52 protein-coding genes and 1 pseudogene (1 of these 53 running past the window's edge) are annotated in these 57,425 nt (G+C 63.6%); 33 read left to right on the top strand and 20 right to left on the bottom strand.

The window, feature by feature from the left end:
* The 3 genes in view from O7A05_RS11300 to O7A05_RS11290 are tightly spaced (at most 24 nt apart) and all read left to right on the top strand, a layout consistent with a single transcriptional unit that may run on beyond the window.
* Positions 1-157: the end of a flagellar motor switch protein FliG gene (locus O7A05_RS11300; RefSeq protein WP_337093151.1), read on the top strand. It extends 866 nt beyond the left edge of the window; the window shows 157 of its 1,023 coding nt (coding positions 867-1,023); the start codon falls outside the window, past its left edge; the stop codon is at positions 155-157.
* Between the two features lie 24 nt (positions 158-181).
* On the top strand, positions 182-1,264 hold the full coding sequence (gene flhB / locus O7A05_RS11295) for a flagellar biosynthesis protein FlhB (RefSeq protein WP_337093150.1): 1,083 nt from the start codon (positions 182-184) through the stop codon (positions 1,262-1,264).
* 17 nt (positions 1,265-1,281) lie between these two features.
* Positions 1,282-1,719 carry a hypothetical protein gene (locus O7A05_RS11290; protein WP_337093148.1) on the top strand — a complete coding sequence of 146 codons (438 nt, stop codon included), beginning with the start codon at positions 1,282-1,284 and terminating at the stop codon, positions 1,717-1,719.
* A gap of 163 nt (positions 1,720-1,882) precedes the next feature.
* Here O7A05_RS11290 and O7A05_RS11285 read toward each other — a convergent pair whose 3' ends face one another.
* The 4 genes from O7A05_RS11285 to O7A05_RS11270 all read right to left on the bottom strand — a co-directional run bounded on the left by O7A05_RS11285 (position 1,883) and on the right by O7A05_RS11270 (position 5,521).
* Positions 1,883-2,653 (bottom strand): helix-turn-helix transcriptional regulator, encoded by a 771-nt coding sequence (locus O7A05_RS11285; RefSeq protein WP_337093147.1) that lies wholly within the window; start codon positions 2,651-2,653, stop codon positions 1,883-1,885.
* Positions 2,650-3,360, bottom strand: coding sequence for a helix-turn-helix transcriptional regulator (locus O7A05_RS11280; protein ID WP_337093146.1), 711 nt, complete (start codon positions 3,358-3,360; stop codon positions 2,650-2,652). The genes O7A05_RS11285 and O7A05_RS11280 overlap by 4 nt, the downstream gene beginning before the upstream one ends.
* 433 nt (positions 3,361-3,793) lie before the next feature.
* Positions 3,794-4,825, bottom strand: coding sequence for a histone deacetylase family protein (locus O7A05_RS11275; protein WP_337093145.1), 1,032 nt, complete (start codon positions 4,823-4,825; stop codon positions 3,794-3,796).
* A 42-nt stretch (positions 4,826-4,867) separates the two neighbouring features.
* The gene (locus tag O7A05_RS11270; protein WP_337093144.1) at positions 4,868-5,521 is read right to left on the bottom strand and encodes a TetR/AcrR family transcriptional regulator; all 654 of its coding nucleotides are present in this window, start codon (positions 5,519-5,521) and stop codon (positions 4,868-4,870) included.
* Positions 5,522-5,772: 251 nt separating this feature from the next.
* On the opposite strand from O7A05_RS11270, the gene O7A05_RS11265 reads away from it, so the two are divergent.
* From O7A05_RS11265 to O7A05_RS11230, 8 genes are all read left to right on the top strand, one after another.
* Positions 5,773-7,440, top strand: coding sequence for an amidohydrolase (locus tag O7A05_RS11265; protein ID WP_337093143.1), 1,668 nt, complete (start codon positions 5,773-5,775; stop codon positions 7,438-7,440).
* Positions 7,441-7,579: 139 nt separating this feature from the next.
* Positions 7,580-8,683 (top strand): ABC transporter ATP-binding protein, encoded by a 1,104-nt coding sequence (locus O7A05_RS11260; RefSeq protein WP_224707849.1) that lies wholly within the window; start codon positions 7,580-7,582, stop codon positions 8,681-8,683.
* Complete coding sequence (locus O7A05_RS11255) at positions 8,683-9,630, top strand: ABC transporter permease (RefSeq protein WP_224707850.1); 948 nt, start codon at positions 8,683-8,685, stop codon at positions 9,628-9,630. The genes O7A05_RS11260 and O7A05_RS11255 overlap by 1 nt, the downstream gene beginning before the upstream one ends.
* Complete coding sequence (locus tag O7A05_RS11250) at positions 9,623-10,435, top strand: ABC transporter permease (RefSeq protein ID WP_337093142.1); 813 nt, start codon at positions 9,623-9,625, stop codon at positions 10,433-10,435. Before O7A05_RS11255 ends, O7A05_RS11250 begins: the two co-directional genes overlap by 8 nt.
* Before the next feature lie 45 nt (positions 10,436-10,480).
* Positions 10,481-11,509 carry an extracellular solute-binding protein gene (locus tag O7A05_RS11245; protein ID WP_337093141.1) on the top strand — a complete coding sequence of 343 codons (1,029 nt, stop codon included), beginning with the start codon at positions 10,481-10,483 and terminating at the stop codon, positions 11,507-11,509.
* 119 nt (positions 11,510-11,628) lie between these two features.
* Positions 11,629-12,825, top strand: coding sequence for a serine hydrolase domain-containing protein (locus O7A05_RS11240; RefSeq protein ID WP_337093140.1), 1,197 nt, complete (start codon positions 11,629-11,631; stop codon positions 12,823-12,825).
* A 28-nt stretch (positions 12,826-12,853) separates the two neighbouring features.
* The gene (locus O7A05_RS11235) at positions 12,854-14,032 is read left to right on the top strand and encodes a serine hydrolase domain-containing protein (protein ID WP_337093139.1); all 1,179 of its coding nucleotides are present in this window, start codon (positions 12,854-12,856) and stop codon (positions 14,030-14,032) included.
* A gap of 122 nt (positions 14,033-14,154) precedes the next feature.
* Positions 14,155-16,497 (top strand): Tex family protein, encoded by a 2,343-nt coding sequence (locus O7A05_RS11230; RefSeq protein WP_337093138.1) that lies wholly within the window; start codon positions 14,155-14,157, stop codon positions 16,495-16,497.
* Here O7A05_RS11230 and O7A05_RS11225 read toward each other — a convergent pair whose 3' ends face one another.
* On the bottom strand, positions 16,498-17,409 hold the full coding sequence (locus O7A05_RS11225; RefSeq protein ID WP_337093137.1) for a LysR family transcriptional regulator: 912 nt from the start codon (positions 17,407-17,409) through the stop codon (positions 16,498-16,500).
* Positions 17,410-17,515: 106 nt separating this feature from the next.
* Between O7A05_RS11225 and O7A05_RS11220 the strand changes: the two genes are divergently transcribed.
* Positions 17,516-18,712 (top strand): acyl-CoA dehydrogenase, encoded by a 1,197-nt coding sequence (locus O7A05_RS11220; protein ID WP_337093136.1) that lies wholly within the window; start codon positions 17,516-17,518, stop codon positions 18,710-18,712.
* A 607-nt stretch (positions 18,713-19,319) separates the two neighbouring features.
* Here O7A05_RS11220 and O7A05_RS11215 read toward each other — a convergent pair.
* Complete coding sequence (locus O7A05_RS11215; protein ID WP_337093135.1) at positions 19,320-20,594, bottom strand: flavin-containing monooxygenase; 1,275 nt, start codon at positions 20,592-20,594, stop codon at positions 19,320-19,322.
* 206 nt (positions 20,595-20,800) lie between these two features.
* Between O7A05_RS11215 and O7A05_RS11210 the strand changes: the two genes are divergently transcribed.
* From O7A05_RS11210 to amaB, 11 genes are all read left to right on the top strand, one after another.
* The gene (locus tag O7A05_RS11210; protein WP_337093134.1) at positions 20,801-21,568 is read left to right on the top strand and encodes a winged helix-turn-helix transcriptional regulator; all 768 of its coding nucleotides are present in this window, start codon (positions 20,801-20,803) and stop codon (positions 21,566-21,568) included.
* A gap of 463 nt (positions 21,569-22,031) precedes the next feature.
* Entirely contained in the window at positions 22,032-25,385 is a 3,354-nt protein-coding gene (locus O7A05_RS11205; protein ID WP_337093133.1) for a transglutaminase family protein, read from the top strand.
* Positions 25,386-25,391: 6 nt separating this feature from the next.
* Positions 25,392-27,803 (top strand): circularly permuted type 2 ATP-grasp protein, encoded by a 2,412-nt coding sequence (locus O7A05_RS11200; RefSeq protein ID WP_337093132.1) that lies wholly within the window; start codon positions 25,392-25,394, stop codon positions 27,801-27,803.
* Entirely contained in the window at positions 27,804-28,688 is an 885-nt protein-coding gene (locus tag O7A05_RS11195) for a transglutaminase family protein (protein ID WP_337093131.1), read from the top strand.
* 105 nt (positions 28,689-28,793) lie between these two features.
* Positions 28,794-29,729 (top strand): glycosyltransferase family 2 protein, encoded by a 936-nt coding sequence (locus O7A05_RS11190; RefSeq protein ID WP_337093130.1) that lies wholly within the window; start codon positions 28,794-28,796, stop codon positions 29,727-29,729.
* Entirely contained in the window at positions 29,729-30,601 is an 873-nt protein-coding gene (locus O7A05_RS11185; protein ID WP_337093129.1) for a glycosyltransferase family 2 protein, read from the top strand. Before O7A05_RS11190 ends, O7A05_RS11185 begins: the two co-directional genes overlap by 1 nt.
* Positions 30,598-31,341: a glycosyltransferase family protein gene (locus tag O7A05_RS11180; RefSeq protein ID WP_337093128.1), complete on the top strand. Its 744-nt coding sequence runs from the start codon at positions 30,598-30,600 to the stop codon at positions 31,339-31,341. Before O7A05_RS11185 ends, O7A05_RS11180 begins: the two co-directional genes overlap by 4 nt.
* A 63-nt stretch (positions 31,342-31,404) precedes the next feature.
* On the top strand, positions 31,405-32,496 hold the full coding sequence (locus O7A05_RS11175) for a DNA topoisomerase IB (protein WP_337093126.1): 1,092 nt from the start codon (positions 31,405-31,407) through the stop codon (positions 32,494-32,496).
* A 110-nt stretch (positions 32,497-32,606) separates the two neighbouring features.
* Positions 32,607-32,981 (top strand): YciI family protein, encoded by a 375-nt coding sequence (locus tag O7A05_RS11170; RefSeq protein WP_095766415.1) that lies wholly within the window; start codon positions 32,607-32,609, stop codon positions 32,979-32,981.
* Positions 32,978-34,252, top strand: a complete 1,275-nt coding sequence (locus tag O7A05_RS11165) for an RNA polymerase sigma factor (protein WP_337093125.1) — start codon at positions 32,978-32,980, stop codon at positions 34,250-34,252. Before O7A05_RS11170 ends, O7A05_RS11165 begins: the two co-directional genes overlap by 4 nt.
* A gap of 184 nt (positions 34,253-34,436) precedes the next feature.
* On the top strand, positions 34,437-35,951 hold the full coding sequence (amaB, locus tag O7A05_RS11160) for an L-piperidine-6-carboxylate dehydrogenase (RefSeq protein WP_337093124.1): 1,515 nt from the start codon (positions 34,437-34,439) through the stop codon (positions 35,949-35,951).
* An 83-nt stretch (positions 35,952-36,034) separates the two neighbouring features.
* On the opposite strand, the gene O7A05_RS11155 is transcribed toward amaB, so the two are convergent.
* From O7A05_RS11155 to O7A05_RS11130, 6 genes are all read right to left on the bottom strand, one after another.
* On the bottom strand, positions 36,035-37,108 hold the full coding sequence (locus O7A05_RS11155) for an ABC transporter ATP-binding protein (protein WP_337093122.1): 1,074 nt from the start codon (positions 37,106-37,108) through the stop codon (positions 36,035-36,037).
* The gene (locus O7A05_RS11150; RefSeq protein WP_337093120.1) at positions 37,095-38,033 is read right to left on the bottom strand and encodes a PfkB family carbohydrate kinase; all 939 of its coding nucleotides are present in this window, start codon (positions 38,031-38,033) and stop codon (positions 37,095-37,097) included. Before O7A05_RS11150 ends, O7A05_RS11155 begins: the two co-directional genes overlap by 14 nt.
* The gene (locus tag O7A05_RS11145; RefSeq protein ID WP_337093119.1) at positions 38,033-39,049 is read right to left on the bottom strand and encodes an SIS domain-containing protein; all 1,017 of its coding nucleotides are present in this window, start codon (positions 39,047-39,049) and stop codon (positions 38,033-38,035) included. The genes O7A05_RS11150 and O7A05_RS11145 overlap by 1 nt, the downstream gene beginning before the upstream one ends.
* Before the next feature lie 2 nt (positions 39,050-39,051).
* Entirely contained in the window at positions 39,052-39,897 is an 846-nt protein-coding gene (locus tag O7A05_RS11140; RefSeq protein WP_337093116.1) for a carbohydrate ABC transporter permease, read from the bottom strand.
* Positions 39,897-40,781 carry a carbohydrate ABC transporter permease gene (locus tag O7A05_RS11135; protein ID WP_224514383.1) on the bottom strand — a complete coding sequence of 295 codons (885 nt, stop codon included), beginning with the start codon at positions 40,779-40,781 and terminating at the stop codon, positions 39,897-39,899. Before O7A05_RS11135 ends, O7A05_RS11140 begins: the two co-directional genes overlap by 1 nt.
* Positions 40,782-40,866: 85 nt before the next feature.
* Complete coding sequence (locus tag O7A05_RS11130) at positions 40,867-42,105, bottom strand: extracellular solute-binding protein (protein ID WP_337093114.1); 1,239 nt, start codon at positions 42,103-42,105, stop codon at positions 40,867-40,869.
* A 221-nt stretch (positions 42,106-42,326) separates the two neighbouring features.
* Here O7A05_RS11130 and O7A05_RS11125 point away from each other — a divergent pair, with 221 nt between their 5' ends.
* Entirely contained in the window at positions 42,327-43,529 is a 1,203-nt protein-coding gene (locus O7A05_RS11125; protein ID WP_337093113.1) for an ROK family transcriptional regulator, read from the top strand.
* Positions 43,530-43,543: 14 nt separating this feature from the next.
* Here O7A05_RS11125 and O7A05_RS11120 read toward each other — a convergent pair whose 3' ends face one another.
* Positions 43,544-44,407, bottom strand: coding sequence for a hypothetical protein (locus tag O7A05_RS11120; RefSeq protein WP_337093112.1), 864 nt, complete (start codon positions 44,405-44,407; stop codon positions 43,544-43,546).
* Between the two features lie 403 nt (positions 44,408-44,810).
* On the opposite strand from O7A05_RS11120, the gene O7A05_RS11115 reads away from it, so the two are divergent.
* The 3 genes from O7A05_RS11115 (at position 44,811) to O7A05_RS11105 (ending at position 47,824) form a co-directional block, all read left to right on the top strand.
* Positions 44,811-45,581: an SDR family NAD(P)-dependent oxidoreductase gene (locus tag O7A05_RS11115; protein WP_337093111.1), complete on the top strand. Its 771-nt coding sequence runs from the start codon at positions 44,811-44,813 to the stop codon at positions 45,579-45,581.
* An 80-nt stretch (positions 45,582-45,661) separates the two neighbouring features.
* Positions 45,662-46,417, top strand: a complete 756-nt coding sequence (locus O7A05_RS11110) for an SDR family NAD(P)-dependent oxidoreductase (protein ID WP_337093110.1) — start codon at positions 45,662-45,664, stop codon at positions 46,415-46,417.
* Positions 46,418-46,543: 126 nt separating this feature from the next.
* Positions 46,544-47,824, top strand: coding sequence for an RsmB/NOP family class I SAM-dependent RNA methyltransferase (locus O7A05_RS11105; RefSeq protein WP_337093109.1), 1,281 nt, complete (start codon positions 46,544-46,546; stop codon positions 47,822-47,824).
* Positions 47,825-47,866: 42 nt separating this feature from the next.
* On the opposite strand, the gene O7A05_RS11100 is transcribed toward O7A05_RS11105, so the two are convergent.
* Positions 47,867-49,900, bottom strand: coding sequence for a YgiQ family radical SAM protein (locus tag O7A05_RS11100; RefSeq protein ID WP_337093107.1), 2,034 nt, complete (start codon positions 49,898-49,900; stop codon positions 47,867-47,869).
* A 519-nt stretch (positions 49,901-50,419) separates the two neighbouring features.
* On the opposite strand from O7A05_RS11100, the gene O7A05_RS11095 reads away from it, so the two are divergent.
* The 3 genes from O7A05_RS11095 (at position 50,420) to O7A05_RS11085 (ending at position 52,616) form a co-directional block, all read left to right on the top strand.
* Positions 50,420-51,373 carry a DUF1403 family protein gene (locus tag O7A05_RS11095; RefSeq protein ID WP_337093106.1) on the top strand — a complete coding sequence of 318 codons (954 nt, stop codon included), beginning with the start codon at positions 50,420-50,422 and terminating at the stop codon, positions 51,371-51,373.
* Positions 51,374-51,375: 2 nt separating this feature from the next.
* Complete coding sequence (gene scpB / locus O7A05_RS11090; RefSeq protein ID WP_337093104.1) at positions 51,376-52,101, top strand: SMC-Scp complex subunit ScpB; 726 nt, start codon at positions 51,376-51,378, stop codon at positions 52,099-52,101.
* Positions 52,102-52,418: 317 nt separating this feature from the next.
* Positions 52,419-52,616 (top strand): hypothetical protein, encoded by a 198-nt coding sequence (locus O7A05_RS11085; RefSeq protein ID WP_337093103.1) that lies wholly within the window; start codon positions 52,419-52,421, stop codon positions 52,614-52,616.
* A gap of 154 nt (positions 52,617-52,770) precedes the next feature.
* On the opposite strand, the gene O7A05_RS34420 is transcribed toward O7A05_RS11085, so the two are convergent.
* The 5 genes and pseudogenes from O7A05_RS34420 to O7A05_RS11065 all read right to left on the bottom strand — a co-directional run bounded on the left by O7A05_RS34420 (position 52,771) and on the right by O7A05_RS11065 (position 54,821).
* The gene (locus tag O7A05_RS34420; protein ID WP_415926996.1) at positions 52,771-53,073 is read right to left on the bottom strand and encodes a ubiquitination-like system serine protease family protein; all 303 of its coding nucleotides are present in this window, start codon (positions 53,071-53,073) and stop codon (positions 52,771-52,773) included.
* Positions 53,074-53,159: 86 nt separating this feature from the next.
* Entirely contained in the window at positions 53,160-53,660 is a 501-nt protein-coding gene (locus O7A05_RS11080) for a hypothetical protein (RefSeq protein ID WP_337093102.1), read from the bottom strand.
* Between the two features lie 256 nt (positions 53,661-53,916).
* Positions 53,917-54,336, bottom strand: a pseudogene (locus O7A05_RS34415) (DUF6791 domain-containing protein); the annotation flags it as partial.
* A complete protein-coding gene (locus O7A05_RS11070) occupies positions 54,311-54,583 on the bottom strand; it encodes a multiubiquitin domain-containing protein (RefSeq protein ID WP_337093100.1) in 273 nt (90 codons plus the stop codon). The gene O7A05_RS11070 and the pseudogene O7A05_RS34415, both read right to left, overlap by 26 nt.
* 16 nt (positions 54,584-54,599) lie before the next feature.
* Positions 54,600-54,821 (bottom strand): DUF2188 domain-containing protein, encoded by a 222-nt coding sequence (locus O7A05_RS11065; protein WP_337093098.1) that lies wholly within the window; start codon positions 54,819-54,821, stop codon positions 54,600-54,602.
* Between the two features lie 154 nt (positions 54,822-54,975).
* Here O7A05_RS11065 and O7A05_RS11060 point away from each other — a divergent pair, with 154 nt between their 5' ends.
* The 3 genes from O7A05_RS11060 to O7A05_RS11050 are packed head-to-tail and all read left to right on the top strand — an operon-like array spanning position 54,976 to position 57,220.
* On the top strand, positions 54,976-55,302 hold the full coding sequence (locus tag O7A05_RS11060) for a helix-turn-helix domain-containing protein (RefSeq protein WP_337093097.1): 327 nt from the start codon (positions 54,976-54,978) through the stop codon (positions 55,300-55,302).
* Positions 55,299-56,207, top strand: coding sequence for an ImmA/IrrE family metallo-endopeptidase (locus tag O7A05_RS11055; protein WP_337093095.1), 909 nt, complete (start codon positions 55,299-55,301; stop codon positions 56,205-56,207). Before O7A05_RS11060 ends, O7A05_RS11055 begins: the two co-directional genes overlap by 4 nt.
* A 20-nt stretch (positions 56,208-56,227) precedes the next feature.
* The gene (locus O7A05_RS11050; protein ID WP_337093093.1) at positions 56,228-57,220 is read left to right on the top strand and encodes a hypothetical protein; all 993 of its coding nucleotides are present in this window, start codon (positions 56,228-56,230) and stop codon (positions 57,218-57,220) included.
* A 129-nt stretch (positions 57,221-57,349) separates the two neighbouring features.
* Here O7A05_RS11050 and O7A05_RS11045 read toward each other — a convergent pair.
* Positions 57,350-57,425 (bottom strand): ATP-binding protein (locus O7A05_RS11045; protein ID WP_337093368.1); only part of this gene is annotated, 76 nt, incomplete at its 5' end.

Below are 57,425 nucleotides of genomic sequence, written 5' to 3'. Positions count from 1 at the left end.
CATGATCGAATCCGAACTCGGACAGGGATCGGAAGGCATTGCGCTTGCCGACATCATGGCGGCGCGCAAGAGAATATCGGTTGCCGCCATCCGGCTGTCGCGCGAAGGAGCTTTCGAGCTGCCCTCGACGCAGGCCGCCACCGCCGAAGCCGCCTGACGATAACCACCCGGTCAGAGCGCCATGGCTGAAGCGGTCGACAAGGATTCCAAAACCGAGGAAGCCACAGAAAAGAAGATCCGCGACACGATCGAACAGGGTAAGCTGCCCCATTCGCGTGAGACCGCGATCTTTGCCTCCTTCCTCGCCATACTGGTTTTCGCCGTTTTCTACGCCAAGGACGCGATCGTCGATCTCGGCATGTTCCTGTCGACGTTCCTGGAAAAGCCGGAAGCCTGGCCGATGGATACCGAGACCGACGTCATCTCGCTCTACAAGCAGGTGATGACCGAGATCGGCCGCGCCGTCGTCAGCCTGCTGGCGCTCTTGACGGTTGCCGGCATCGGCGCCTCGGTCTTCCAGAACATGCCGCAAATCGTCGGCGAGCGGATCAGGCCGCAGCTGTCGCGCATCTCGATCGCCAAGGGATGGACCCGGATGTTCGGCATGCAAGGGTGGGTCGAGTTCCTCAAGTCGCTGGCCAAACTCGGCTTTGCGATCGCGGTGCTGAGCTTCACGCTCTCGGAAGATCATCGCAAGCTGCTTGCCGGCATGATCACCAATCCGGTCTCGTTCGGGCTGGTCATCCGCGGCATCTTCGTCGACATCCTCGTGGCGATCGTCTTCGTCATGGGGGTGATCGCAGTGATCGACATTGTCTGGTCGCGCTTCCACTGGCGACGCGACCTGCGCATGACCAAGCAGGAGGTCAAGGACGAGTTGAAGCAGTCGGAAGGCGACCCGATCGTCAAGTCGCGGCTGCGCTCGCTGGCGCGCGACCGGGCGCGCAGACGCATGATGACGGCCGTGCCGCGCGCGACGCTGGTGATCGCCAACCCGACGCACTATTCAATCGCGCTGAAATATGTGCGCGAGGAGGATTCCGCGCCGATCGTGCTGGCCAAGGGGCAGGATCTGGTGGCGCTCAAAATCCGCGAGATCGCCAGGGAGAACAACATCCCGATCTTCGAGGACGTCGCGCTCGCGCGCTCCATGTACAAGCAAGTTTCGGTTGATAGCGTGATCCCGTCGCAATTCTACCAGGCGGTCGCCGAGTTGGTGCGGATCGTCTACTCGAAGAAGGCCGCGCGCAAAGCAACCCAATGAACGGACGCCGCTAATCCATGGACCGGCAACCACACGCCAACTCCCGCGAGCTGATCGTCGCCAGCGCCATCGAGCCCGTGGTGGGCGAATTGAGGCTCATCGACGTTGCCGACTATATCGCGTTCATCCGGCTCGAGCATCTCGCCTGCCTGTCGGACCTCGTGGATTCGGCGGTCGAGCTTTACTTCCGGCCGGGGACGCTGCGGCTCGGCCATGGCGCGGAGGCGCATGTCGACTGGAGCGGCAGCCCGCGCATCGTGCTCGATCTGGAGCTGCGGCCGCGCGGCGTGACGGTTTACTTCCAGCTCACGCTGACCGAGCACGAAGCATCCGTGGTGGTCAACTACGTGTCGTTCGAGAAGCCTGGCGAGACGCCGGAGCACAACACGGCCTTGCTCGAAGACGCGATCGAAGAGGCTCGTATCCGCAGGACCGAGCCGCTGGCATTCCCCTGATGATTGATGGCGGCGAGCCGACCTAAAGCGCGTCGCGATCCTTCAGATTCGCTCCATGCGCTTTAGGCTTTTGCTTTTGCGCATGTCTTTGCCCCGAAACCGGGTTTCCCACTTTCGGGTGACATGCTCTAGCCGCGGCACGTTCAGCGCCGCAGGCGTGACGTCACTCGATCAAGCCGAGCCGCAACGCCTTGGCGACCGCCTGGTTGCGGTTGACCGCGTTGAGCTTCTGCGTCGACTGGGTGAGATACTGGTTGGCGGTATGCACCGAGAGCTTGAGGAGCTTGGCGATCTCCTCGCTGGTGTTGCCGTTGGCGGTTAGTTTCAGGCATTCGAGCTCGCGCTTGGAGATCGAGCGCATCCGGCCGGTGTCGCTGGGGCGGATGCGCGCGACGGCCGCGAAGAGCTCGAAGGAGCGGGCGTGGATCTCGCAAAGCGTGTCGTCGGACAGCGCGATCTCCGAGCCCAGGAAGACGACCAACCCGCATTGCCCGCGATCGGCATGCACCGGCAAGGCGATGCCGTTGGTGCCGGGCGCCAGCGGCGCGGTCGGCTCGGCCCAGGCGAGCGACTGAAAGGCCTGCCGCGATCCGGCGGCGCCGTCGTCGGTCCACCAGCGCGGCGCCGTCGAGAGGCGGCTGTGGCGCACCATATCCTCGCCATTGGCGCCGGCAATGAACTTGGTGGCGACCGCGGTGCCGGGATATTCGGAATCGAAACACGCGACCAGTCGCGCGCGCTCGGGCGAGGGGCTGACGAAATAGAGGCCGAAGGCTGAGGCATTGATATCGACGGCGATCCAGCGGCAGCGACGCACGGCATCGGGAATGGTGACGGCGTGGTGGGTCTCCGAGCCAAGCGAGAAGGCGCCGAAGGGATTGTGCTGATCGTTGAAAAGGGCGGCTGCCGCCTCTTTGACCTGTGCGTGCTTCAAATGATGCCGCTCCTGATCGCCGTCGCGATCGCCATCGCGCGGTTGCTGGCCGCGAACTTCTGGATGGCGTGCGTGATGTAGCTGTTGACGGTGTTCGACGAGACGCCGAGGATGACGGCCACCTCATCGGTGGTCTTGCCTTCCGAGACCCAGAACAGGCATTCGCGCTCGCGGTCCGACAGCGGATCCTGCATGGATGCCGCCGCGATCAGCTGCGGAATGCTGGAAAGCGCATAGCAGCACTTGATCTGCGCCTTCATCAGGGCGGCCAGGTCGATCTTGCCCGCCTCGGCGGCCGAGAACAGCACGAACAGGCGCTGCCGGCCGACATTGAGCCGCAGCGAATAGATCTCGGCGTGGCCAAGCACGTCGAGCAGGCGGGCTTCCTCGCCGGTCAGCAATGCGCCGGCGTCAGGCGCGTGCGCGGCCACCAACGGCTTCGGACGTACGCCCGGCGCGACGGTCAAGGGACCCAGCGCCAAATTGGCAATCAACCTTTTGCCGATCAGCTCTATGGCGTCGAAGATCCAGTTGGAGGAGACGATGCGCGCATCGTTGCGGTCCTGGTCGTGCACGATAGCGACCAGCATGTAGCTGTCGGCGCCGATATCGGCGGCAAGCTGCATGAAGAAACTAGTGAGATCGCCGCGCGACGTCAGGCGCGAGCCTGAAGCGTCGGGTTGGAGAAGCGCGGCGGGACTGCTCATTTTGATTCTTGGATTCTTGCCGGAATCGATCCTTGTGCCCGGTGCTGGCAAAACCAACGGCCGGACCCGAAACGCGTCACGTTTACGAAGACACACTCACGGGCGCGAACGGCGCCCAACCGCGCCGAATCCTTCTAGGGAACGCGAAACCGTCCGCGTCTGGTGCCGGCCTGGCGCCGGACTCGAGACTTTGGGTGGTCGCCGCGCCCCCGTGGACCGGCTGATTCGGGTCTAATCTACCCGCAGATGAATCTGACATCAAACGCGATTTGACAAAATCGATTCCGATGGACTCGCATTGCGACTCAGCAGCCGGTCTTCGCGTTATTTGGCGTGGTTCAAAGCTGAATTGAGCCGATGATTTCGAGGCGAGGTCGTAAAAAAATACGCCCCCGGTTGCATCCGGGAGCGTATGGCTTGAACAGGAGATGGCTTAGCGATCCTCGAAGCCGGTCAGCACGCCGACGGCGTTGATGCCGATCTCTTCCACGGCGTAGCCGCCTTCCATGACGAACAATGTCGGCAGGCCGAACTTGGCGATGCGGCGACCGATCTTGGGATAGTCGACGCTCTTCAGCTTGAACTGGCTGATCGGGTCCTTCTCGAAAGTGTCGACGCCTAGCGAGACGATGACGACATCGGGGGCGTAGGCCGTGAGCTTGGCGCAGGCGTCCTCCAGCGAAGCGCTCCAGCCGTCCCAATCGGTGCCGAAAGGCATCGGGTAATTGATGTTGAAGCCTTCGCCTTCGCCTTCGCCGCGCTCGTCGGCATGGCCAAGGAAGAACGGATACTCGACCATCGGGTCACCATGCAGGTTGAGCACCTGGACGTCGCCGCGGCGATAGAAGATCTCCTGCGTGCCGTTGCCGTGATGGTAGTCGACATCGAGGATGGAGACACGGCCTGCGCCCTGGTCGCGGAACCATTGCGCGACGACTGCAGCGTTGTTGATGAAGCAATAGCCGCCCATGAAGGCAGCGCCGGCATGATGACCGGGCGGACGGCAGAGCGCGAAGGCGGTGTGCTCGCCGCCCTTGACCAGGGCGGCGGCGGTCAGCGCCACGTCATAGGAGGACTTGATCGCCGCCCAGGTGCCTTCGACGAAGGTGGCGCCGGCATCAAAGGAGTAATAGCCGAGCAAGGCATCGATACGCTTCGGCGGCACGTCGCCGCGCAGGCCGCGCGTCGGCCAGGTGAAACCCATGGCCGATCCCGTGAAGCCGGCGGCGACCCATTCCAGCCACACCGTCGGCAGGAAATCGATGTAGGGGGCTTCATGCACACGTTTCGCGGCGGCGAGGTCATGCTCGACCGGTCCGATGATCGGGCCGAGTTTCTCGCTCTCCACCCGCGCCTTGATGAATTCGGCCCGCGACGGCTTCTCGAAACCCGGCACGATGGCCGACGTGACCAGTTCCATCTGGCCTGAATGGCCGGCATGAAGTGGCGAATAGACAGTTTTCATGGAAACTCCCCTGGAAGTGCGAAATCGGTTGGAAGTGCTAAATCACTCGAGATTGAGATGAGGGCTGACCAGAGCGAGCCACATGGCTTCCACATCGTCCTCGATGAGGTCGTATGTCCTGCGGTCCCGCTTCAGCCCAACAAGCCGGCAGACATGGCCGACTTCCATCATCAGCACGCCGAGCCGGCTGGCGACCTTGTCCTCAAGAGCCGGATTCACATGCTGCAGCCACGCGGCGTAAAGGGCGATGATGTCTTTGTCATATTCGTCCTGGATCGGCCTCAGGTCGGCGTTGCCGGATATGGCCTCGATCACCGGCATCAGCGTGGCGTTGTCGAGATAGAGCCTGGATGTGTCGATGAAGAGCTTGCGCACTTCGCGCCGAAACTCCTCACGGTTGGTTGGCCGGGGGGCGTTGATGCGCTTCTGGATCACCTGAGGAAAAGACGACAGCCAGCGCCGGGCCAGGTCCAGAAGAATGGCTTCCTTGTTGGGAAAGTACTGATAAACCGAACCGACCGACAGGCCCGCGCGCTGCGCGATAGCGAGCGTCGTCGGCGTTCTGGTTCCTTGCTCCCGCGTCAGGATCAGGGCCGCATCGAGAATCCTGTCGACCACCTTGCTTGACCGTTGCTGCCGCGGCTGCTTGCGCGGTTCGAGCGCTATTCTGGTCTTGCGGTCGAGACTGCGCTTCACTGCTCGTCGCCCCCGTTCCCCGCTCGGCCCCACCATCGGCGCGCGGTGCAGTCCACTATACATTCCAAATTCCGGCTGTTGACAAACGCGAATAAACAGTCGCATTCTTTATCCACGCTGTCTTCAACGATAACAAGGGGAATTTCGAAGACGGCGCATCGGCATCGATTTTTGTCCCATGGCGCCGTCCCGGTGGAGCGGCAGCTCGTTGGACGTGCGCTGTCGATCACTCAGCAAAATGTGGAGTCGCGATGTCGGTTGGGGATGGTGGTGCGGATCTGGTGGTCGTCAACGGCCGTGTGCTGACCATGGACGACGACAATCCCGCCGCCGAGGCTGTTGCCGTCAAGGACGGCGCCATCATTGCCATCGGCAGCCGCGCTTCCATCGAAGAGCTCAAGGGACCGGCCACCAAAGTCATCGACGCTCAAGGCGGCTCGGTCCTGCCGGGCTTCATCGAAGCGCATATGCATCTGTTCGGCGGCGCGGCCGAGCTCGACAATCTGCATCTGGCCGGCGTGCATGGCTTCGACGCGCTGCGCGACGCGATCCAGGATTTCGCGGCGAAGCGGCCGGACGCCAGGCTTCTGATTGGCGCCGGCGTCGACTACGCCATTCTGCCGGAGCCAGTGACGCGCCACGATCTCGACCGCATCATTCCCGACCGGCCCTTCGCCATGTCGGCTTCGGACCACCACACGATGTGGGCGAACACCAAGGCGCTGGAAGAGGCCGGGCTGCTCCATGGCCGGCAGGTCGGACAGGGCAATGAGGTCGTCATGGGCGCGGACGGGCTTGCCGCCGGCGAGCTGCGCGAAGGCGAGGCCTTCGGACCGGTCCTCGACCATTACGGGGCGAGCCGGACACGGCTTGGCCTCGAGGGCGCCGAACCGGATCCTTATCCGTCGGCGAAGGAACTGACGGCCGATCGCGACCTGATGCACCGCGGCCTTGAATGGTGCGCCAAGCATGGCATCACCTCGATCCAGAACATGGACGGCAATCTCTACCAGCTCGAGCTGCTGGCCGGGCTGGAAAAAGAGGGACGGCTGCTGTGCCGCACCAAAATCCCCTTCCACTTCAAGAATTTCATGAAGCTGGACATGCTGGAAAAAGCCTCGCGGATGGCCGCGACTTACAATTCCGAGTGGCTGTCGTCCGGCATGGTCAAGCTCTTCTATGACGGCGTGCTGGATTCCTGGACGGCGGTGATGGTCGACGACTATGCCGACCGGCCCGGATGGCGCGGCGAGCCGCTGTTTTCGCCCGAGCATTTCGCCGAGGTGGCGGTCGAGGCCGACAGGCGCGGCCTGCAGATTGCCGTGCACTCGATCGGCGACGGCGCCGTACGGGCGGTGCTCGACGGCTACCAGGCGGCGCTGAAGAAGAACGGTCGACGCGACAGCCGGCATCGCATCGAGCATATCGAGGTGATCACGGCTCCCGACGTGCCGCGCTTCGCCGAACTCGGTGTGCTGGCCTCGATGCAGCCGGCGCATCCGCCAGGCGCGCTGAACTTCCCAATGGAGCCGACGATCTCGCGCATCGGTCGCGACAAGTGGCCGTTGAGCTATGCCTGGCGCACCCTGAAAAACGCCGGCGCGCGCGTCGTCTTCGCGTCCGACTGGCCGGTTTCGCCGGTCGATCCGATCCTGTCCATCCAGGCGGCAGTAATGCGCAAACCTTGGGCAGAAGGCATGCCGGACCAGAGCTTCTCGTTGCGGGAGGCAATAGAGGGCTACACGGTGGAGGGCGCTTATGCGGAGTTCAACGAACATCGCAAGGGTCGCCTGAAGAAGGGCTACCTCGCCGATATCGTCGTCCTCTCGGCCGATATCGAGGCGACCGCGCCGGAAGCGTTGCACACCGTGCGTCCGGTGACCACCATCTGCGGAGGGAGGGTCACATACCAAGCCTAACGATGGCATAGGATTTGCTTAATTGAATAGGGGCTCGGATCGAGTCACTGCTCCGCAGTTGCCAAGCCCGCCGGCTTGTGGTGACAATCAAACAGGAACACACCTGCCGACAAGAGCAGGCGCTCTCAATGGGGTAATCGTGCCGGAACAACCGGGTAAGAACGCGATCGAAGTTCGCGGTGTTCGCAAGGTTTTCGGAACCGGCGAAAACCAGGTAGCCGCCCTCGACACGGTATCGGTGTCGATCCGCGAGAACGAGTTTTTCACACTGCTCGGCCCCTCCGGATGCGGAAAGACGACACTGCTGAGATTGATTGCCGGCTTCGATTTCCCAACCGCCGGCGAAATTCTGCTGCACGGCCAGGACATCGCGCCGCTGCCGCCCTACAAACGCCCGGTCAACACCGTCTTCCAAAGTTATGCGCTCTTCCCGCATATGACGGTGGCGCAGAATATCGGCTTCGGACTGGAGATGCTCGGCAAGCCGAAAGCCGAGATCGAGGCGCGCGTCGCTCAGATGCTGAAGCTGGTCAAGATGGAGGCGCTGAAGGCCCGCCGCACCAGCCAGATTTCAGGCGGCCAGCAGCAGCGCGTGGCGCTGGCCCGGGCGCTGGCGCCGCAGCCGAAAGTGCTCTTGCTCGACGAGCCGCTCTCGGCGCTGGACTACAAGCTGCGCAAGGAAATGCAGATCGAGCTGAAGCGGCTGCAGAACGAGACCGGCATCACCTTCATCTTCGTCACCCATGACCAGGAGGAAGCGCTGACCATGTCCGACCGCATCGCGGTGATGTCGGCCGGCAAGATCCTGCAGGTCGGCACGCCGCGCGACATCTATGACCGGCCTGCCGAACGCTTCGTCGCCGACTTCATCGGCGAAACGAATTTCCTGCCTGGCACGGTGGTGTCGAAGCAGGGCGGCGTGGCGACGGTCAAATTCGCCAGCAGCGCCACGATCAGTGCCGGCTATCCAGAAGGCTTCAATCCGACCGGCGAGGTGACGCTGGTGGTGCGTCCCGAGCATGCCGATCTGGTTCCCGATCCGACCAAAGGCACGATTACCGGCACGCTCTCCAACATCGTCTATTTCGGCACCGACACCCATTTCCACGTAAAACTCGACGGCGACGGCGAGAATTTCATCGTGCGCCACCAGAACAGCCGTTCGACCGCGGTGACGTACGAGACCGGCGCCAAGGTCGGCATCCAGTTCGAGGAGGACGCCGCCCGCGTCCTGAAAGACTGATGACGACAGCTGCTCTCTCCTCAGCCCCGCTCTCCAAGGCCGCGTTGTTTGAAGCCCAGGCGGTGAAAACCAGCGCGCGGCGCAACCGGCTCTTGTCACTGCCGGCGCTGATCATCATCGGCATTTTCGGCGTGCTGCCGCTTCTCATCATCTGCGTTTACTCGTTCCTCGTCGCTGCGCCTTATGGCGGCGTGCAGTGGCAGTTCTCGACCGACGCCTATCTGAACTTCCTGTTCCAGCGCGACATTTTCGACGACACGCTGCAGTTCACGCCGGACTTCCTGATCATCTATCTGCGCTCCTTCCTGTTCGCGGTGGTGACGACGATCATCTGCCTGCTGCTCGGCTTTCCGACCGCCTATTTCATGGCGACGCGGCCGCCGGCGCAGCGCAACTGGTGGGTGCTTCTGATTACCATCCCGTTCTGGTCGAACCTCCTGGTCCGCACGCTGGCGATCATGTTCATCATCCGCGACGAGGGCCTTGTCAACAATGCGCTTCTGGCGCTCGGCGTGATCGATAGGCCGATCACGATGCTCTACACCAACTTCGCCATCCAGCTCGGCCTGCTCTACGCCTTCCTGCCGTTCATGGTGCTGCCGCTCTATTCGAGCCTGGAGAAACTCGACTTCCGCCTGGTCGAGGCAGCCTACGATCTTTACGCGACGCGCCGGCAGGTGCTGTGGCGGGTGATCATCCCCCTGTCCAAGCCCGGCATCATCGCCGGCTGTCTGCTCGTCTTTATCCCGGCGCTCGGCGCTTATGTGACGCCGCTGATCCTGGGCGGCGGCGTGCACCTGATGATCGGCGATCTCATCGCGCAGCAATTCGGTTCGGGCCGCAACTGGCCGCTCGGCTGCGCGCAGGCGCTGATTCTGATGGCGGCGGTGCTGGTGGCGCTGTACTTCTATGTCCGCAACACGTCGGGGAAGGTGCAGCATGGCTGAGCCCCGCGTCATGGACATCAAGGACCAGCCGGGCTTCCGCTCGATCGCCATCATCTGCCTGCTGGTTCTGTATGTGCCGGTGCTGATCCTGATGATCTTCTCGTTGAACAGCGGCTCGCTGGTCACGCATTGGGAAGGCGTCACGCTCAAATGGTATGGCAGCGCATTCCTCAACGAGGAGTTCCACAGCGCTGCGAAAAACACGCTGATCATCTCGGTGACAGCGACGATCGTCTCGACCATCTGCGCGACGCTTGCCGCGATCGGCATGACGCGTGTGAAGCCATGGCGCGGGCTCGCCGCGGCTTTCATGCTCATCAACCTGCCGCTGATGGTGCCGGAGATCATCACGGCGGTGGCGACGCTCTCGTTCTTCGCGCTGATCGCAGGCACGCTCGGGCTGAATTTCGGCATCGGCAATTTGATCCTCGCCCACACCGTGTTCTGTATCCCCTTCGCCTATATGCCGATCAGGGCGCGGCTCGAGGACATGGACCTGACGCTGGAATACGCGGCGGCAGATCTCTATGCGACGCCGTGGAACGCCTTCAAGCGCATCACGCTGCCGCTTTTGGTTCCCGGCATCATGTCGGGCGCGGCGCTGGCCTTCATCGTCTCCTTCGACGATTTCACCATCACGCAACTCGTCGCCGGCCCCGGCCAGACGACGCTGCCCCTCTACATCTGGAACCAGATCCGGCGGCCGATGACGCCGGAGATCAACGCCATCTCGACCATCCTGCTCCTGGTGTCGATCCTGTTCGTTTCGGTCTCGTTCCTGATCGCGCGGCGGCGAGCAAAATGATCCGCGAGCTCCAACACAACAATGGGAAGGCAAGGAGAACATAAAATGTCTGGAAAGATGATGGCGGCCGTGTCCGCGGCTGTTCTGCTATGGGCAGTGCCGGCGCTCGCCGACGGCGAACTGCACATCTACAATTGGGGCGACTACACCAACCCCAAGCTGATCGAAAAATTCGAGAAGCAGTACAACGTCAAGGTGACGCTGGACGACTACGATTCCAACGAAACCATGCTGTCCAAGGTGCGCGCCGGCAATTCCGGCTACGACATCGTCGTGCCGTCCGACTACACTGTGAAGATCATGATCGAAGAGGGCCTGCTCGAAAAAACCGAGCCCAACGCGATGCCGAACGGCAAGAACATCGATCCGCGCTTCCTCAACATTTATTGGGACGACGGCCGCCATTATACCGTGCCGTGGCAATTCGGCACGACCGCGTTCTCCGTCAATACGGACAAGTTCAAGGGCGACATCAACACGCTGGCCATCCTGTTCAATCCCCCCGATGAACTGAAGGGCCAGATCAACATGCTGGACGACGTCAACACCGTCATGCATGCGGCCGAGCGCTATGCCGGCGTGCCGCGGTGCGGCGCCGACAAGGCCAATTTGAAGAAAATCAACGACATTCTAACGGCCGCCAAGCCGTCGTGGAAAACCTTCAGTTACGACACCATCACCAAGATCACCTCCGGCGACGTCATCGTCTCGGAGCAGTGGAACGGCGCCAGCTACCGTTCGCGGCAGAAGATTCCGGCGATCAAATATGCCTATCCGAAGGAAGGCATCGAAGGTTGGATGGACAATGTCGCGGTGCTGAAGGGCGCCAAGAACCTCGAAAACGCGAAGCTGTTCCAGGACTTCGTCATGGCGCCTGAGAACGCGGCGCTGATCTCCGAGTTTGCCGGTTACGACAACGGCATCGCCGGCAGCCACAAATTCCTACCTGCGGAATTCGCCAACTCGCCGGAAATCAGCCCTCCGGCCGGCTCGCCGACGCCGGAATTCGTGCCGCCATGCCCGCCGGACGTGGTGGAGATCTACAACAAGATCTGGACGAACCTGCGCAAATAAAACAGCGCGACGCAAGAAAGGGGAGGCTCCGGCCTCCCCTTTCTTGTGACTGTTTCCATGCACGTCGTTCTACGAAAGCCGCTCACGCACTTGGGCGACGTGAACCGGGGAGGAAGATCTTGTCGTCCTATCGCAACTCCGATCCGCGGCCGCCGATCATGCAGGGCTCGCCGCCGAAGCTGGTGCCGCCGAAGCTCGATTGGGATCGGCCGCCCTGGAACCGCTGGGCCTTCCAGCACATCCGCGAATTCCTGCCGACCATCGAGGTGTGGCGCGGCAGCGGCCATCGCCATCGCCTTGAGAGGGCGGAGGTGGATCTCGACGATCTGCCGGTGGCCGACAGCAACGGCACGCCGACGACGCTTGCCGGCTTGCTCGATGAAACCTATGCCGACGGCTTCCTTGTGCTGAAGGACGGCAGGATCGTCTATGAGCGCTATTTCAACGGCATGGACGAGCGCACGCTGCATCTGTCGCAGTCGATGGCGAAGTCGGTCACCGGATCGGTGTGCGGCATCCTGGTTGGCCGCGGCCTGATCGATCCGGGCAGGCTGGTCACCGACTATCTGCCGGAGCTCGGCGAGACCGGCTGGGCCGGCGCCACTGTGCAGCACGTGCTCGACATGACGACGGGCGTGCGCTTTTCCGAGGAATACACCGACCGCTATTCCGATATCGGCCAGGTCGATGTCGCGACCGGCTGGAAGCCGATCCCGCCGGGCAGCGATCCGGACTTCGCGTGGCCGTCCCACCTGTTTGAGTTGATCCTGCGGCTGAAGGACAGAGCGCGCCCGCATGGCGAGGCGTTCGAATACCGCTCGATCGAGACCGACGTGCTCGCCTTCATCATGGAGCGGGTGAGCGGCAAGCGTCTGGCGCAGCTCGTCTCGGAAGAACTCTGGCAGAAGCTCGGCGCCGACGAGAGCGCCTGCTTCACCGTCGACAGCGCCGGCTATGCGCTTGCCGATGGCGGCTTCAACGCGACGCTGCGCGACTATGGCCGCTTCGGGCAACTGATCCTCGACAATGGCGGCGGCGTGATCCCGGCCGACTGGATCGAGGCGGCGCGCAGCGGCAAGCACGGGCCGAATTTCAGCCCGAGCCTTCCCGACGGCAGCTACCGCAACCAGTTCTGGATCGAGGATTCGCGCTCACGCTCGCTGATGTGCCGCGGCGTGTTCGGCCAATTGATCCATATGAGCTGGGAACACAGGATGGTCGTGGTGAAGCTTTCGACCTATCCGGATTTCGTCAACTCCGCCTATTCGGTGGCGACGCAGAAGGCGGTGCATGCCATCGCCGCCGCGCTGGCCTGAAATCGCAAATAAGATCCGGGAGGGTGTCGTGACCGGCAAGACCGCGTTCGAAACCAAATACGGCTTTGCCCGCAAGGATGTGCGGCTTGAAACCTGGCGGCTTTCGCCGTTCAACCGATGGTCCTTCCAGAATGTCGGCGAACTGGTGCCGAGCGCGCATGTCGCGGCGGCGCCCGGCGGCGAGAGCCAAGCGAAGTCGCTCGGCGCATTGCTTGAGGAAAAGATATCGCTCGCCGGCGGCAGTGAGACCGTCGAGAGCTTCTTGAAGCGTTCCGACACGGACGGGCTGACGATCCTGAAAGCCGGCAAGCTTGTCGGCGACTGGTCGGCGCCGCATATGCTGTTCGGAGCTCGCCACATCATCTTTTCGATCAGCAAGTCGGTGACGGCGATCCTCGCCGGCATATTGGAAGGCGAGGGGTTGTTCGATCCCAACGCGCCGGTAACGCAATACATCCCTGAAGCCAAAGGCTCGGCCTATGGCGATGCGAGCGTGCGAAACGTGCTCGATATGACGGTCAGCCTCGATTTCGAGGAAGCCTATCTCGATCCGGAAAGCGCCTTCGCCCGCTACCGCCGCTCGACGCTGTGGAATCCCGGCGGCGGATCGGAGAGCCTCGCGGCATTCCTGATGACCATCCCGCGCCTTGCCGAGCCGCATGGCCAGACCTATCGCTATCGCTCGCCCAATTCGGATGTGCTCGGCATCCTGCTTGAGCGCGCCTCAGGCAGGCGCGTCAGCGCGTTGCTCGGCGAGAAGCTTTGGCTGCCGCTCGGTGCCGCAAGCGAAATGTCGGTGACGATCGACATGGAAGGCACAGCGCGCACCGCCGGCGGCATGTCAATAACGCCGCGCGACCTTGCCCGCATCGGCGAGATGATGCGGCAAGGCGGCACCGCCAATGGCCGCCGCATCGTGCCGGAAGCCTGGGTGCGCGACACGGTCGCCACCGGCGGCAGCCATGAAGCCTGGCAGCGCGGCACGATGGTGTTTTTGTTCCCGAAGGGACGCTATCGCAACAAATGGTATCAGACCGGCCACGACAGCGGCGCCTTCTGCGGCATCGGCATTCACGGCCAGTGGCTCTACGTCAATCCGAAGACCGAGGTGGTCATCGCCAAGATGTCGTCGCAGCCGGAGCCCGTGGACGATAAGCTGGATGGAGAGCTCGTGGCGTTCTTCGAGGCGCTGAGCGGCATGGTTTGAGCTGACCAAAGGCTGGTTCCAACGGCTGTTTTCTGTGGACCTTCGGCACGTGATGAAACCGTTGCGGTTGGCGCAGCGGTTCTCCCGGCCTATGGTCGCCGCTCTTTTCGACAGGGACGAGCATGGCATCGGACATCAAGCGCATCGCAGCAATAATCGCGGCCGAGATCGGCGCGCGGCCGGAACAGGCCGCGGCGGCAATCGGGCTGCTCGACGAAGGCGCGACAGTTCCCTTCGTGGCACGTTACCGCAAGGAGGTCACCGGCGGGCTTGACGACACGCAATTGCGCGACCTTTCCGAGCGGCTCGGCTATCTGCGCGAGCTCGACGCACGGCGCGAGACGATCGTCAGCTCGATCCGCGAGCAGGGCAAACTGACCGAGGATCTGGAAGCCAAGATCGCCGCGGCCACCACAAAGGCGGAGCTCGAGGACGTCTATCTGCCTTACAAGCCGAAGCGGCGCACCAAGGCCGAGATCGCCAAGGAGCGCGGGCTTGGGCCGCTCGCCGAGGCGATCCTGGCGGACCGCTCGGCGGTGCCGGCCGAGCTCGCCCTCGCTTATGTCACCGACGAAGTGGCCGATGCCAAGGCCGCGCTCGAAGGCGCGCGCGACATCCTGTCGGAGCAGTTCGCCGAAAATGCGGATCTGGTCGGCAAGCTGCGCGCCTATATGAAGGAACGCGCCTTCCTGCGCGCTCGCGTCGTTGACGGCAAGCAGGAGGCCGGCGCGAAATTCTCCGACTATTTCGACCATGTCGAGCGCTGGGCGGGTGTGCCCAGCCACCGTGCCTTGGCCATGCTGCGCGGCCGCAATGAAGAGGTGCTGTCGCTCGACATCGAGGTCGATGCGGACGATCAATCGCCGGTGAAACCGGTCGATCAATCGCCGGTGAAGCCGGTCGAGCGCATGATCGCCAATGCCTATGCGATTGGCGGCAGCCTTCCCGGCGATAAGTGGCTGATGGAGGTAGCCGGCTGGACCTGGCGGATAAAACTGTCGCTGCATCTAACGCTTGATCTGATGCGCGACTTGCGCGAGCGCGCCGAGGAAGAGGCGATCCATGTCTTTGCCCGCAACCTGAAGGATCTTTTGCTCGCGGCGCCGGCCGGCTCGCGGCCGACCATGGGCCTCGACCCGGGCATACGCACCGGCGTCAAGGTTGCGGTGGTCGACGGCACCGGTAAGCTGGTGGCGACGACGACCGTCTACCCGTTCCCGCCGAAGAACGATGTGCGCGGCACGCAGGCCGAACTCGCCGCGCTCATCCGCCAGCACAAGGTGGAGCTGATCTCGATCGGCAACGGTACCGGCAGTCGCGAGACCGAGAAGCTGGTTGCCGACATGCTGTCGGACCTGCCGGCAGGTGCCGGGCCGAAGCCGCTCAAGGTGATCGTCAGCGAGGCCGGCGCATCCGTGTATTCCGCCTCTGCGACGGCAGCGGCGGAATTCCCGGGCCTGGATGTGTCGCTGCGCGGCGCGGTGTCGATCGCCAGACGCCTGCAGGATCCGTTGGCCGAGCTGGTCAAGATCGAGCCGAAGTCGATCGGCGTCGGCCAGTACCAGCACGATGTCGACCAGTACCGGCTCGGCCGCTCGCTGGAAGCTGTGGTCGAGGATGCGGTGAACGCCGTCGGCGTCGACCTCAACACGGCGTCGGCGCCGCTTTTGGCGCGCGTGTCGGGACTTGGGCCGTCGCTGGCCGAGGCGATCGTTGCGCATCGCGACGCGGCCGGGCCGTTTGCCAGCCGCAAGGACCTGCTCAAGGTGGCGCGGCTCGGGCCGCGCGCGTTCGAGCAAAGCGCCGGCTTTCTGCGCATCCCGAACGGGACAGAGCCGCTCGATGCGTCATCGGTGCATCCGGAAGCCTATGGCGTGGCAAAGAAAATCGTCGCCGCTTGCGGCCGCGACGTGCGCGCTCTGATGGGCGATAGCGCCGCGCTGAAGGCGCTTGACCCGCGCGTCTTCGTCGACGAGCGGTTCGGCCTGCCGACGGTGCGCGACATCATCGCCGAGCTGGAAAAACCCGGACGCGACCCGCGCCCCGGTTTCAAGACGGCGACCTTTGCCGAGGGCGTCGACGACATCAAGGATTTGAAGCCGGGCATGCTACTCGAAGGCACCGTCACCAATGTCGCGGCCTTCGGCGCCTTCGTCGATATCGGCGTCCACCAGGACGGGCTGGTGCATGTCTCGCAACTGGCCGACCGCTTCATCAAGGACGCGCATGAGGTGGTGAAGGCCGGCGATGTCGTGAAGGTGCGGGTCGTCGATGTCGACATCAAACGCAAGCGCATCGGGCTGTCGATGCGCAAGGATGGCAGCGAGGGCGCGCCTCGCGGTGGCCAGCGGGACCACGGCGGCGGCAAGCCTTCCCCGCGCTCGCCGGCGCCGCAGCGCCAGCCGGAGCGGCCTTCGCAGGGCGCGTTTGGCGCGGCGCTCGCCGAGGCGATGAAGCGCAAGTAGCTACCAGGCCAGGACAGCCGGCTCCTTGCCGATCTGACCCAGCAGCCAGTCGCGAAAACTGGCGACCGGCAGGTGGCCGCGCTTGTCGTGCGGCACGACGAGGTAATAGGCACTGCGGCTCTGCATCGGCTGGCCGGGTGCCGGCACTAGCTGGCCGCGTTGCAATTCGCCAGCGATCAGGATTTCCGGCAGCAGCGCCACGCCGAGCCCCGCCATACAGGCCTGGGCGACCGTGCCGAACTGCTCGAATTGCATGCCGGGACCGGTCGGCGCCTCCAGCCCCTGATGCTCGAACCATTCGCTCCAGGCGCCGGGCCGGGTCGCCATATGCAGCAGCGGAAGACGGCTGATATCGGCCGGCACGGCGATGGCGCGGCTGGCCAAGAATTCGGGCGAAGCCACCGGCATCACGGTCTCGCGCATCAAGAGCGTGCAATCGGCGTCCGGCCAGTCGGGCATGCCGTGATGGATGGCGGCATCCAGCCGCTCGCGGGCGAAGTCGAAGCGTCCGATGCGGGTGGCGAAGTTGATGGTGATGTCGGGGTGGCTGGCGACGAAATCCGGGATCAGCGGCATCAGCCAGCGCGTGCCGAAGGTCGGCAGGATGGCCAAGTTGAGAATGCCGCTATGCCGGTTGCTCATCAATCCAAGCGCGGCGTCGCGCAATTGGCCAAGCGCCGAGCGCACCGCTTCGGCATAGATCTCGCCGGCCGGCGACAGCCGGACATTGCGGCTGTCGCGTTCGAACAGCCGGCGACCGAACTGCTCCTCCAACAGGTTGATCTGCCGGCTGACCGCGCCTTGCGTCAGATCGAGTTCACGCGCGGCGGCGGTGAAGGAGCCGAGGCGCGCTACGGCTTCAAAGGCAGCAAGGGCGGCGGTGTTCGGCAAAAGACGGCGTTGCACGTTCATGATCCATTACTAACGCTCATTGATCGGTGATGCAATTTCGTTTGATTTTTCCTCGGCGGAAGCCGACAAGCCGGGCACCTCAAAAGATTTGCCGGGAGAGCGGGCCATGGCCGCCGAGAAGAACGCCTTCGTGTGGAACGATCCTTTCCTGATCGAGGACCAGCTTTCCGAGGATGAGCGCATGGTGCGCGACGGCGCTGCCGCCTTCGCCGCCGACAAGCTGGCGCCGCGTATCGAGGAAGCCTATGCCGAAGAGAAGACCGATCCGTCGATCTTCCGCGAGATGGGCGAGGCGGGCCTGCTCGGCATCACCATTCCGGAAGAATATGGCGGGCTTGGCGCCGGATATGTGACCTACGGGCTGGTCGCGCGGGAAGTTGAACGTATCGATAGCGGCTATCGCTCGATGATGAGCGTGCAGTCCTCGCTGGTCATGTATCCGATCCATGCCTATGGCTCGGAAGCGCAGCGCAAGAAATACCTGCCGAAGCTGGCATCGGGCGAATGGATCGGCTGTTTCGGACTCACCGAGCCGGATGCCGGCTCCGATCCGGGCGGCATGAAGACGCGCGCCGAGAAGACCGCGAACGGCTACAAGCTCTCCGGCTCCAAGATGTGGATCTCGAACGCGCCGATCGCGGATGTGTTCGTCGTCTGGGCGAAGCTGAAGGGCGATAGCGGCAAGGATGAGATCCGCGGCTTTGTGCTGGAAAAGGGCATGAAGGGACTGTCAGCGCCGAAGATCGGCGGCAAGTTGTCGTTGCGGGCGTCGATTACCGGCGAGGTGGTGCTGGAAGGCGTCGAGGTCGGCGAAGACGCGTTGCTGCCCAATGCCAAGGGCCTCGGCGGTCCGTTCGGCTGCCTCAACCGGGCTCGCTACGGCATCTCCTGGGGCGCGATGGGCGCGGCCGAGGATTGCTGGCACCGCGCGCGGCAGTACGGTCTGGACAGAAAACAGTTTGGCAAGCCGCTCGCCGGCACGCAACTATTCCAGAAGAAGCTCGCCGACATGCAGACCGAGATCGCGCTCGGACTGCAGGGCTCGTTGCGCGTCGGCCGGCTGATGGACGAAGGCAAGATGGCGCCGGAGATGATCTCGATCGTCAAGCGCAACAATTGCGGCAAAGCGCTCGACATCGCCCGTCAGGCCCGCGACATGCATGGCGGCAACGGCATCCAGATCGGCTATCACGTGATGCGCCACGCGCAGAATCTGGAGACGGTCAACACCTATGAAGGCACGCATGACGTGCATGCGCTGATCCTCGGAAGGGCGCAGACGGGCATCCAGGCATTCTTTTAAGGCAGTACTTTCGTCATACTCGGGCAGGTTTTGACCGAGACCGACACTTCCTTGCGATCGAATTTGAGGCTGAACAGTTCCCGTATCGCTTATGGTGCCAATTTGAAGAAGATCGAGGCCGCCGAACCGGCCTTCAACCGACATCGCGAGACGGCCGAGCAACAGCAACGTATGCTTCCTGCTGGAAGGTGAATCTGCCACCGTCGAGCATGGCCGGGGTTGAAAATGCCGCAGCCTTGGAAGCGACCGATGAGATAATCGCCTGGCGTTCCGGCTCGACTGTATCGCTCCCTCGCCGGGATATTGCGGGCGACAGCCAACATCGCGGCACTCAGGTCGAGCCCCGTGACATGCCCTGGCCCACCTTTTTAGCCGCCAGGCGGGCCACGACGCCGGTACCACAAGCGACATCCAGCACCTCCTCTCCGGCGTGAAGCTGGGCGCGATGGACGAGGTCGTCTGCCCACTTCGATGTAATCGCGGGCACCAAGTATCTTTCGTAAAGTTCCGCTGCGCTGCCATCGAGTTGCCAATGGTGGCGATCAACCATCGCGATAACAATTCCAACCTCATAGCGTCGATAAACGCCAATTTCTTCTAGATGTTCTTATTCATACGGACTGTTGGCGGGAATATGGACTGTTGGCGGGTCGGTCCGAGCTAATATTTGGCCGACAAATCGACGCGCCTCGTCTTCAATGGCCATAACGGTGCCCGACCGGCGTGTGGACGCAAAATCGAGCCCGGCAAAATAGATTCCGGGAATCGGGGCAACGCCGTCTTCGTGAACCGGCTGGCCTCGCTTGTCGAGAACACCGGGTACGTCGATCCAACTGAAATCGCCCTGGAAGCCGGTGCACCAGACAATCGCTGAAATGTTCCGCTCTACGAGATCGAGCGACAGAATGGGGCGCTGGGGTAGGAGCGGAGCGACTGCCTCCGCCTCCTCCTCAACGGGTGCGGGAGCATTGAGACCGCTGCGCTCGATAAACTCATCGATACGGTTTTTGAATTGCGCGGAAATCTCGTCGCCGAACCGAATATTCCCAACAAGGTCGTCGGCGAAGACAGGCTGGCCGTTCTCCACTCCGAGAAATCGTCCGAGCAGAACGACGCCTTGGGCGCTGAGAGATTGCAGACTTATCGTGTGCAGCGCGCCAATCAGGGGCCTGCCGGCAACACGACCGGAGGGATCGACGAAATCCTTGCGCGGCGCATCGACCAATCCGGTCTTCACCATCCATACGACAATGTCGCGCCCGCGATAGCATCGCGGCAGGCGGCCAATATGGCCCGTCGCAAGATAGGTCTCCCTGCCTGCCAGAATCAAATCTTCGGCGATTTGACTGCCAGACTGCGCACTGCCGATGACGAGGATAGCTCCGGCGGGAAGGTCGTCGGCATTACGGTAGTCAGAGGCATCGAGCTGTACTGGGCCATCCTTCAACGCGAAGGCGGAAACTGGTCGACGCGGACGGTTCAAGCTGCCACTGGCGACAACCACGTTTTTCGCCCGCCACGTCTGCTGCGGCGTCACAATGTGAAAGAGCCCGTCACTTGATTTCAGTTTTGTGACCGAGATGCCGTTACGAACCGGGAGTTGGTAGCGCCGCGCATAGTCTTCAAGGAGAGTCGCAAACTCTATATGCGTCATAAACCCTTCTGGGTTCGGCCCATCGTAACGATCGCCCGGCATCACGCTGTACATGTTGGGAAGATTGAAGTGGAACGAGTCCCAACGCTGGGTCCGCCAGGTTTCGCCGATTCGCCCGCGTTCAAGGACGCAATGCCGCATATCGGATTGGGCAAGCATATAGCTGACGCCGAGGCCGGCCCATCCGGCGCCCACAACCACGGCATCCAGAACGCCCATTTCGCTCATGGCCGCCCCCAGTGGCCATCGTTCATCTCGTCACCATCCTTCCGACAGCCTCTAGCACGCGCTGGGCGCGCGACACCGACCGCGGCCAGCCCGCGATGCGCGGCGGCCTGCCTCATGCTTGGACGAGCTTGCCCCTAGGCCTTGCACTCGAATACTCCACAAAGTGTAGTATTCTGCGTTGATACGCCGACAGAAGGAGCGGGTCATTGGGAAGTTACGGGCAGTTCTGTCCCATTTCCAAAGCCGCGGAGATATTCTGCGAGCGCTGGACCCCATTGATCCTGCGCGACCTCGGTAAGGGCGTTTCGCGCTTCTGTGAACTTCAACGCGGTGTTGCGCGAGCGTCTCCGACCCTCCTTTCCAAGCGCCTCAAACAACTGGAGGCGGAGGGACTTGTTGAGCGGCGCCGACCGGAATCAGGGCACGGTTGGACTTACCACCTCACGGCGCCGGGCCAAGATCTGATGCCGCTGGTGCACGCGCTCGGCGTCTGGGGTCAGCGGTGGTCTCGTCGAGAGCTAATGGATCATGAGCTCGATGCCGGCCTGCTTCTCTGGGCAATTGAAAGGGGGGCGCATCCGGATGCCTTCGGAGCACGGCGTTCGGTCGTGAAGCTTACGTTCCGCGAGCGACCGGCTCGCTGGCGGCACTACTGGTTTGTCGGCGAGAATGGCGCGACGCAGCTCTGCATCACTGATCCTGCGTTTGATGTCGATCTCTACCTAACCACGACCTTGCGCGACATGATCTACGTCTGGCGCGGTGATCTTGCACTTCACGCCGCGCTTAGCCAAAACAGGATCGAAGCGATCGGCAGCGCCCGAGCAAGATCGGCCCTGCCACGTTGGCTTGCCAAGTCCAAGTTTGCCGACGTGAAGTCCAAGCGAGTACAGAGGCGTGTCGCAAAGAGTCCCAGGGCGGCCTGTGGAGGACGAGCCGGATGTCTTGATCCAGATTCCGGTCGTGAACCGTGAAAACTCCCGATATCCATGAAGTAAGTGTCGGGATTGCCGGACTATCGTTTCCTTTGCGGGTTGAGAAGCTGACCCCCTGTCACCCTGAAGGCAATGCCGTCGCGTCCTGATGGACGCTTCACGTTCTCGAGCACTGCCTTCTTTTCCATCCATGCAGTGCCCCGCTTCGCAGCTTTTCCAATCCCCCCCGGCGTTAACGCCAGAGGTCGGTGACCGCGCGCCGGAGCACCTAAAGAACGCTTGGCATGCAGTTAATCTTGGGAAACTGCGCAAGTTCGGCAGGTTGGTCGACGTACTGATCATCCAGACGCAGGTACCGCGAACGTCACGGATAGCAGGGCGAGCCGACGCGTCGAGACTCTCGATAGCCGCTTAAATTAGGTGCAGCGCAACATCTCTGCTTGGAGAATGGCCAGCATCTATGTCAGGGTTCGGTGACCGAAACGCCGAACTCCGGGGTACCATGGCAATTCTGGCAGCCGTCCATCACCTGACCCATTACAAATATGACCGGCCGGTGGTGCTCGGTCCCCAGGTGATCAGGCTGCAACCGGCGCCGCACTCGCGCACCAAGGTGCTCAGCCATTCGCTGAAGGTCGAACCGGCAAACCACTTCGTCAATCTGCAACAGGATCCCTACGGCAACTTCCTCGCCCGCTTCGTCTTTCCGGAGCCGGTGACGGAACTCAAGATCGAGGTCGACCTCGTCGCCGACATGACGGTTTATAACCCGTTCGACTTCTTCGTCGAGGAAAGCGCCGAGACCTTCCCGTTCGACTATCCGGAGGAGATCAGGGAAGACCTCGCCATCTACCGCGCGCCGGAGCCGGCCGGGCCGCTGTTGACCGCATTTCTTCGGACGATCGACCGCAGCCCGACAAACACCGTCAATTTCCTCGTCGACCTCAATGCAAGGCTGCAGCGCGAGATCGCCTATATCGTGCGCATGGAGACGGGCGTTTATTCGCCCGAGGAGACATTGGCCGCCGGCAAGGGCTCGTGCCGGGATTCCAGCTGGCTCTTGGTGCAGATCCTGCGCAATCTCGGCATCGCCGCGCGCTTCGTCTCCGGCTACCTGATCCAGCTCAAGCCGGATCTCGTCTCGCTCGACGGACCGCCGGGAACCGCTGTCGACTTTACCGACCTGCATGCCTGGTGCGAGGTCTATATTCCCGGCGCCGGCTGGATCGGCTTCGATCCGACCTCCGGCCTGCTCACCGGCGAAAGCCACGTGCCGCTGGCGGCCACGCCGCATTTCCGCAACGCCGCTCCGATCTCCGGCATGGCGAGCTTTGCCAATGTCGATTTCAACTTCGACATGCGCGTCGACCGGATTGCCGAGCATCCGCGCATCACCAAGCCGTTCTCGGACGAAAGCTGGGAGGCGCTCGATCGACTGGGCGGAAAAGTCGACGCGGCGCTGAAAGACGGCGACGTGCGGCTCACCATGGGCGGCGAGCCGACTTTCGTGTCGATCGACGATTTCGAGTCCGCCGAATGGAACACGGCCGCCGTCGGTCCAACCAAGCGCGGCAAGGCGGATGAGTTGATCCGCCGCCTGCGCGAGCGCTTCGCGCCGGGCGGCTTCCTGCATTACGGCCAGGGCAAGTGGTATCCGGGCGAGAGCCTGCCGCGCTGGACCTTCTCGCTCTATTGGCGCACCGACGGCGAGCCGGTCTGGCGCGATCCGTCGCTGATCGCGCGGGAAAAGAGTGGCGCTGCCGTGGGACCGGAGCAGGCCGAGAGCCTGCTCAAGGCGATCGCCGGCGAGCTCGGCATCGACAAAGCGATGGTGGGCGAGGCCTATGAGGATCCGGGCGAGTGGCTGCTCAAGGAAGGCAAGCTGCCGGACAATGTCGATCCTTCCAATTCGAAGCTGGAAGACCCGGAAGAGCGGAGCCGCATGGCCCGCGTCTTCGAGCGCGGTCTGACCAAGCCGTCAGGCTATGTGCTGCCCGTGCAGCGCTGGAACAGCCAGGCCGCGGGACAGCGCTGGCGCTCAGAGAAATGGAAGACCAGGCGCGGGCGCCTGTTCCTGGTGCCCGGCGATTCTCCGGTCGGCTACCGTCTGCCGCTCGGTACGTTGCCCTATGTGCCGCCGGCGCAATTCCCCTACATCGTGCCGGTCGATCCGTCCGTGCCGCGCGGCGCGCTGCCGGCGCGCGACGTGATCCTGCCCGAAGCTCCGGCCGCCGGCGGCGCAGACGAAATGGCGCGTCAGCAGGCGGAGGCCTCCTTCACCGCCGCCACGGCCCAGCAGGACCGGGTCGAGCAGCGACTGACCGAGATCGGCGGCGCGGTGCGGACCGCGCTCACCGTCGAGCCGCGTGACGGCCGGCTCTGCGTGTTCATGCCGCCGGTCGAGGCGCTGGAAGATTATCTCGAACTGGTGGCGGCGGCGGAAAACGCAGCGAAGACCATCGGTCTGCCGGTGCATATCGAAGGTTATGCCCCGCCGCACGACCCGCGCCTCAACGTCATCCGCGTGGCGCCGGATCCAGGCGTCATCGAGGTCAACGTCCACCCGGCCGCCAACTGGCAGGAATGCGTCGCGACAACCACGGCCATTTACGAGGAAGCCAGGCAATCACGGCTCGGCACCGACAAGTTCATGATCGACGGCCGCCACACCGGCACCGGCGGCGGCAACCATGTCGTGGTCGGCGGCGCGACGCCGAACGACAGCCCGTTCCTGCGCCGGCCGGATCTTCTGAAGAGCCTGGTGCTGCAATGGCAGCGGCATCCGTCGCTGTCCTACCTGTTCTCAGGGTTGTTCATCGGTCCGACCAGCCAGGCGCCGCGCATCGACGAGGCGCGGCACGATTCGCTTTATGAACTTGAGATCGCGCTGGCACAGGTGCCGCATCCCGACAAGGGAGGGGCGCCCTTGCCGTGGCTGGTCGACCGGTTGTTCCGCAATCTCTTGACCGACGTCATCGGCAACACGCATCGTTCGGAAATCTGCATCGACAAATTGTTCTCGCCGGATGGGCCTACCGGGAGGCTCGGGCTGGTCGAGTTCCGCGGTTTCGAGATGCCGCCCAATGCGCGCATGTCGCTCGCGCAGCAATTGCTGGTGCGAGCGATCGTCGCCCGCGCCTGGAAGAACCCGCTCGACGGCCGCTTCGTGCGCTGGGGAACCTCGCTGCACGATCGCTTCATGCTGCCGCATTATGTCTGGGCGGACTTCCTCGACGTGCTGGAGGACTTGAAGCTCAACGGCTTCGACTTCCGCCCCGAATGGTTCGCAGCCCAGCTCGAATTCCGCTTTCCGTTCTGCGGCGAGGTGCAACATGCCGGCGTCAAGCTGGAATTGAGGCAGGCGCTGGAGCCCTGGCATGTGATGGGCGAGCAGGGCGCCATTGGCGGCACGGTCCGCTTCGTCGATTCCTCGGTCGAGAGGCTGCAGGTGAAGACAGAAGGCCTCAATCCGCAACGCCACGCCATCGTCTGCAACGGGCGCCTTGTGCCGATGAAAATCACCGACAATCGCGAGGTCGCGGTGGCCGGCGTTCGCTTCAAGGCCTGGCAGCCGGCGTCCGGCCTGCATCCGGCCCTGCCGGTCAACACGCCGCTGGTCTTCGACATCTACGACCGCTGGTCGGGCCGCTCGGTCGGCGGCTGCGTCTACCATGTCGCGCATCCGGGCGGCCGCAACTACGACACCTTCCCGGTCAACGGCAACGAGGCCGAGGCGCGACGGCTCGCCCGGTTCGAACCGCGCGGCCACACGCCGGGCGGCTATGTGCTGCGTGACGAAGAAGCCTCTGAAGAGTTTCCCATGACCCTTGACCTCAGGCGGCCGGCGAGATTCTGATCGACGATGGCCAAGGGGAATCAGAGACGGGCGGGCGGGAGGCCGCAGGCGCAGAGCCTGCTGGAACGCTACCGGCCGATCGAAGGCGTCGTCGACGAGATGGTCGACGCGTCCGGCAGCCCGCGCCCGGCCTGGCGCTTCTTCATCGACGCGCTCGACGATCTGGGGGCGGAGCGGCTTGGGCAGCGCTTTGCCCGCGCCGATCAGTATCTGCGCGACGCCGGCGTCTACTATCGTGTCTATGAGCAGGCCGGGGCCAATGAACGCGAATGGCCGCTCGCGCATGTCCCGCTGCTGATCGACGAAAAGGAATGGGCCGAGATCAGCGCCGGCCTCGTCCAGCGCGCCGACCTGTTCGAAGCGATCCTGTCCGACATTTACGGGCCGAACCGGTTGGTCGAGAAGGGCATTCTGCCAGCCGGTCTGATTGCAGCCAGTCCGGAATATCTGCGCCCGATAGCAGGCGTCCGGCCGGCCAACGGGCATTTCCTCCACATGGTCGCCTTCGAGCTCGGCCGTGGACCGGACGGTAGCTGGTGGGTGCTTGGCGATCGCACCCAGGCGCCATCGGGCGCGGGCTTTGCGTTGGAGAACCGCGTCGCCACAACGCGTGCGCTGTCGGACATCTATGGCGAGATGCATGTGCATCGGCTTGCCGGCTTTTTCCGCCGTTTCCGCGACACGCTGAACGCCATGGCCAATGAGTCGGGCGGTCGCGTCGCCATCCTGACGCCAGGGCCGCTCAACGAGACCTATTACGAGCACGCCTATATCGCCCGCTATCTCGGCATCATGCTGCTCGAGGGCGAGGACCTGACCGTCTCCGGCGGCAGGCTGATGGTGCGAACAGTTTCCGGCCTGATGCCGATCGGCGTGTTGTGGCGGCGGCTCGATGCTGCCTTCGCCGATCCGCTGGAGCTCAGGCCGGAGTCGCAAATCGGCACGCCGGGCCTCGTCGAGGCGATCCGGCGCGGCTCCGTTTCGGCGGTCAATGCGCTGGGCTCGGGGCTGATGGAGACGCGGGCGCTGCTGTCGTTCCTGCCCAGGATCGCGCGGGAGCTGCAGGGCGAGGATCTCAAGCTGCCGAGCATCGCCACCTGGTGGTGCGGGCAGGAGGCCGAGCGAGCGCATGTGCTTGCCAATATCGACCGCATGGTGGTCGGTCCGGCGCTGTCGACTCGGCTTGCCTTCGAGGACGATGGCGCGACCCGGCTGGGATTGTCCCTTTCGTCCGGCGAGCGGGCCGATCTTGTCGCGCGCATCGAGGCGGACGGCGCCGGTTTCGTCGGCCAGGAAGCGGTGACGCTGTCGACCACCCCTGTCTTTGTCGATGGCCGACTGGAGCCACGGCCCGCCAGCCTGCGCGTCTATCTGGCGCGAACGCCGGAAGGCTGGACCGTGATGCCCGGCGGCTTCGCCCGCGTCGGCTTTTCGCTCGACCCGACGGCGATTGCCATGCAGCGCGGCGGCCAGGCGGCGGATGTCTGGGTTGTCAGCGACACGCCGGTCGAGCGCGAGACGCTGCTGCCGCAGGAGCATGAGGGCTTCACCCGCACCATGCCGGGCAGCTTGCCCAGCCGCGCCGCGGAGAACCTGACCTGGCTCGGGCGCTATATCGAGCGCTCGGAAGACACGGTGCGCGTGCTGCGCGCCTATCACGTGCGGCTTGCCGAGACATCCGATCCGGATATGCCGCTGCTTACCGATATCAGGGACTATCTGGAGCCGTTCGGCATCGAGGTCGAAACGGCGATACCACCGGGGCTGATCGGCACTTTGGACAGCGCGGTCTACAGCGCCGGCCAGATCCGCGACCGTTTCTCGCCCGATGGCTGGCTAGCGCTGAAGGATTTGTCCAAGACCATCCATAAGTTCGCGCAGACCGTGGCGCCGGGCGACGACGCGACACGGGCAATGACGGTGATGCTGCGCAAGCTCGCCGGCTTTTCCGGCCTGCTGCACGAGAACATGTATCGCTTCACCGGGTGGCGTTTCCTGGAAATCGGCCGCAGGCTGGAACGCGGCATCCAGATCGCTCGCACGCTCGGCCGGCTGACCAGGAACGGGGCGCCGGAAGGCGCGCTCGACATGATGCTGGAGATCGGCGACAGCGTCATGACCCATCGCCGGCAATATCCGGTGCAGGCGGGGCGGCGCACGGTGATCGACCTGCTCGCGCTCGATCCGCTCAATCCGCGCTCCATCCTGTTCCAGCTCGAGCGGCTGAAGGCGGAGATCGGCATGCTGCCTTCGATCGGCGGCGAGGGACATATGTCGCCCGCCGCCAAGGAAATCCTGCAGCTGAACACGGCAATCGCCGTCATGGAGCCGTCCGACATGAGCGCCAAAGTGCTCGACGACCTCGCCGGCCAGATCGGCGATCTCTACAATAGTCTCGCCCGAGCTTATTTCGCTTAGATGCTCTACGACATCAAACTCAATCTGCATTACGACTATGCCGCTGCTGCGGGCGGCGGACGGCATCAAGTGCGCGTGATGCCACAGACGATTGCCGGGGTGCAGCGCGTGATCGCGGCCTCGCTGTCCTTCCAGCCGCCGCCGGCCGAACGTGCCGATTTTTCCGATTTCTTCGGCAACAACGTCACCTCGATCGCCTTTCGCGAGGCGCATGAGACGCTCGACATCCGCATGAGCGCGCGCGTTTCGGTCTCGCGGCCGGAGCCGGGCCTCGACGTCTCGCCGGACATCGGCGGGCTGAGGTCGGAACTGGATATGGTGCGGTCGTTATCGCCCTCCGCGCCGCATCATTTCCTCGCCGCCAGCGATCATGTCGGCATTGATCAGGCGATCACGACCTATGCGCGGGAAAGCCTGGCCTCCTCGGTGGTCGCCACGGCGACCGATCTCTGCAACCGCATCCATCGCGATTTCGCCTATGACGGCAAGGCCACGACGGTTCAGACGCGGGCCAGCGACGCCTTTGCGCTGAAGCGCGGGGTTTGCCAGGATTTCTCGCATATCATGATCGCGGGCTTACGGGGTCTTGGCATTCCGGCCGGCTATGTCAGCGGCTTCCTGCGCACGATTCCACCCAAGGGCAAGCCGCGGCTCGAAGGCGCCGATGCCATGCATGCCTGGGTTAAGGCCTGGTGCGGGCGCGATGCCGGCTGGCAGGAATTCGACCCGACCAACGGCATGCGGGCGAGCAATGACCATATCACGGTCGGCTACGGCCGCGACTATTCCGACGTGGCGCCGATCGTCGGCGTGCTGAAGACCACCGGCGGCCAGGTCGGCGAGCAGGCAGTCGACGTCATCCCGGTCGTCGCCGAAAAGGTGTAACGACAACCCGATTGCTTGTGGGCGCTTCTCAAATGCGCCTGCCGTCGATATCCTGCGCACGGGATTGACGGGGGCGCCTGCGTGGCTATGGCGCGCGGAGGCGGATTGGAAGCGGTAAGCATCATCATTCCGGCACATGATGCGGCTCGGACGATCGCCCGGACGCTCGCTTCGCTGGCATTGGAAAAAGAAATCATCGGCGAGGTGCTGCTGGTTGACGATTCGTCGTCCGACGCCACCGCCGCCGTCGCCTCGGAAACAGCATTGCGGTTTGCCTTGCCGCTGCGCGTCATCAAATCGAGCTGCCGCGACGCCGGCGGCTCCAGGAATCTGGCGCTGGAGCAGGCCTGCTTTCCCTGGATCTATCTGATCGATGCCGACGACCTGCATCTTGAAGGTGGCCTGCGCGCACTGCTGGCTAAGGCCGTAGCTGAACCAGGGGCGGACATGGTGGTCGGCGCCTACCGCCGGAGAGTCGATGGCGAGGAGCGGTCGACCAAGCTGCCGGGCGGCTACACGGCAAGCGGACCGGCCAATGCCTGCGCCTACCTCGAAGGCCGAATACGGTCGATCGCGGTCGGCAGCGCGCTGGTGTCGCGGCGGGCTGTCGGCGAAACAAGATTCGCGACCGGCCTTGCCTATGACGAGGACACGCTGTTTTGGGTGCGCCTGATGGCCAAGGCCTCGCTCGAGATCGTGACACAGCCCGTCTTCGTCTATTTCGTGTCGGCGGAGCGTTCCGACGATCGTTTCACGGTCAGGCCTGCCGGGCGCTTTCTCGAATGGCGCCTGGCGCTACGTCGGCTCCGGTCCTGCGGCATCCCGGAGCGATCGCTCAAGACCAGGGAAGGTCTCGTCGCTTTGAAGATCGCGCGCGTTCATTATGCGCGCGGCGATTTCGATATGGCGGCAAGATTCCTCGGCGTGGCCGAAGCAGCGCCAAGGGCGGGCGCGGATGTCTGGCGCTGCATGCGCTATCGGCTGAAGATCGCGCTGCGGCGCCGGTTCTCGGCGCCGGCCGCCCAACTGCAACGCGCCTGATGGCCGAGAGGCCGGATCTCGCGGTCGTGGTGATTGGTTTGCGGGCACCGGCCGCGCTGGCGGCCGCGGTCAGGTCCGTTCTCGACCAGAATATTCCGCTCGAGATCGTGGTGGTGAATTCAGGCGGCGGCAATGCCAAGGCGCTGCTTGCCGATTGCGGCATCGACGTAACAGCGATCGATGTCGAGGAACGATTGTTTGCCGGCGCTGCGCGAAATCGCGGCATCGCTGCAACGCAAGCTCCGTTCGTCGCCTTTCTAGCCGATGATTGCCTGGCCTGTCCGCAATGGGCCGAAATCCGGCTGCAGCGTCATCGGGAGGGCGCTGCGGCTGTGGCGAGCGCTGTCCTCAACAGTCACCCGCGCAATCTGGTCGCCTGCGCGGCGCATCTCGTCACCTATATGCGACGCCTGCCCGGTCTTTCGGCCAGGAACGCGCAGCGCTACGGCGTTTCGTTCGACCGGAAGCTTTTCGACCGATACGGGACGTTCGACGAGCGAATGACGTCTGGGGAAGACACCGAATTCATGGCCAGGTTGCCCGAGGCTTTGCGGCCGGTCTGGGAACCGAGGGTCCTGACCGTTCATCGCAACGAGACGAGCCTATTCGGCTTGCTTGCCGACCAGTATCGCCGTGGGCGCCGCTATGGCGCCTATCTCCGGTCTATCGAAACCGAAAAACCCGTGCGTCCGTTCCGGAAGGTGTTCCGCGACCGGCGCAATGTCAGCAAGCTGGTCAAGGAGGGGTTGTCCGGCAAGGACAGAATCTTCGCAAGGCTGTCGCTGCCGATCGTGTGGCTGGCATTGTTCGCCAAATCGCTGGGGGCATCGGTGGGCGCACGGTATGGCGACACGACCGGGGGCCGGCGATGATCACCATCGAAATTAAGCGGCCGCGCCGGCGGCGTGGCCGATGGCTTTGGTCGCGGCGCAAGATCGTCGCCGTTTTCAGCTATCGCTACGATCAGCATCTCGTGCCCGACCTCATCGCCAATCTCGAGCCTGTCGTCGATGGCTGGATCGCCTATGACGACCGCGCCTCGGAGGGTGTTTTCAGCAGCGAGCCGCAGAGGCGGCGCGCGCTTATCGCAGCGGCTCATGAGGCGGGCGCCGATTGGGTTCTGGCGATGGATCCCGACGAAAGGCTGGAAAATGCCGTCGCCGGCCGGATAGGTCAGTTGACCAGCGGGTCCACGCGCATCGCCTGGGGATTTCGCTGCCGGGAGATGTATACGCCGGCCAGCTATAGGGTCGACGGCCTGTGGGGCCAGAAGATGCAGCACAGGCTTTTTGGGGCCTATCCCCCTGATCGCTATCGATCCAAAGATCTGCATGGCGCCTGGTTTCCCGACGATATCGGCTTCAGGCTCAAGGACAGCGGTCTCAATCTCTATCATTTGAAGATGATCGAGCCAAAGCGGCGCGCGGCGCGTCGCGACCTCTACAACCGCCTCGATCCGGATCGCCGGCTGCAGCAGATCGGCTACGACTATCTGGCGGACGAGTCGGGAATGTTCCTCGAGGCCGTGCCGGCCGGGCGAGAGTACTTTCCCGCTCATGCCGACGACGGCGGGCTCTGGATGGCGGATCTATCCGCCAACCTGCGGGACTGAAACCTCTTTCGGAACCAGTCATCGGCGCGCGGCTTTATCTACGGGCCATTTCGCGGAGCCGGCATGTTGCAGCATTCACGATCGCCTTCGGACCGTTCGACGCGGGCCGAGGAAACACGAGGGAACGGCGCCAACAGCTCGGCCGAGAGCACGTCGCTCAACTATGTAAGCGATGCCGATCCCGGCATACGGAGATTGCGGAAAGGCACGGGATTTTCCTATCTGGCGGCCGATGGCGGAACCGTCGACGAAACGACGGTGGCCCGCATCAAGGCGATCGTCATACCGCCGGCCTGGACCGATGTATGGATATCACCCGATCCAGACGGCCATATCCAGGCGACAGGCCGGGATCAGCGCGGCCGCAAGCAGTACCGTTATCACCCACAATGGACCGAGGAACGCGACGGCGTCAAATATTCCAGCCTCGTTGCTTTCGCGGAAAGCCTGCCTGCCCTCAGGCGGCAGATCGATGCCGATCTGCGCCGGCACGGGCTGCCGATGGAGCGCGTCGTCGCCTCGGTGGTCTGGTTGCTCGACAACACCATGATCCGCATCGGCAACGCGGCCTATGCACGCGACAACAAGAGCTTCGGGCTGACCACGCTGCGCGACCGCCATGTCGAGATCACCGGATCCAGCCTGCGCTTCGCCTTCAAGGGCAAGTCGGGCAAGGAATGGAAGCTGAAGCTGGTCGATCGCCGCATAGCAAAGGTCGTGCGCGGTGCCCAGGATCTGCCCGGACAGAAGCTGTTCCAATATGTTGACGAGGACGGCGACCGGCGGCCGGTGCGCTCGGAGGACGTCAACCGCTATATTCGCGAGGCATCCGGCGCCGAATTCAGCTCAAAGCATTTCCGCACCTGGGGCGGCACGATCCATGCAGCGTCGCTGTTTGCCGGAACCGAGCTGCCGGAAAGCAAAACGCAGCAAAACCGGGTGATCAACAGCGTCGTCGACAAAGTCGCCGAGCGGTTGGGCAATACCCGGGCGGTCTGCCGCAAATGCTACATCCATCCGCTGGTGTTCGAGGCGTGGAGCAAAGGGCGCCTGCTTGACGAAATGGCGGAGGCCAACAAGCGCAGACGCCTCATATCCGGCCTGGACGAGGAAGAAACACTGGTGCTCAGATGGCTGCAGGCGCGCGGCGCCTGACAGGCAGGCGCAAAGATCGCCAAATCCGTGATCTCTCGATAAATTTTTTTATCGACCTCGTGTCGGGAAGGGTCCTAGTGTCGCGTCCTTTGATACGGAAAGGACGCACCATGCTCTACGCCATCCTCTGCTACGCCTCCGAAGACGTCGTCTGCTCCTGGAGCAAGGAACAGGACGACGAGGTCATGGCAAAGCTCCTCAACGTGCAGGACAAATATGCCAAGGCCGGCCGGCTGGGGCCGGTGGCGCGCCTTTTGCCGACGACGGCGGCCACGACACTGCGAAAGGTCAAAGGGGAGTCGATCGTGCTCGACGGTCCGTTCGCCGAGACCAAGGAACAATTCCTCGGCTTCTACACGCTCGAATGCAATGATCTCGACGAAGCCGTCGAATTCGCGCGCGAGCTCTCCGAGGTCAATCCGAGCGGCGGCTCCTACGAGATCCGGCCGGTTTCGGTCTTCAATCCGACAAAGGTCGCGGTATGACAGAGCTCGCCTGGATAAGCACCGCAATCAGCAACGCCCGTCCGCAGGCGATGGGCGCGCTGCTGCGCTACTTCCGTGACCTCGACGCCGCGGAAGAGGCTTTCCAGGACGCGTGCCTGAGGGCGCTCAAGAACTGGCCGAAGAACGGGCCGCCGCGCGATCCGGCCGCCTGGCTGATCTTCGTCGGCCGCAACAGCGGCATCGACGCGGTGCGCAAGCGCGCCAAGCAGGCGCCGATGCCGGAGGAAGACCAGGTGTCCGATCTGGAGGACGCCGAGAGCGACATGGCCGAGCGGCTGGACGGCGCGCATTACCGCGATGATATCCTGCGGCTTCTGTTCATCTGCTGCCATCCGGATCTGCCGCCAACGCAGCAGATCGCGGTGGCGCTGCGTATTGTCTCCGGTCTCACCGTCAAGCAGATCGCGCGCGCTTTCCTGGTCGGCGAGAGCGCCATGGAGCAGCGCATCACCCGCGCCAAGGCGCGCATTGCCGACGCCGGCGTGCCGTTCGAAACGCCGGGCGCGGTCGAGCGCTCGGAGCGGCTCGCCGCAGTCGCCGCGATGGTCTATCTGATCTTCAACGAGGGCTATTCGAGCAATGGCGGCGAGGCGCCGGCTCGCGCGCCGCTGTGCGAGGAGGCGATCCGGCTCGCCCGGCTGCTGCTCAGGCTGTTCCAGCAGGAACCAGAAATCATGGGGCTGACGGCGCTGCTGCTTCTCCAGCATGCGCGTGCGCCGGCACGGTTCGACGAGAATGGCGAGATCGTGCTGCTCGAGGACCAGGACCGCTCTCTCTGGAGCCGCAAGATGATCGACGAGGGCCTGGCGCTGGTCGACAAGGCGCTGCGCCACCGCAAGCCCGGTCCCTACCAGGTGCAGGCGGCGATCGCGGCGCTGCATGCGCGGGCGGCGACGGCGGAAGATACCGACTGGACCGAGATCGACCTGCTCTACGGTCTGCTGGAGCAGATGCAGCCTTCGCCCGTGGTGACGCTCAATCGCGCCGTCGCGGTCAGCAAGGTACGCGGCCCGGAAGCCGCGCTTGCCATGATCGAGCCGCTGGAAGAGCGGCTGTCGGGCTATTTCCACTTCTTCGGCTTGAGGGGCGGGCTGCTCATGCAGCTTGGCCGCAACGAGGAGGCACGTGTCGCCTTCGACCGCGCCATCGCTTTGGCCAACACCGCGGCCGAGGCGGCGCATATCCGTATGCATATTGACCGGCTGATCAAGGAAAGCACCGAGAAATCCTCGATCCAGAAGGCCCGTTGATCCGGCTTCGCCGCCTGGCCCAATTTTGCGATCCGCCCTTGGACCATGCCGGGGTGGCAGTTTTTCCCCGAAACGAGTAATGCCACGCCATGAAAGGCGCCTGGACGTGTCTGATTGGCATGGACAAGGCATGCCGCATGGCTTCACCGCCCTGTGAGAGGCGGGAATCTGAAAGGGATAAAAAATGACATTAGCCAAGGAAACGGCCTCGCTTCTCGAGAAACTGGGCGTGGCCAGAGATGCGCTTTCGGGCGGCGACCTCGTTGTGCACAGCCCGGTGACGGGCGAACAGATCGCGGCGCTGAAGTCTATCTCGGCGGCCGACGCCGGCAAGGCCATCGATGCCGCGCACAAGGCCTTCCAGAGCTGGCGGCTGGTGCCGGGACCGAAGCGCGGCGAGCTGGTCCGCCTGCTCGGCGAGGAGCTGCGCGCGCATAAGGACGAGCTCGGCCGGCTGGTGTCGATCGAGGTCGGCAAGATCCCGTCCGAGGGGCTGGGCGAGGTCCAGGAGATGATCGACATCTGCGATTTCGCCGTCGGTCTGTCGCGGCAATTGTATGGCCTCACCATCGCCACCGAACGTCCTGGTCATCGCATGATGGAGACCTGGCATCCGCTCGGCGTCGTCGGCGTCATCTCGGCCTTCAATTTCCCGGTCGCGGTATGGTCATGGAACGCGGCTCTTGCCTTCGTCTGCGGCGATGCGGTGGTGTGGAAGCCCTCGGAAAAGACGCCGCTGACCGCGCTTGCCTGCGAGGCGATCTTCAACCGCGCCGCAAGGCGTTTCGGCGCGGATGCGCCGGCAGGACTGCTGCAGGTGCTGATCGGCGACCGCGCCGCCGGCGAGGTGCTGGTCGACCATCCGAAGGTGCCGCTGGTCTCGGCCACCGGCTCGACCCGCATGGGCCGCGAGGTCGGTCCCAGGCTTGCCAAGCGCTTTGCGCGTGCGGTGCTCGAACTCGGCGGCAACAATGCAGGCATCGTCTGTCCGACCGCCGACCTCGACATGGCGCTGAGAGCCATCGCCTTCGGCGCCATGGGCACGGCCGGCCAGCGCTGCACGACGCTCAGGCGCCTGTTTGTGCATGACAGCGTCTATGACGCGCTGTTGCCGCGGCTGAAGAAGGCCTATGAGACGGTCTCGGTCGGCAATCCGCTGGAAGGCAAGGCGCTAGTCGGTCCGCTGATCGACAAAGCGGCCTTCGACAACATGCAGAAGGCGCTGCAGGAAGCGCAAGCGCATGGCGGCAAGGTGACCGGCGGCAAGCGCGTCGAGAACGGCCATCCGGACGCCTATTACGTGCATCCGGCGCTGGTCGAGATGCCGGAGCAGGTCTCGCCCGTGACGGAAGAGACCTTCGCGCCGATCCTCTATGTGATGAGATACACCGATTTCGACGAGGCGCTTGAGCAGCACAATGCGGTGGGCGCCGGCCTGTCGTCGTCGATCTTCACACGCGACCTGCAGGAATCGGAGCGGTTCCTCGGCGTCGACGGCTCGGACTGCGGTATCGCCAACGTCAATATCGGCACTTCGGGCGCCGAGATCGGCGGGGCGTTCGGCGGCGAGAAAGAGACGGGCGGCGGCCGCGAGAGCGGCTCGGACGCATGGAAGGCCTATATGCGCCGCGCCACCAACACGGTGAACTTCTCCAAGGCGCTGCCGCTCGCCCAGGGCGTGTCCTTCGACATCGATTGAGGACGAAGCGACGGGTCAGCCTCATCCGCGAGCTGACCCGCTCGACTATCGATCAGGCCATGAGGACGGACGGCGGCGATTGTTCAGAAAGCCTTGCCGGTAGCCGGATCGAACAGGCGCAACGCGGCCGCATCGAAGACAAAAGCGCATGGCTGGCCTTTGGCGACGCGAGCCTGCGGCGGCAAGGTTGCCGTCAATTTCTGCGCGCCGACCCGGGCGGTGGTGACCTGTTCCGGTCCCGTCAGTTCAACGACGTCGATCTCGACCGGCAGCGACAATTCGGCGCCGCCCGGACCAAGGCGGAGCGCCTCGGGCCTGATGCCGGCGACAACCGAAGCGCCGTCGCGGGCGGTGTCGGCGTAGCGCGCGGGCAGCGCCAGCCGCGCATCCGTGCCGACGATCGCGAGCTTGCCGTCCTCGACCGTCGCTTCCAGCATGTTCATCGAAGGCGCGCCGACGAAGCCCGCAACATAGAGCGTCGCCGGCTGATTGTAGATCTCCTCCGGCGTGCCCAGCTGTTCGATGCGGCCGTCGCGCATGACGGCGATCCGGGTCGCTAGCGTCATCGCCTCGATCTGGTCATGGGTGACGTAGACGACCGTGGTGCGCAGCATCTCGTGCAGGCGCTTCAATTCGGTGCGCATTTCCAGGCGCAGCTTTGCGTCGAGGTTGGAGAGCGGCTCGTCGAACAGGAAGACCTGCGGCTTGCGTACCAAGGCCCTTCCGATGGCGACGCGCTGGCGCTGGCCGCCGGACAACTGGCCGGGCTTGCGGTCGAGCAGGTTCTCGATTTGCAAAAGCTTCGCCGCCTCGCGCACCGCCTTGTCGCGCTCGGCGGCGGGAACCTTGCGCATCTCCAGGCCGAAGCCGATATTGCGGCCGACGGTGAGGTTCGGATACAGCGCGTAGGATTGGAAGACCATGGCGATGTCGCGGTTCTTCGGATGCACGCCAAGCACCGACCGGCCGCCGATCAGCACGTCGCCGCTGGTTGCTTCGGCGAGACCGGCGATGATGTTGAGCAAGGTGGACTTGCCGCAGCCCGAGGAGCCGAGCAGCACCAGGAACTCGCCGTTCTCGAGCGCGATGTCGATGCCTTTCAGCGTCTCGACGCTGCCGTAGTTCTTGCGGACATCGCGGATTTCAAGCGCGCTCATGGGCGGCATCCTCGAATTGGATCGGCCCGCCATAGTCGCGGGGCAGGGTTGAGATGGCGCGCGAGGCCACTCGGATGGCGGCGGACAGGCACTTTTCCAGTGATCGCCCCTGCGCCAGCGCAGCCAGGAACGCGGCGTTGAAGACATCGCCGGCGCCGATCGTGTCGATGACGGCGACGCGGGGCGCGGGCACTTCAATGAGTTTGCCGTCGGCGCCGATGGCGATCGCGCCGTCGGGCCCGCGCTTGACGACGACCGTCGCGCCGTCCCTCATGCCGTCACGGATCTTGCGCGCCGCTCGCCCCGGGCTTGCCAGGCCGGCCAGTGTGGTCGTCTCGACCTCGTTGAAGAGCGCCAGTTCGCAGCGCGACAGCCAGCCGCGCGCAGCGGTGCAGTTCGCTTCCGTCCAGCCATCGATCGGCCAGCCTGTGTCGAGCGCGACGCCGATGCGGTGCGCCTCGGCCCAGTCGAAAAAAGCGTCGTAATCGCGCGTCAGGTCGTCGGTGAGGAAAGAGCCGCAGAGCAGCGCATAGCCACCGGAAAGCCGATTGGCGTCCAGCACGGAGAGCGCGTCGCCCAGGCTGAAGCGGGGCAGGTGGCCGCGCGTGGTGAAGAAGGTGCGTTCGCCGTCCGGGTGGGTCACGCCGACCGACAATGTCGTGCCTTCGGGACGAACCGGCCATTTTTGCGCCCGGCTCCCGAATGCCTCGCGCAGCCAGCGCCCGAACTGGTCGTCGCCGAGATTGGCGGCAATCTCGAAGTCGATGCCCAGCGCCTGCCAGGCAAGCGCCGTATTGCCGGCCTGGCCACCGACCCGCAGGTCGTCGTGATCGACGACGGTCTCGGTGCCGGCCTTCGGCCAAGGTGCGACCGGCCCGACGATCAGATCGACATTGACGTTGCCGATCACCGCAAGCGGCCGCATCACTCGCTCCTGGTGATCTTGGTGGTGCGTACCGGCGTTCCGGCATTCTCGACGCGGGAATCGGCGAAGGCGATCATCAGGCGCTGCGCCACCGGCAGCATGGCAAAGACCGCCGCCAGGCCCGTGGCGGGTTTGAAGGCGAGTGTCACGGCGCCTGCGACTGGCGGTTTGCCGGAAGCGTCGAACATGATCAACGGCGCACCGGTCTCGACGACGGACAGGGCCATCGCGGTGACGAGGTCGGCGGTCGGGTCGTCGCCGCGGAAAAGAACGACGCCAATGCTTGGACCCAGCATCTCCATTGGCCCGTGGCGCAGCTGACCGCCTTCGAGCGAGAAACAAGGCAGCCGCGACAGTTCGGTGAAGCCGAGGGCAAGGGCTTCAGCCACGCCTTGAAGCTTGCGGCCGGAAGTGACGATGGTCGTGACCGTCCTCAGCGCCGCGAGCGCGGCATCGATTTCGAACACCTGAGGCGTCTTGAGCACGGCGAGCGCGCCGGCGGGATCGTCGCCAAGTGCGGCCAGGATGGCGAGGTGCAGGGCGAAGGTCACGGTCAGGCTGCGGGTCGCGGCAAAGGCAAGCTCGGTGCCGCCGGCGCCGACGAGGCAAGGCACCGTACGGCCAAGGAACGAGCCGGCCTCCAGCGTCAGGCCGAAGGTTTCGGCGCGATCGCCGGTCTCGGCAAACCAGCGCAGCACCTCGGCGCTCTCGCCGGACTGCGAGGTGACGATCACCGTCTTGCCGGCCAGCGGCAGCGGCTGGCCGAGCTGCTCTGAAAGCGGCAGCGCGATGGCATCAATGCCACGCGCGCGATAGAGCGGCTCGACCGCGCGAGCGACGGCGTGCGAGGCGCCCATGCCGAGCAGGATGAGCCGGCCGGTCTTCCTGATCGAGGCGGCGACCTTGGCGGCGGCATCCGTGTTATTCTCAAAGGAAGCCAGCGCGTCCTGATGCTGGCGCGCCATCTCGCGATCGATGGCGAGGAGGCCCGTCGGCCGTTCTTTCTTTGCGGTCATGATTATCCTTTCACTCCGCCGCTGGTCAGACCCGAGATCAGCGCGCGTTGCATGAAGAGGCCGATCAGCACGGGCGGCAAGGCCGCGAGCACGCCGGCGGTGGCGATCAGTCCGTAGTCGGAGACGCGGCCGCCGGCGAGATCGGCGATGGCGACCGTCAGCGTCTTTGCCCGCTGGTCCGAGGTGAAGAGCAGGGCGTAGAAGAACTCGTCCCAGGCAAGCAGCACCGCAAACAGCGCCGATGTCGCCACCACGGGCGCGGCCAGCGGCAAGGTGATGATGCGCCAGGTCTGCAGCAGTCCCGCTCCGTCGATCATGGCCGCTGCCTCGATCTCGCGCGGGATGGAATCGAAACCCGATTTCATCAGCCAGGTGGTGAAGGGCGCGAGGATGGTCAGATAGATCAACGCTAGGCCGAAGACGTTGTTGAGCAGGCCGAGATAGGACAGGCCCATGTAAAGCGGCACGGAGAGCGCCACCGGCGGCAGCATATAGGTGGCGATCACCATCGACAGCGACCAGCCGACCGAAGGCGTGCGCGAAACGGCCCAGCCGGCCGGCACGGCAAGGACAACAGCGGCGAGCGTCGCCATGCCGGCGACTTCCAGGCTGTTGCGCAACGATGACGTGAAGGCGGCGCCCGCACTGTTCTCGGCCCTCGACAGAAGCTGCGCGTAACGGGAGAAGTCGGCCGCCTGCGGCCACCAGCGCAGCGGCTTGGCCGCAAGGTCGGCTGCCGGCGATATGCTCATGACGAAGAGCCAGGCGAGCGGCGCCAGGATCACGGCGGCAAGCAGGAGGGCGCAGACATAGACGAAGGCGGTGAAGACCGGGCTCTTGCGTTCCATCAGGCCGCACTCCCGGCGGTCTTCTTGACCAGCGTCGCATAGGCGACGGCCAGCACGGTGACGAGCAGGGTGACGATCAGTGCCAGCGAGGCGCCGGAGCCGGCGCGCTGGAAGGAGAAAGCTTCCTGGTAAACGAGGATCGACAGCGAGCGTGTGCTGTTGGCGGGGCCGCCGCGTGTCATCACCCAGATAATGTCGAAGACCTTGAAAGCCTCGATGGTGCGCAGCACCAGCGCCACCATCAGCGGGCCTGCCAAATAGGGCAGGATGACGAAGCGGAAGCGGTTGAACGGCCCGGCGCCGTCGACAAGCGCCGCGGCGGTGATGTCGCGCGGTACCGCTTGCAGGGCAGCGAGCGCGATCAGCGCAACGAGCGGAAAATTCTTCCAGCAGTCGGCGACGATCAGCGCCGCGAGCGCTGTGCCGGGCTCACCCAGCCAGGAGCGATAGTCATCGATGAGATGGAGTTGCGTCAGCGCCGCGTTCAACGCGCCATATTCGGGATTGTAGATTAGCCTCCAGAGCGTCGCGTTGACGACGGTGGGCAGCGCCCAGGGCAGGATCATCAGTCCGCGCAAGACGGCGCGACCGCGGAACTCCTGATTGAGCAGCAGCGCCGCCAGCACGCCGAGCACCATCTCGGCGGCGACCGAGATGACGGCGAACCAGGTGGTCGTCGATAGCGTGCGGGTGAAGTTCGAGCTGGTCAGCATCTTGGTGTAGTTGTCGAAGCCGACGTAATTGCCGGCCGTGCCGACCAGTTGGGCGTCGGTGAAGGAAAGCCTGACGGTATCGACCAATGGCCAGCCGATGACGGCCACCATGATCACCAAAAGCGGCAGCATCAACAGCCACGCGCGCGTCGTCATCCAGGTGCCCGACATCAGAGGCGCCTCTCTCCCGTCATCCGGTCAGAAATAGCACGGGCGGCACTCGTCGATGAGGCCGCCCGCGTGGAGGAACGCCAGATCAGAGGCCGCTGTTTTCGGCAGCGGTCTTGAGCGCGTCTTCCGGCGTCGCCTGGCCAAGCAGCGATTCCTGGATCGCCTGCTGCAGCGCCGTCGACAGTTGCTGGTATTTCGGCGTGGTCGGGCGCGGATACATCGCGGCGAGACCGAGCTTGGCGGCGACGATCAGCTCTTCCTGGCCCTTGGTGACGGCCGGATCGTCATAGGACGAGGCCCAGATCGGCAGCGAGAGCTTGGCATACTGGTTCTGCGTCGCCTGCGAGGTCATGAACTCGATGTATTTCCAGGCTTCGTCCTGATGCTTCGATACCGCCGTGATGCCAAGGCCCATCGAGCCGTTGACGGCCGAGACCTCACTGGTGCCGGCGACGCCCGGCGCCGGCACGACGCCGACCTTGCCTGCGACCTTGGAGTCCTTCGGATTATTGGCCATGTTGTACATGTAGGTCCAGTTCAGCGCGAAAGCGGCATCGCCGTTCTCGAAGACCTTGCGGACGTCTTCCTCGAGGAATTCCTTGGAATTCGGATTGGTCAGGCCCGATTTGTAGCTGTCGACCATGTATTTCAGCGCCGAGAGGCCGCCGCCATTCTGGAAGTCGGGCTTGCCGTCCTTGAGGAAGTCGCCGCCATAGGCGCTGACCAGCGTGGTGTAGTCGCAGATGGCGGCTTCGGCCTGCGACCAGCTCCAGGCGATCGGCGTCTTCAGCAGCCCCTTGTCCTGGATGATCTTGGCCTGCTGGCCGAGCTCTTCCCAGGTCTTAGGCGGCGCCTTGATGCCTGCCTTTTCCAGGATCTCTTTGTTGTAGAACAGGTATTTGGTGTCGAGGATCCACGGCATGCCGTAATACTTGCCGTCATACTGGACAGTGGTCCAGGCGCCGGGCAGCACGCCCTTTTTCATGTCGTCGGTGATCTTCGACGACACATCGACCAGCACCTTGTTGGTCGCGTATTCGGCAGGCCAGATGACGTCGAACAGCACCACGTCATAGCCGCCGCCGGAGCCTTGGGCGAGCACCGTCTTGTCGTGCAGGCCTTCATAGGGAACGAATTCGAGGTTCACCTTGATGTCCGGATTGGCCTTGGTGAAGGCCTCCGTCATCGAGCGCACGTCAGCCTCGCTATAGGCGGCCTGCGCCATGAAGAGCGCGTTGAGGGTGGTTTCGGCGAAGGCGTGGGGGACGAACAGTCCGCCGACGAACACCGCGCCCAGAAGTGTCTTACCGATTGATTTCAGCATTTGTCTTCTCCCATTTTCGACAGCTGCGAGTGGGGCGGCCAAGACCATGCCGCTTCCTCGAATTCGCGTCGCGCATGACCGGATCCGTCCCCACGGCGTGCAGCGGAGCTCGAAAGCCTTGCTGTCTTTTTGTGGAACCGTGCGGGTCGCACCTATTAAGTCAATTCGCTTGACTTAATTAGTCGATCAATCCTTTAATGGAGTCAAGAGGGGAAGCGACGGTGCACGACATTAGCCCGATCCGTGCCAAGAGCGGTACCAACCAGGAGGGTACCAGCGCGCATAACCGCCGCGTCATGATCGAGGCGCTGCGGCTCAACGGCGCGCTTTCGCGCGCGGACCTTGCGCGGGCGACGCAGCTGACCAAGCAAGCGGTTTCCAACATCATCGAGGATCTCGAGCGCGACGGGTTGGTCGTGGCTCTGGATGCGGTGCGCAAGGGCAGGGGACAGCCCTTCACGCCCTACCGGCTGGTTCCCGAGGGGGCTTTCGCCATCGGGCTGCAGATCGACCGGCATTTGACACGGGTGGTGGTGGTCGATCTCGTCGGCAAGGTGATCGCGCGCGCCGAGGCGGGGCTGCCGTTCGACGAGCCTTCAGAGGGCGTGGAAATAATCCTTGCCTTGGTCGACCGTGTCAGAGGCGAGCTGGCCGGGATGTTCTCCCAATCCGAACGAAGGCTGGTCGGATTGGGTGTCGCCATGCCAGGCCCGTTCGGGCTGAAGAACCCCGACAACAAATGGATGATGCCGGCCTGGCAGCAATTTCCGCTGCTGGAGGCGCTTGCCGCCGGTACCGGCCTCGATGTCGGCCTGCAGAACGACGCTGCGGCCTGCGCGACGGCGGAGCGGATCGTCGGCGCGGCGCATGGCGTCGATCACGCCGTCTGCCTTTATGTCGGTTACGGCATAGCCGCCGGGCTGATCCTCAACGGCGAGCTCTACAGCGGCGGCAACGGGAATGCGGGCGAGGTCGGCATGGCGCTGCTTTCGCCAAGCGGCCCGGGTTCGACGCCATTGGAACACCGCGCCTCACTCGCCTCGCTCTACCAACATCTCGGCCTCGACCCCACCGAGAGGGGGCTTTACGAGACGCTCGGCACGCTGGCGCTCGCGCAAGACCCGAGGGTCATGGGCTGGGTCGAGAAAGCCGCGTCCGACCTGCGCTGGAGCGTGCATCTGATCGAAACGATCTTCGACCCGCAAACCGTCATCCTCACCAGCAGCGCACCTGAGGCGCTGGTCCGGCTGCTGCTTCAGGCCATGCATCCGCTGCTGCCGTCGATCGCGGACCGACCCGTCCGGCGCCTGCCACGGCTGCAACTCGGCACCACCGATCCCTGGGCGATCGCGGTGGGCGCCGCGGCGGAGCCGATCAGTCGGGCCTTCGATCCGCGCTTTTCCGCTATCCTGAAGGCCGGATAGAAAGCCGAAGGCGGTCAGTCCGTCGCTTGCTTCGCGGTGGTGGCGAAAGCCGCGTCGACGACGGCGAGCTTGGACGCCTGGACGGCCATGTATTCATCGAAGAACTGCCGCGAAACCCACATCACGGAATGGCCGCGCTGGCCGACCCAGCCGATGCTGCCGAGCGCCTCTGCATCGTGGAGTTTGCGCGCCAGATGCGTGCGTGAGAGTTTTAGCCAGTGCGCGAATTCGCTGACCGAAATGACGCTGGTCGGTATCCTGTCGAGATGGACGTCCTCCGGATCGACGCCGGACATCAGCCAGTCCATGACGATGCCGCCGTTGTTCAGCCAGATAAATAGCGAGAAGGTAGGTCCGGGCTCCCGCACGCCGTCGCTGGTGAGCAACCCGTCGGCGATCAGCGGCTGCAGGGTGGGCAGCATTTCGGGCCGGTCGAGGAAGGCTGCCAGCCGGGTTCCGCCATCTATGTGGTCGAGTGTACTCAGATGCGCGTAGATCCAGCCGGTGAAGGTCTCGATGGTGCCCGCCGTGGCCCGCATTGGGTGTGCGCGGCCGTCGCCGCTGGCCGAGATATATTCGGCGATGTTGTAATGCAGCATCTCCTTGACGAAAGCCTCGGCGGTGTTGCGGCTGGCAACCGAATTGCGGCGCACGACGTCGATGAAACGCGCCATCGTCATTTCGGTGCGGCGGTCATTGGGGTCGCGCCGGAAATGCAGGGCAAGGCCGACATGGCCCAGGAGCCAGCGCTGCTGGGTGGCAAACACCGCGGCCAGCCGCGGGCTCGTTTCATAGATATGGATGAGCGCCTTGGCCTGTTCCTGGACACTGCGGAGTGTTGCCGGATGACGGACGATTTCTGCGGCGCTCAGCGGCATTTCCTGCGGTACTCCATGCGATTCCAAGCAACGAAGAATGAAGATTCCCAATCTTGGCCGGTCGTGTCCAGTTGCCCATTGGAACAACGAACGATTAGGCGGTGAATTCATTGCTAACTCTTTGCATAGGTTCGGGAAACCCGTCCCATATCGATGTGCCGGCCAGCCAGGTTCAATTCACCGCCCTGCTTCAGGCAGCCGGCATGGTTTCGGGCTTCACGACGACACGCATGTACGGCAAGCCCGGCAATGCTCCGTCGACGGTTTCGGCATCACGACGCTCGAGTGGGATGATCGCGGGCGTCACGGCACGCTGAGATCATTGTTTTGCCTGGCTGGTCCATGCGACATGGCCTAATGACGTGGTTGCCTTTGCCGAACTGCGTTGCGTGGAGCTTATCGAATGGCTGGCAGGACTGTCCTGATCGCCGGCGGCGCCGGGGGAATGGGTCTCGCGACCGGATTGCGTTTCGCCGCAGACGGCGAGCGGATCGCGCTCGCCGATCTTGCCGACCCCAAGCTCGACGCCGCCGTTGCGACGATTGCCGCGACGGGGGCGGACGCGGTCGGTTTGCCGCTCGACATCCGCTCCGTCGCCGCCTGCCGCGACGTGGTAGGCAAGGCCAGGGATTGGGGCGGCGCGATCGACATCCTCGTCAACGCCGCCGGCGTCTGGCTCGAGGGGCCGGCGAGCGAGGTCGCAGAGGAGCAGTGGGACCTGGTGCTCGACGTCAATCTCAAGGGAGCCTTCTTCCTGATCTCGGCGGCCATCCCGCACCTGTCGGCGGCGCAAGGCGTGATCGTCAACATTGCCTCCGATGCCGGCATCGTCGGCAACAACGGGGCGGCCGTCTATTGCGCCTCGAAGGGCGGGCTGGTGCTCCTGACCAAGGCTCTCGCCCTGGAACTCGCCTCGCAAGGCATCAGGGTCAACGCCGTCTGTCCCGGCGACACGGCGACGCCGATGATCGAATATCAGGCCAAGACCTATGGTGGAGACGATCCCGACGGCTACAAGCGCCGGCTTCTCGGGCACTATCCGCAGGGCGACAATGCAAGGTTCATCCGGGTGGAAGAGATCGCTTCCTTCATCCACTATCTTTGCCAGCCGGGCGCGGCGCCGATCACCGGAGCCGCGCTTGCGATCGATTTCGGCGTCAGCGCCGGTTATTGAACCGGGCCTGGTCGGTTCCATTGCGGGTATGAGTGGCCGCGCCGGCATGCCGGCATTCCAACCGTGGAGAGGAAATGATCGTGTTTGGCAAATCTCGCAAGGCGCTGGTGACCGGCGCCGGCGCCGCCGACGGGATAGGAATCGCGATCGCGCGGGCGCTGGCCGAGGCCGGTGTTTCGGTCATCATCACCGCTTCGTCCGCACGCGTCGAGCAGCGCGCGGAAGAACTGCGGGCGGAAGGGCTCGATATAAGCGCTTTGATGGCCGACCTGACGCTCTCCGGCGATGTCGAGCATTTACGCTCCGAGGCCGGCGAAATCGACATCCTCGTCAACAATGCCGGGATGGGCACCGTTGCCCAGCCGGCATTGCAGCGGCGGTTTCTCGACCTCAGCGAAAGCGACTGGGACCGCGGCATCGATGTCAGCCTGAAAACCGCCTTTTTGAGCACGCGCGGATTCCTGGCCGGCATGGTGCGGCGCGGCCATGGCCGCGTCGTCAACATGGCTTCGGTGACCGGGCCATACGTGTCCAATGAAGGCGAGGCCGCCTATTCGGCGGCCAAGGCAGGCATGATCGGGCTGACGCATGCGCTCGCCCTGGAGGTCGGCCGCAGCGGTGTCACGGTCAACGCCGTGGCGCCTGGGTGGATCGCGACGGGCGCGTCGACGCCGGAGGAGCTTGTCGCTGCCCGGAACACGCCGCTCGGCCGCGCCGGGAGCCCCGCGGAAGTCGCCGCCGCCGTGCTGTTCCTGGCATCCGACGCGGCGAGCTATGTCAACGGCGCCGTTCTGGTCGTGGACGGCGGCAACATCCTGCAGGAACGCAAAGGATGAGTGCGGGGGCGCGCGAACAATGGTCAGGATCAGCTCCGTCGCCTATAGTGCCGTTTCTGCCGTTTTCAGCCTGATCGCCGTCGTCCCGTGACTCCTGCCGCCTGCCTGCAAGCCACAATCGAACTTATGCATCAAGTCAACAGCGTTGCGCGTCCCGCGGATGCTGTCGTTTCGGCCTGGTTTCGAGGCCGGCGCTATATCCACGACAAGGACCGTGGTCAGATTTTGGAGTTGCTCTATGCGCTTCTGCGGCACCATGCACGGCTTGGCTGGTGGCTGGCCAAGCATGGGCGCGAGGACATGCCCCGCAACCGGCTGCTTGCATGGCTGACGCTGAAGGAAGGCAAGGCGCTCGATCAGATCAAACGCTTGTTCAATGGCGCGAAATTCGCGCCTGCCAGCCTGATGGATCACGAGCACGCGCTGCTGGTCAAATTGCAGGGATGCACAATCGACCATCCCGGCATGCCGGAAGAGGTTAAGCTTGAATGCCCGTCCTGGGCGGCCGATCCCCTGCGGCGCCGTTTCAAGGAAGCGTTTGGAAACGAGATGGCCGCGCTTCTGACGTCGGCGCCGCTTGACCTGCGCGTCAATCCGATCAAGTCGACGCGCGAGCCCATGCTTGGCGCCTTGAAGGATCTTGGCTTGCGGGCGGAGGCGTCGGCCATGGCTCCGTACGGTATTCGTGTGAATGAACGCCCCTCGCTGACGAGCCTGCCGATGCTGAAAACAGGCGAGGTCGAGATTCAGGACGAGGGCTCGCAGCTTGTCGCCATGCTGGTCGATGCCCGGCCGGGCGAGCGCGTGGTCGATTTCTGCGCCGGAGCCGGCGGCAAGACCTTGGCCATCGCCGCGCAGATGAACAACAAGGGCCATGTTGTCGCCTGCGACGTCATGGACGGCCGCTTGAAGCGCAGTGCCGAGCGCTTCCGGCGGGCAGGACTGCACAATATCGAGACCAGGCTTTTGGCCAGCGAAACGGATCGGTGGGTCAAGCGCCACAAGGGTGGTTTCGATCGCGTGCTGGTGGACGCGCCATGCAGCGGCACCGGCACATGGCGACGCAATCCCGATGCACGCTGGCGCGCGCCGGAGGAGCAGGGTTTGGACAATCTCGTGTCGTTGCAAGCTCGGATTCTGGCGAGTGCGGCGCGTCTGGTGAAGCCCGGCGGACGGCTGGTCTACGCGACATGCTCCATGCTGCCCGCGGAGAATGAGGAGCAGGTGGCCGCTTTCCTGGCGAGGAATCCCGCCTTTCGTGCCGTGCCGCTGCACGACGCCGCGCCGCAGCTGCCGAATTCAGCCCATTCGGACTACCTGTCGCTGACGCCCGCGCGCCATGACACCGACGGTTTTTTCGCCGCCGTCGTGCAGCGTGAGGCTTCGCCTCCTCCAAGCGCGTGCTGACAAAGCAAATAAAGAGGAGACCGCCCGACCCTCGCAGGCGGCTCACTTCTTTGGCAACGGCACGCCCTTGGTGGTGAATTTCTGTCCTCTGCCGATGGGGCGCAGGGGGCGCTTCGTGCCGGCAGCCTTGCCGGTTCCGGGCGGCTGGTGGGCGGGCACGAGCTGGTCGGGGCGGGGACCGATAAGGTCGGCGCGCCCCATCTCCTTCAAGGCATCGCGCAGCAATGGCCAATTGTCCGGGTCATGGTAGCGCAGGAATGCCTTGTGCAGCCGGCGCTGCCGCCCGCCGCGAACGGTCTCGACCTTGTCGGTCGCGCCGCGCCGGACGCCCTTCAGCGTGTTGACTCCGGTATGGTACATGGCCGTCGCCGTGGCCATAGGCGAAGGCAGGAAGGTCTGCACCTGGTCGGCGCGGTAGCGGTTCTTCTTTAGCCAGAGCGCCAGGTTCATCATGTCCTCGTCGGTCGTGCCGGGATGGGCGGCGATGAAATACGGAATGAGATAGTATTTCTTGCCGGCCTCTTTGGCCGCGGCGTCAAACATCTCCTTGAAGCGGTCATAGGTTCCGATGCCGGGCTTCATCATCTTGTCGAGCGGCCCACGCTCGGTATGCTCGGGCGCAATCTTGAGATAGCCGCCGACGTGGTGGGTCACCAGTTCCTTGACATATTCGGGGCTTTTGACGGCCAGGTCATAACGCACGCCGGAGGCGACCATCACCTTCTTGACGCCCTTGACCTCGCGGACCTTGCGGTAGAGCCGGATCAGGTCGTCATGCGAGGTATTGAGGTTGGGGCAGATGTCGGGAAACACACAGGACGGCAGGCGGCAGGCCGCCTCGATCTTGGGATCCTTGCATGCCATCCGGTACATATTGGCGGTCGGCCCGCCGATATCGGAGATCACGCCGGTAAAGCCCGGGGTCTTGTCGCGGATCTTCTCGATCTCGCGCAGGATCGAGCCCTCGGAGCGGTTCTGGATGATGCGGCCTTCGTGCTCTGTGATCGAGCAGAAAGTGCAGCCGCCGAAGCAGCCGCGCATGACCGTCACCGAGAACTTGATCATGTCCCAGGCGGGGATCTTGGCATTGCCATAGGACGGGTGCGGGGCGCGCGCGTAGGGCAGGTCGTAGACGGCGTCCATCTCTTCGGAGGTCAGCGGGATCGGCGGCGGATTGAGCCACAGGTCGCGGTCGCCATGGCGCTGGACGAGCGGGCGGGCATTGCCGGGGTTGGCCTCGCGATGCAGCACGCGCGAGGCGCGGGCATAGGCATCGCGATCGTCCTCGACCTGTTCGAAGGACGGCAGCCGGATCACGATGTCGCCAGGTTTGCGGCTCGCGCCCTCGTCGGTGGAATCGAGATCGTCGGCATTGAGTTCCGTGAAGTGCCCGGGCACGCGGCGGAACAGGGCGATGCCCCTGATGGAGTCGAGCTGCCGTGGCGTCTCGCCTGCGGCAAGCCGGTTCGCCACCTCGACGACGGCGCGCTCGGCATTGCCGTAGATCAACAGATCGGCCTTGGCATCGGCCAGGATCGAGCGGCGCACCTTGTCGGACCAGTAGTCGTAATGGGAGATGCGGCGCAGCGAGGCTTCGATGCCACCCAGCACCACCGGCACGTCCTTGTAGGCCTCGCGGCAGCGCTGCGTATAGACGATCGTGCAGCGGTCCGGCCGCCTGCCGCCCTCACCACCTGCTGTATAGGCGTCGTCATGACGGAGCTTGCGGTCCGAGGTATAGCGGTTGACCATAGAATCGAGGTTGCCCCCGGTGACGCCGAAGAACAGCCTGGGCCTGCCCAGCGCCTTGAACGGCTCCGCCGACTGCCAGTCGGGCTGCGAGATGATACCGACCCGAAAGCCTTGGGATTCGAGCAGACGGCCGATGATCGCCATGCCGAAGCTCGGATGATCCACATACGCGTCGCCTGTGACAAGCACGATGTCGCATTCATTCCAGCCGAGCGCCGTCATCTCGGCGCGGCTCATCGGCAGGAACGGCGCCGCCGATCCCGCATGAGGCTTGCTGCCGGACAGAGGAACTATATTTTTCTGGGCGCTTGCTATGGTTTCCATGCCTGACCTATAGGCCGCCGCCAAAGCGAATTCAATTAAGCTCGATATAGGCCCCGGAAGGGATGCATCGGGACACGTTAGGGCACAATGCTTAGTGCCCCCATTCATTTCTTTAAATTTTCTGGAGGCCCTCGAGAGGGCTGGTAGCGGGAGAGCGCTACCGCCTTTCCCCCCATTCGGACATCCCGCGATATTTCCTACGGTGTTGGTGGTGACGGACCTGACTCTCCGTGCTGCAAAGATCAGTGGAGATGGAGAAGTCTGACCCGAAGGTATTGTACGTTTTTTCATGAACCGAACGACAGCTCTCCGCCGCCATTCAACCATCGGGTCGACCTATAGCCGCCGTCCAAAAGCAGACACTGCGTCATGGAGACCGAGGCTGCAAAGGATCGCTAGGTCGGAAGAGTTAAATGACTGATATTGCAACATTATCATTCGTTTTGTCTCGTGACAAGCTGTGCGTTTTGCGTCGAAAAATCTTGGCCAAAAGCGCACGACCGCTGTACCCTCGAAAGCATGATTCGCCTCGATCCCGCGACCGCCAGTCCCGCTGCGCCGCCCACCGTTCCGGCCTGGGCGCTTGCGGGCGGCGGTAGCGCAACCGACGCCGACGCGGCCTTCCAGGCCGGCGCCGCCCTGGCTTCGCTTGATCCGCTTGCCCGCGCGCAGCCTGGCTGGTCCGGCGCTTGGAGCCAGCGCCTGGCGCTGAAATGCGCCGCCGCCAGCATGCGGCTCGCCGGCCGTGCCGAGGATGAAGCCGGCTTGCGCGACGCCTGGCAGCTTTGCCCGGCCGGCGCCGATCCCGGTCCCGCCGGCGCCATTTTTGGCGCCTGGCGCCAGCTGGCGCTGCAGCCGCCGGCGGTCAGCGCCGATCGGCTGGCAAAAGGGGCCGAACTGCTCGGGCTCGCCTGGGACGACGAGGCGCTCGCCGACCTGTGCACGCAGATTGAAAAGCTGGCGGGCTCGCAGCGGCCGGCGCCGTTCGTCGCCGCGACGATCGCTGCCCGCGTCGTCGCCGCTCGCCCCGATGCCGAGCTGTTCGCCTGGTGGCTCGCCGACCTGGTGCTGGCGCAGGCCCTGCACTGGCCGCGGCCGCTGCCGCTGTTGATGGCCCAAGCTTTTGGCCCGGCCTTCCGCACCGGGGTCGGCGGCAGGCGCATCCGACCCGGCGAAAAAGATTTTGAGCGCGCGGTCTGCGTCGCGCTGGTTCAAGCCGCGGCGGAGGCCTGCCGGCTGGCGGCCGAGCTGTCGCGGCGCGCCGAAAAACTCCTGGCGGTGGCGCCGAAACTGCGCGCCAAAGGCGCCGGCGACGTGATTTTTTTGCTGCTGAATGAAGATGCCGTCGCCGGATCGCTGACGACGAAAAACCTGTCGCGCTTCGCGACGCGGCGCCTGTTCGAACGGCTACAGCAGCTCGAGGCCGTGCGCGAGCTGTCGGGCCGCACCAGCTTTCGGCTGTTTGGGTTGTAGGGATGAGCGAAGCGTCTGCCCGCCGCAAGCCAAACGTTCAGCCGGCTTTGCTGGACACCGAGCTGGAGCACCTGCCGCCTGAGTTGCGCTGGCGCGAGTGGATGGGCCGCGTCGAAGCGGTGATCTTTGCCGCCACCGAGCCGGTGCCGCGCGACATGCTGGCGCGCGTCGTCGGCAAAAGCTGCAATCTCGACCTGGTCATCGACGATATTCGCGCCGAGCTCGCCGGCCGCCCTTACGAGCTGGTGTCGGTCGCCAGCGGCTGGCAGCACCGCACCAAAAAGGTTTTTAGCGACGTTATCCACGCTGCCTTCGGGACAGCCGCAGGGCAGGGGACGAAAGAACTGTCGCAGTCGGAGGCTCTTGTCCTCATGTGCATCGCCTATTTCCAGCCGATCACACGTGGCGAGCTGTCGAGCTTCTTCGGCAAGGAGGTGTCGCGCGATCTGATCGGCGTGCTGCGCGCGCAGGAGCTCATCGCCTCGGGGCCGCGCAGCCCGCAACCGGGCGCTCCCTACACCTATGTGACGACGAAAAATTTCCTGTCGCAGTTCGGGCTCGACACGCTGCGCCAGCTGCCGGATTTCGAGGCGCTTGAGGACGCCGGATTGCTGTCGAAGGATAAACTGCTGGCGGGGGATATTCCGGTCGGGTTTGCCAGCGGAGAGGTTGACGGTGAAGAGGAAGATGCAAGCGCTAGTAGCGAGGGTATCAAGTTTGGTACCTGAGAGAGGGGATGCTTGATGGGATCTGGGCGGTTCTGTTGCAAACGGTCGGCTCCGTCCCGCTGAAGAAGGCATTTGCCATGGCTAACCCTGGCTGCGTGAATCTTTACGTTGCAAAACGGGCGGGCGATTGCACCGGCTTGTGGCGCACCACATGCCGCGCGGCTTTATTGGGAGTGCAGATCCGGGCGACGGCCCTGCCGGTGCGATGTTGATCCTGTTCATGGCCCGCTTGCGGATCGCGGCGTTGTGCCAATGCCCAGGTTTTGCTACCATTAGTGGTGGTAGCCGATTCCTTCGGGACAAGATGGAGTTTTACAATGCTTGAACCTGGATTGGACGGTCGCCATCGCGACCAAGATGGACGGATTAGCGAGAAGCACGGGAATACCAAGGTCGGAACCCTTCGCAAGACCTACGGCGAGGACTTCGCCCCCGGCATCCGTGGTGACGCCAAGCTTTCGACCCTGCTGAAGCGCGAAAACGTCAGCTCACTGAGCCAGCTGCTCAAGAAGTGACGATAAGGCTGTCCATGCCTCTGAGCCCAGATGGGTCGGTGCCGGGCCCGGTCAGCCTCGAGCTGACTTCATCTCTGACGATGAGCGTCTCAGTTGTGTGTGAGTTGCACACCATAAGTTACCATAGTCCTTGACGCCTGACTGATGGCAACGGCTAGCCGAGGCCAATCCATCCGAGAACCATCTTCCACACCCGAATCCACCACCTCGGCCTGCGATAATGGGCTTCTCGGCGACGGTGGTCGTGTTGCAAGGCGGTCACGGCCTGGGCAGCGCTCATCGAAGGCGCCCAATGAATCTTTCCGTCAGTGATGATATAGTGAGACCGGCAGGGCAGCTGTCCGTTGCCGATTGACGGCCAGACGGTAGGCTTTCCATTGCGGTCCCTGACACTCCATCCGGCCGGCCCAAGGGAAATCGGGACCTTGTTGCCGCAACCGCAGGCACACAGGTGCACGGCGATCTTGTATTCGTCAGAGACGTACAAAACACCGGCCTCCGGCTCAGCGGGAACGTAGCGGACCTTCTGGAGGCGGAGTTCCGTCACTCGACGGGCTCCGCAAACAGGTGCGGAATGACGGTGTTCATCAGCAAATGATAGGCCGGCACCCCGTGCCCGTAAAACCCGCAATGCTGCTTATAGCGCAACATGGCGATACTGGCGTTGAGCGCGTTGAGTTCGGCGATCTGGATGTTAAGCCGATACTCGTCGCCCGGCGGGTCGGTGAGGGGCACCAGCCCCTTGTCGCGGACTTCGGCGGCGTTTTCAGGCAGGAACGTGGTCGTGCGGACCATGCCGGCGAGTGCGCCGTTTTGGCGAACCAGTCCCATTCCGACATCGATGAAGGGAATGCCCAGACGCATGAGGAGGTCGAAGATTTCCGCCCGTGCGGTACCCTTGTCGACGCAGACGAACGCGAAGGTTACGCCTGCGAAGTCCGCCTCGCAGTCGCCGTCGATGGCTTTGACGGCGAAATGCAGCCCCTTGCGGAAGTTTTCGTAGCGCTGCCGGTAGACTTCGGCCTTCGGCTTGTCGAGCTGCATCCTGCAGCAGCCGCCCGGGCGAGCGGAACGCATTGTGAACGTGAAAAGGCTTTGGGTCGAAGCCCCTGATTTCAAGCACATTGGTCTTCACGAGGAAGTCCAATACATAAGCGCCGGTGCCGCCCAGTCCGATGACGGCGACCACTTCATTGGCGAACTTCGCGGCAAGGTCGCCGATCAGCGCGCGGCTGGTAAGGGTGTCGCGGAAAAGGAAAACACTTTCGGGACCGGCATCTTCGTCGACGTTGAACGTGAAGGGGTTGGCGTCAGGGTATTTGTGAATGGCGGGCCCCGAGAGGATCGACAGGTAATGCTCGATCTTGACGAAGAAGTCGGGCAGCCCGCCCGGTGGTTTGTTGGAAAACGACCTCTGCACCACAACGTCGTTCTTGGCCAGCTTCACGGTGGCCGCACCGCCGCCGAGCATAGGTATCGGCTTGCCGTCCAGGCCATACGGCACGCCGCCGGCAAAGAAGACCTGATGGTCCTCAGGCCGAACCCGAGTGCCGTCGACGTCTTTGATGACGCTGACGATCGCGCCCCAGCATAGATTTCCCTCGGCGTCGAGGTACGGGATGTCCCTGACGACAAGGTAATCGCTGTCGAGCCGGAGCGCGTAGCCCCGGTCGATCAGCTTTTGGATGTCGGCATTATGACTCGCTAGTTGGAATAACATGGAACTCCATCTCGTCCTTCGCCTTGACCGAGCCGCCTGGCGCCAAAGTGCCTTCCTTGGGCTTTTCGCCGCGGGTGTAGGTCACAGAGTAGACCGTCTGCGGATGCTGCGGGTAAGTCGGGTCGAAATACGTCACTACTTCCGCGTAGGTCAGGTCGTGGTTCTTCGGCACCTGGTGCGCGGTGCCGTTCACCACGACGGTGATGGTCTTGTCGTTATCGCCCTTCTTGTCGGCGGCGTCAGTCATTGCGTGCTTCCTTTTGTTAGCCCTTGGGAGGGTAGGGGTCATTGCCGTACGAGTTGGAGTCGCGGATCTGGCCATTGGGGCGGTGGATCACGACTTCGCTGTGTTGATTGATCGCGATGTCCCGGGCCGAAGAGATGGCGTCGGCCTGAGAGGGGTGAAGGGAAGTTGCACGGCTGTTGCCGGCGCCGAGCACCGCCCATTGTCCACCACGAGGTACCACATGCTGATTTTTGCCCATGAAAGTCTCCGTTAAAGCCTGCTTGCTACAATCTCGTACAACTATATCTTACGGCAAGGCTTGCGTCAATGCCCACGGTATGATGTTGTAATGCCTTATCAGACGGGGTGCCGTGCAAGCGTGCGCGCCGCTATGACTCGTGGAGAAGGACTGAATGGTAGAATTGGCCGTCAAACTGAAGCAGCTGCGCGTGAGGAACGCGAAATCCTTGCAGGAGGTCGCTGATGCGGTGGGGGCTTCGAAGGCGCATATCTGGGACCTCGAGCGCGGCGCGAGCAAGAACCCGTCTCTGGTCCTGCTGAAAGGTCTTGCCGACTATTACAAGATTGGCGTGGCTGAATTGGTGGGTGAAGATCCGACGGCTCCAGAGGAAGAGCCTGACCTGATTGCCCTTTATCGCAACCTCAGCGAACTGAAGCCTGAGGACCGCGAGACCATAGCGCTCATTGCCGAGCGGCTGAAAGCCAGCCGAAAATCATGAACATCACGCGGATGGATCTTGCCGACGCGGGTAGCCCCGAGCGCCTCGTTCTCGAGATCCTGAAGCTCGAGCCGCAGCTGCCGATTCCGGTGCCGATCGAGGAATTGTGCCTGAGACTGGACATCCACGAAATCGTGCCGCTCACGACGCAGGGCTATGAAGGCGGGCTAATCACAACGCCCGAGAAGTTCAACGGATCGATTCTTTTCAACAAGGCAAGCCCAACGGAGCGGCGGCGCTTCACCATCGCCCACGAGCTTGGGCATTTTCTCATCCCGTCCCACGTACCCTCGGCGGAAGGCCGCTTCTTGTGTAAATTGCAGGACATGCGGAAGCTGAAGGGCGGGGAGTCGGACCGGCGCCTGAAAATGGAGGTCGAGGCCAATCGCTTTGCCTCGCAGCTCCTGATGCCGCCCCCGAAGTTCCGGATGGATGTCGCGTTCGGCAAAGACCCTGACATCCGCCAACTGTCGTTGATCGCCAAAAAGTACGACGTCAGCAAGGAGGCGGCCGGGCGTGCATACGTCAGATTTCGCGAGGAACCGGTCGGCATCGTGGTGACGCAGAATGGCAAGGTGTTGCGCGACTATCGCGACTCGCTCAAGTTTCCCCGACTTGCAATCCCGACCGGAGCCTTGGTTCCCGCACACTCGCTGCTGCACCGCCGGAAGCATGAGATGGGCGTGCCCAGTGATATCGACGAGACTGACGCCGGCGTGTGGCTCCCTGTCGAAAGGGGTCGCCAGCCCGCGCCGCTCTATGAGCAGGTCCTTCTGCAACGGCAAGGTTACGCGCTCATCATGTTGTCGCGGGACGCAGTGGCCGCCGATGAGGAAGATGTTGACGAGGAAGCCGAAATGACGTCGGCAGAACGGCTCAAACGCCGCCTGTTTTCCGACCGGTGAGGACGGGGCAGGGGGCTGGTTTGAGCGCAGAGCATTCGGTGGTCGTTTCCTTCTTTGAAGGCAAGGCGCACGGCCCCATTGAGCTCGCCGACACGGTTGTTGCTATCCATCTTGAAGGCAAGCCTTGTGAGTTCAGGGATGTTTCGCTGCGGCTGGATGACCACCTAGACCTCCAGTTGAGATGGACAGGACCTCTCAGGCCGGGGATTGTTAGGATTGATCAGGATCTCAAGGTCACCTTCGAGGGTGGAACGACGGCCGAGTTCCTGATGCTTTCCCATAAATATCACTTTGTCGGGCACGAAGAATTCTCGGCAACGTCGCGATTCTCGCCTCTGGATCTCGCCGGGAAGTCCAAGGGATTGGCGGAAGCCGTCATCTTGTGCGGTCCGGCAATCCATCCAAAGAAGGTCGGGATCGCACTGGAGTTCGGCAATCTGGCGGTGACCATACAGCCATTCGATCACTTCCTGGCCTTGGGTGGCGGGGGTGTCCGGCTTCCGCTGGTACCCACGATTTCACATCGGGCGCTGCTTCGATCCTTGGATGGCAAACCCCTGAAGGCCGCCAAGCTGTATGAATTTCTCGGCCATATATGCTCCTTCCTTGGATTCATAAAAGGGACGAAGGTTGGATACGGCGAGGTCCGGAATGCTGCTCACAACGGGTTCCGATCTCTGGGCTTCACCCGGGCCGACCGGCTGGAGGCGCCGCGAAACTGGTTTCATTGGGCGTTGGCCGACGGCCTGCCGACGCTGTTTGCCAGCTACATGGCGGTCCTTCAGACCCCGGAGGCCAAGCGCGGCGTCGGGCGGGCGTTGGCCTATTATAGGATAGCGAACCTCTCCCGCTACGATTCGGTGGAGACGGCGGTCATCATGTCAGCAGCCGGCCTGGAAACCCTCGCAGCCTATGTTCTGGGGACACGGGGCGGGTGGAGCGTCTCGATGTTGCGCAACGTCAGTCTTGCCGAACAAATCAGAGCCTGCATGTCAAACGGCTTCCAAAACTGACCCCGGATCGGCGTCCAATTTTGACCCCCCTTATGTAATACGCGGCGGTCAGCGTTCGCCCGGGCGGAGCTGGTCAGAGTTGCGCAGCCCGGGCGAGCGCGGATGGCGCTTGGCAGCTTGATGGGATGATCAGGCGCGGTTCTTGAAGCGCCAGGATTCGTTTCCGGTCTCGATGATCTCGCAATGATGGGTGAGACGGTCGAGC

Source organism: Mesorhizobium argentiipisi (SeqCode) (genome assembly GCF_037179585.1).
Lineage (GTDB): Bacteria > Pseudomonadota > Alphaproteobacteria > Rhizobiales > Rhizobiaceae > Mesorhizobium > Mesorhizobium argentiipisi.
This window is presented reverse-complemented; position numbering and strand designations above follow the sequence as displayed.

Excerpts from the sequence above, each read along its gene's own strand:
- O7A05_RS11220 (WP_337093136.1), top strand. The coding sequence starts at position 17,516 with ATGGCCGCCGAGAAGAACGCCTTCGTGTGGAACGATCCTTTCCTGATC.
- O7A05_RS11165 (WP_337093125.1), top strand. The coding sequence starts at position 32,978 with ATGACAGAGCTCGCCTGGATAAGCACCGCAATCAGCAACGCCCGTCCG.
- O7A05_RS11265 (WP_337093143.1), top strand. The coding sequence starts at position 5,773 with ATGTCGGTTGGGGATGGTGGTGCGGATCTGGTGGTCGTCAACGGCCGT.
- O7A05_RS11055 (WP_337093095.1), top strand. The coding sequence starts at position 55,299 with ATGAACATCACGCGGATGGATCTTGCCGACGCGGGTAGCCCCGAGCGC.
- O7A05_RS11135 (WP_224514383.1), bottom strand. The coding sequence starts at position 40,781 with ATGTCGGGCACCTGGATGACGACGCGCGCGTGGCTGTTGATGCTGCCG.
- O7A05_RS11225 (WP_337093137.1), bottom strand. The coding sequence starts at position 17,409 with ATGAACGTGCAACGCCGTCTTTTGCCGAACACCGCCGCCCTTGCTGCC.
- O7A05_RS11155 (WP_337093122.1), bottom strand. The coding sequence starts at position 37,108 with ATGAGCGCGCTTGAAATCCGCGATGTCCGCAAGAACTACGGCAGCGTC.
- O7A05_RS11170 (WP_095766415.1), top strand. The coding sequence starts at position 32,607 with ATGCTCTACGCCATCCTCTGCTACGCCTCCGAAGACGTCGTCTGCTCC.
- O7A05_RS11250 (WP_337093142.1), top strand. The coding sequence starts at position 9,623 with ATGGCTGAGCCCCGCGTCATGGACATCAAGGACCAGCCGGGCTTCCGC.
- O7A05_RS11070 (WP_337093100.1), bottom strand. The coding sequence starts at position 54,583 with ATGACTGACGCCGCCGACAAGAAGGGCGATAACGACAAGACCATCACC.
- amaB (WP_337093124.1), top strand. The coding sequence starts at position 34,437 with ATGACATTAGCCAAGGAAACGGCCTCGCTTCTCGAGAAACTGGGCGTG.
- scpB (WP_337093104.1), top strand. The coding sequence starts at position 51,376 with ATGAGCGAAGCGTCTGCCCGCCGCAAGCCAAACGTTCAGCCGGCTTTG.
- O7A05_RS11185 (WP_337093129.1), top strand. The coding sequence starts at position 29,729 with ATGGCCGAGAGGCCGGATCTCGCGGTCGTGGTGATTGGTTTGCGGGCA.
- O7A05_RS11200 (WP_337093132.1), top strand. The coding sequence starts at position 25,392 with ATGGCCAAGGGGAATCAGAGACGGGCGGGCGGGAGGCCGCAGGCGCAG.
- O7A05_RS11105 (WP_337093109.1), top strand. The coding sequence starts at position 46,544 with ATGCATCAAGTCAACAGCGTTGCGCGTCCCGCGGATGCTGTCGTTTCG.
- O7A05_RS11280 (WP_337093146.1), bottom strand. The coding sequence starts at position 3,360 with ATGAGCAGTCCCGCCGCGCTTCTCCAACCCGACGCTTCAGGCTCGCGC.
- O7A05_RS11085 (WP_337093103.1), top strand. The coding sequence starts at position 52,419 with ATGCTTGAACCTGGATTGGACGGTCGCCATCGCGACCAAGATGGACGG.
- O7A05_RS11230 (WP_337093138.1), top strand. The coding sequence starts at position 14,155 with ATGGCATCGGACATCAAGCGCATCGCAGCAATAATCGCGGCCGAGATC.
- O7A05_RS11060 (WP_337093097.1), top strand. The coding sequence starts at position 54,976 with ATGGTAGAATTGGCCGTCAAACTGAAGCAGCTGCGCGTGAGGAACGCG.
- O7A05_RS11145 (WP_337093119.1), bottom strand. The coding sequence starts at position 39,049 with ATGACCGCAAAGAAAGAACGGCCGACGGGCCTCCTCGCCATCGATCGC.
- O7A05_RS11195 (WP_337093131.1), top strand. The coding sequence starts at position 27,804 with ATGCTCTACGACATCAAACTCAATCTGCATTACGACTATGCCGCTGCT.
- O7A05_RS11290 (WP_337093148.1), top strand. The coding sequence starts at position 1,282 with ATGGACCGGCAACCACACGCCAACTCCCGCGAGCTGATCGTCGCCAGC.
- O7A05_RS11215 (WP_337093135.1), bottom strand. The coding sequence starts at position 20,594 with ATGAGCGAAATGGGCGTTCTGGATGCCGTGGTTGTGGGCGCCGGATGG.
- flhB (WP_337093150.1), top strand. The coding sequence starts at position 182 with ATGGCTGAAGCGGTCGACAAGGATTCCAAAACCGAGGAAGCCACAGAA.
- O7A05_RS11175 (WP_337093126.1), top strand. The coding sequence starts at position 31,405 with ATGTTGCAGCATTCACGATCGCCTTCGGACCGTTCGACGCGGGCCGAG.
- O7A05_RS11205 (WP_337093133.1), top strand. The coding sequence starts at position 22,032 with ATGGCAATTCTGGCAGCCGTCCATCACCTGACCCATTACAAATATGAC.
- O7A05_RS11140 (WP_337093116.1), bottom strand. The coding sequence starts at position 39,897 with ATGGAACGCAAGAGCCCGGTCTTCACCGCCTTCGTCTATGTCTGCGCC.
- O7A05_RS11065 (WP_337093098.1), bottom strand. The coding sequence starts at position 54,821 with ATGGGCAAAAATCAGCATGTGGTACCTCGTGGTGGACAATGGGCGGTG.
- O7A05_RS11275 (WP_337093145.1), bottom strand. The coding sequence starts at position 4,825 with ATGAAAACTGTCTATTCGCCACTTCATGCCGGCCATTCAGGCCAGATG.
- O7A05_RS11150 (WP_337093120.1), bottom strand. The coding sequence starts at position 38,033 with ATGCGGCCGCTTGCGGTGATCGGCAACGTCAATGTCGATCTGATCGTC.
- O7A05_RS11080 (WP_337093102.1), bottom strand. The coding sequence starts at position 53,660 with ATGCAGCTCGACAAGCCGAAGGCCGAAGTCTACCGGCAGCGCTACGAA.
- O7A05_RS11245 (WP_337093141.1), top strand. The coding sequence starts at position 10,481 with ATGTCTGGAAAGATGATGGCGGCCGTGTCCGCGGCTGTTCTGCTATGG.
- O7A05_RS11115 (WP_337093111.1), top strand. The coding sequence starts at position 44,811 with ATGGCTGGCAGGACTGTCCTGATCGCCGGCGGCGCCGGGGGAATGGGT.
- O7A05_RS11120 (WP_337093112.1), bottom strand. The coding sequence starts at position 44,407 with ATGCCGCTGAGCGCCGCAGAAATCGTCCGTCATCCGGCAACACTCCGC.
- O7A05_RS11130 (WP_337093114.1), bottom strand. The coding sequence starts at position 42,105 with ATGCTGAAATCAATCGGTAAGACACTTCTGGGCGCGGTGTTCGTCGGC.
- O7A05_RS11095 (WP_337093106.1), top strand. The coding sequence starts at position 50,420 with ATGATTCGCCTCGATCCCGCGACCGCCAGTCCCGCTGCGCCGCCCACC.
- O7A05_RS11100 (WP_337093107.1), bottom strand. The coding sequence starts at position 49,900 with ATGGAAACCATAGCAAGCGCCCAGAAAAATATAGTTCCTCTGTCCGGC.
- O7A05_RS11255 (WP_224707850.1), top strand. The coding sequence starts at position 8,683 with ATGACGACAGCTGCTCTCTCCTCAGCCCCGCTCTCCAAGGCCGCGTTG.
- O7A05_RS11180 (WP_337093128.1), top strand. The coding sequence starts at position 30,598 with ATGATCACCATCGAAATTAAGCGGCCGCGCCGGCGGCGTGGCCGATGG.